The 57,230-nt window shown below is 73.4% G+C and carries 52 protein-coding genes and 4 pseudogenes (1 of these 56 running past the window's edge); 29 read left to right on the top strand and 27 right to left on the bottom strand.

The features are described from left to right. The 9 genes from IH44_RS0112410 to IH44_RS0112370 form a co-directional block, all read left to right on the top strand. Positions 1-242, top strand: partial view of a DUF5666 domain-containing protein gene (locus IH44_RS0112410; RefSeq protein WP_051816816.1) — the end only. The gene continues 382 nt to the left of window position 1, outside the view; only the last 242 of its 624 coding nucleotides appear in the window; the start codon falls outside the window, past its left edge; it ends in the stop codon at positions 240-242. 146 nt (positions 243-388) lie between these two features. Beyond that, a complete protein-coding gene (locus IH44_RS0112405; RefSeq protein WP_304414207.1) occupies positions 389-1,150 on the top strand; it encodes a response regulator transcription factor in 762 nt (253 codons plus the stop codon). 1 nt (position 1,151) lies between these two features. Continuing rightward, on the top strand, positions 1,152-2,615 hold the full coding sequence (locus tag IH44_RS0112400) for a cell wall metabolism sensor histidine kinase WalK (protein WP_030459546.1): 1,464 nt from the start codon (positions 1,152-1,154) through the stop codon (positions 2,613-2,615). Between the two features lie 282 nt (positions 2,616-2,897). Beyond that, positions 2,898-4,439, top strand: coding sequence for a cytochrome ubiquinol oxidase subunit I (locus tag IH44_RS0112395; protein WP_030459545.1), 1,542 nt, complete (start codon positions 2,898-2,900; stop codon positions 4,437-4,439). An 11-nt stretch (positions 4,440-4,450) separates the two neighbouring features. Then, positions 4,451-5,455: a cytochrome d ubiquinol oxidase subunit II gene (cydB, locus tag IH44_RS0112390; RefSeq protein WP_030459544.1), complete on the top strand. Its 1,005-nt coding sequence runs from the start codon at positions 4,451-4,453 to the stop codon at positions 5,453-5,455. A 34-nt stretch (positions 5,456-5,489) separates the two neighbouring features. Further along, entirely contained in the window at positions 5,490-9,005 is a 3,516-nt protein-coding gene (cydD, locus tag IH44_RS0112385) for a thiol reductant ABC exporter subunit CydD (RefSeq protein ID WP_030459543.1), read from the top strand. A 227-nt stretch (positions 9,006-9,232) separates the two neighbouring features. Further along, positions 9,233-11,023 (top strand): GAF domain-containing sensor histidine kinase, encoded by a 1,791-nt coding sequence (locus IH44_RS0112380; protein ID WP_081966857.1) that lies wholly within the window; start codon positions 9,233-9,235, stop codon positions 11,021-11,023. 50 nt (positions 11,024-11,073) lie between these two features. Next, positions 11,074-11,925, top strand: coding sequence for a DUF72 domain-containing protein (locus tag IH44_RS0112375; protein WP_030459541.1), 852 nt, complete (start codon positions 11,074-11,076; stop codon positions 11,923-11,925). Between the two features lie 67 nt (positions 11,926-11,992). After that, positions 11,993-12,412 (top strand): hypothetical protein, encoded by a 420-nt coding sequence (locus IH44_RS0112370; protein WP_030459540.1) that lies wholly within the window; start codon positions 11,993-11,995, stop codon positions 12,410-12,412. Positions 12,413-12,443: 31 nt separating this feature from the next. Here IH44_RS0112370 and IH44_RS0112365 read toward each other — a convergent pair whose 3' ends face one another. From IH44_RS0112365 to IH44_RS0112345, 5 genes are all read right to left on the bottom strand, one after another. Continuing rightward, positions 12,444-13,256, bottom strand: coding sequence for an HAD family hydrolase (locus tag IH44_RS0112365; protein ID WP_030459539.1), 813 nt, complete (start codon positions 13,254-13,256; stop codon positions 12,444-12,446). Between the two features lie 199 nt (positions 13,257-13,455). Beyond that, positions 13,456-14,415 carry a hypothetical protein gene (locus tag IH44_RS40965; protein WP_030459538.1) on the bottom strand — a complete coding sequence of 320 codons (960 nt, stop codon included), beginning with the start codon at positions 14,413-14,415 and terminating at the stop codon, positions 13,456-13,458. 97 nt (positions 14,416-14,512) lie between these two features. Continuing rightward, positions 14,513-14,980 (bottom strand): hypothetical protein, encoded by a 468-nt coding sequence (locus IH44_RS0112355; protein ID WP_063759594.1) that lies wholly within the window; start codon positions 14,978-14,980, stop codon positions 14,513-14,515. A gap of 130 nt (positions 14,981-15,110) precedes the next feature. Then, positions 15,111-16,178, bottom strand: coding sequence for a ParB/Srx family N-terminal domain-containing protein (locus IH44_RS0112350; RefSeq protein ID WP_030459536.1), 1,068 nt, complete (start codon positions 16,176-16,178; stop codon positions 15,111-15,113). Positions 16,179-16,301: 123 nt separating this feature from the next. After that, entirely contained in the window at positions 16,302-17,189 is an 888-nt protein-coding gene (locus IH44_RS0112345; protein ID WP_030459535.1) for an LLM class flavin-dependent oxidoreductase, read from the bottom strand. A gap of 61 nt (positions 17,190-17,250) precedes the next feature. Between IH44_RS0112345 and IH44_RS0112340 the strand changes: the two genes are divergently transcribed. Beyond that, the gene (locus IH44_RS0112340; protein WP_030459534.1) at positions 17,251-17,499 is read left to right on the top strand and encodes a type II toxin-antitoxin system CcdA family antitoxin; all 249 of its coding nucleotides are present in this window, start codon (positions 17,251-17,253) and stop codon (positions 17,497-17,499) included. Continuing rightward, entirely contained in the window at positions 17,496-17,897 is a 402-nt protein-coding gene (locus tag IH44_RS0112335) for a hypothetical protein (protein WP_030459533.1), read from the top strand. Before IH44_RS0112340 ends, IH44_RS0112335 begins: the two co-directional genes overlap by 4 nt. A gap of 48 nt (positions 17,898-17,945) precedes the next feature. On the opposite strand, the pseudogene IH44_RS0112330 reads toward IH44_RS0112335, so the two are convergent. Then, positions 17,946-18,206: pseudogene (locus IH44_RS0112330) on the bottom strand (LLM class flavin-dependent oxidoreductase); the annotation flags it as partial. Between the two features lie 120 nt (positions 18,207-18,326). Between IH44_RS0112330 and IH44_RS0112325 the strand changes: the two are divergent. Both IH44_RS0112325 and IH44_RS0112320 read left to right on the top strand, forming a co-directional pair. Then, positions 18,327-18,974, top strand: coding sequence for a DUF433 domain-containing protein (locus IH44_RS0112325; protein WP_030459531.1), 648 nt, complete (start codon positions 18,327-18,329; stop codon positions 18,972-18,974). Next, entirely contained in the window at positions 18,971-19,432 is a 462-nt protein-coding gene (locus IH44_RS0112320) for a DUF5615 family PIN-like protein (protein ID WP_030459530.1), read from the top strand. Before IH44_RS0112325 ends, IH44_RS0112320 begins: the two co-directional genes overlap by 4 nt. Positions 19,433-19,497: 65 nt before the next feature. Here IH44_RS0112320 and IH44_RS47935 read toward each other — a convergent pair. The 10 genes and pseudogenes from IH44_RS47935 to IH44_RS0112280 form a co-directional block, all read right to left on the bottom strand. Then, positions 19,498-19,673: pseudogene (locus IH44_RS47935) on the bottom strand (LLM class flavin-dependent oxidoreductase); the annotation flags it as partial. A 102-nt stretch (positions 19,674-19,775) separates the two neighbouring features. After that, on the bottom strand, positions 19,776-20,666 hold the full coding sequence (locus tag IH44_RS40960) for a hypothetical protein (RefSeq protein ID WP_051816814.1): 891 nt from the start codon (positions 20,664-20,666) through the stop codon (positions 19,776-19,778). Further along, on the bottom strand, positions 20,663-21,367 hold the full coding sequence (locus IH44_RS0112305) for a hypothetical protein (protein ID WP_030459528.1): 705 nt from the start codon (positions 21,365-21,367) through the stop codon (positions 20,663-20,665). The genes IH44_RS40960 and IH44_RS0112305 overlap by 4 nt, the downstream gene beginning before the upstream one ends. Beyond that, positions 21,364-21,897: a WXG100 family type VII secretion target gene (locus IH44_RS0112300; protein ID WP_030459527.1), complete on the bottom strand. Its 534-nt coding sequence runs from the start codon at positions 21,895-21,897 to the stop codon at positions 21,364-21,366. The genes IH44_RS0112305 and IH44_RS0112300 overlap by 4 nt, the downstream gene beginning before the upstream one ends. Before the next feature lie 369 nt (positions 21,898-22,266). Continuing rightward, the gene (locus IH44_RS0112295; protein WP_051816813.1) at positions 22,267-22,695 is read right to left on the bottom strand and encodes a hypothetical protein; all 429 of its coding nucleotides are present in this window, start codon (positions 22,693-22,695) and stop codon (positions 22,267-22,269) included. Between the two features lie 163 nt (positions 22,696-22,858). Next, positions 22,859-23,383, bottom strand: a complete 525-nt coding sequence (locus IH44_RS42715; protein ID WP_157852288.1) for a hypothetical protein — start codon at positions 23,381-23,383, stop codon at positions 22,859-22,861. A gap of 5 nt (positions 23,384-23,388) precedes the next feature. After that, positions 23,389-23,652, bottom strand: coding sequence for a hypothetical protein (locus IH44_RS47930; protein WP_030459524.1), 264 nt, complete (start codon positions 23,650-23,652; stop codon positions 23,389-23,391). A gap of 183 nt (positions 23,653-23,835) precedes the next feature. Continuing rightward, positions 23,836-24,066, bottom strand: a pseudogene (locus IH44_RS47925) (hypothetical protein); the annotation flags it as partial. Then, positions 24,041-24,136 (bottom strand): annotated as a pseudogene (locus IH44_RS49675) (hypothetical protein); the annotation flags it as partial. The pseudogenes IH44_RS47925 and IH44_RS49675, both read right to left, overlap by 26 nt. A 33-nt stretch (positions 24,137-24,169) precedes the next feature. Then, positions 24,170-24,871: a hypothetical protein gene (locus IH44_RS0112280; RefSeq protein WP_051816811.1), complete on the bottom strand. Its 702-nt coding sequence runs from the start codon at positions 24,869-24,871 to the stop codon at positions 24,170-24,172. 727 nt (positions 24,872-25,598) lie between these two features. Between IH44_RS0112280 and IH44_RS0112270 the strand changes: the two genes are divergently transcribed. The 11 genes from IH44_RS0112270 to IH44_RS0112220 all read left to right on the top strand — a co-directional run bounded on the left by IH44_RS0112270 (position 25,599) and on the right by IH44_RS0112220 (position 37,908). Beyond that, entirely contained in the window at positions 25,599-26,810 is a 1,212-nt protein-coding gene (locus tag IH44_RS0112270; RefSeq protein WP_030459522.1) for a hypothetical protein, read from the top strand. Positions 26,811-27,209: 399 nt separating this feature from the next. Beyond that, the gene (locus IH44_RS42710; protein WP_157852286.1) at positions 27,210-28,535 is read left to right on the top strand and encodes a hypothetical protein; all 1,326 of its coding nucleotides are present in this window, start codon (positions 27,210-27,212) and stop codon (positions 28,533-28,535) included. A gap of 365 nt (positions 28,536-28,900) precedes the next feature. Next, a complete protein-coding gene (locus IH44_RS0112260; protein WP_030459520.1) occupies positions 28,901-30,121 on the top strand; it encodes a glycerophosphoryl diester phosphodiesterase membrane domain-containing protein in 1,221 nt (406 codons plus the stop codon). Positions 30,122-30,521: 400 nt separating this feature from the next. Next, the gene (locus tag IH44_RS40945; RefSeq protein WP_157852284.1) at positions 30,522-31,241 is read left to right on the top strand and encodes a hypothetical protein; all 720 of its coding nucleotides are present in this window, start codon (positions 30,522-30,524) and stop codon (positions 31,239-31,241) included. A gap of 34 nt (positions 31,242-31,275) precedes the next feature. Next, positions 31,276-32,262 (top strand): hypothetical protein, encoded by a 987-nt coding sequence (locus tag IH44_RS0112250; protein WP_030459519.1) that lies wholly within the window; start codon positions 31,276-31,278, stop codon positions 32,260-32,262. Beyond that, a complete protein-coding gene (locus IH44_RS0112245; RefSeq protein ID WP_157852282.1) occupies positions 32,259-33,173 on the top strand; it encodes a hypothetical protein in 915 nt (304 codons plus the stop codon). The genes IH44_RS0112250 and IH44_RS0112245 overlap by 4 nt, the downstream gene beginning before the upstream one ends. Beyond that, a complete protein-coding gene (locus IH44_RS0112240; protein WP_030459517.1) occupies positions 33,170-34,153 on the top strand; it encodes a hypothetical protein in 984 nt (327 codons plus the stop codon). Before IH44_RS0112245 ends, IH44_RS0112240 begins: the two co-directional genes overlap by 4 nt. A 181-nt stretch (positions 34,154-34,334) precedes the next feature. Further along, the gene (locus IH44_RS0112235) at positions 34,335-35,360 is read left to right on the top strand and encodes an ABC transporter ATP-binding protein (protein WP_369794940.1); all 1,026 of its coding nucleotides are present in this window, start codon (positions 34,335-34,337) and stop codon (positions 35,358-35,360) included. Continuing rightward, the gene (locus IH44_RS0112230) at positions 35,357-36,253 is read left to right on the top strand and encodes an ABC transporter permease (RefSeq protein ID WP_030459515.1); all 897 of its coding nucleotides are present in this window, start codon (positions 35,357-35,359) and stop codon (positions 36,251-36,253) included. Before IH44_RS0112235 ends, IH44_RS0112230 begins: the two co-directional genes overlap by 4 nt. Before the next feature lie 9 nt (positions 36,254-36,262). Continuing rightward, on the top strand, positions 36,263-37,180 hold the full coding sequence (locus IH44_RS0112225; RefSeq protein ID WP_030459514.1) for an ABC transporter ATP-binding protein: 918 nt from the start codon (positions 36,263-36,265) through the stop codon (positions 37,178-37,180). An 11-nt stretch (positions 37,181-37,191) separates the two neighbouring features. Continuing rightward, entirely contained in the window at positions 37,192-37,908 is a 717-nt protein-coding gene (locus IH44_RS0112220; protein ID WP_030459513.1) for an ABC transporter permease, read from the top strand. A gap of 121 nt (positions 37,909-38,029) precedes the next feature. On the opposite strand, the gene IH44_RS0112215 is transcribed toward IH44_RS0112220, so the two are convergent. Both IH44_RS0112215 and IH44_RS0112210 read right to left on the bottom strand, forming a co-directional pair. Continuing rightward, a complete protein-coding gene (locus IH44_RS0112215; RefSeq protein ID WP_030459512.1) occupies positions 38,030-39,298 on the bottom strand; it encodes an MFS transporter in 1,269 nt (422 codons plus the stop codon). A 180-nt stretch (positions 39,299-39,478) separates the two neighbouring features. Continuing rightward, positions 39,479-40,198 carry a FadR/GntR family transcriptional regulator gene (locus IH44_RS0112210; RefSeq protein WP_030459511.1) on the bottom strand — a complete coding sequence of 240 codons (720 nt, stop codon included), beginning with the start codon at positions 40,196-40,198 and terminating at the stop codon, positions 39,479-39,481. A 358-nt stretch (positions 40,199-40,556) separates the two neighbouring features. On the opposite strand from IH44_RS0112210, the gene IH44_RS0112205 reads away from it, so the two are divergent. The 4 genes from IH44_RS0112205 (at position 40,557) to IH44_RS0112190 (ending at position 46,254) form a co-directional block, all read left to right on the top strand. After that, complete coding sequence (locus IH44_RS0112205) at positions 40,557-40,889, top strand: peptidase inhibitor family I36 protein (RefSeq protein WP_051816810.1); 333 nt, start codon at positions 40,557-40,559, stop codon at positions 40,887-40,889. 184 nt (positions 40,890-41,073) lie between these two features. Then, positions 41,074-41,691 carry an ABC transporter ATP-binding protein gene (locus tag IH44_RS0112200; protein ID WP_232794915.1) on the top strand — a complete coding sequence of 206 codons (618 nt, stop codon included), beginning with the start codon at positions 41,074-41,076 and terminating at the stop codon, positions 41,689-41,691. Continuing rightward, the gene (locus tag IH44_RS0112195) at positions 41,688-44,183 is read left to right on the top strand and encodes a hypothetical protein (protein ID WP_030459508.1); all 2,496 of its coding nucleotides are present in this window, start codon (positions 41,688-41,690) and stop codon (positions 44,181-44,183) included. Before IH44_RS0112200 ends, IH44_RS0112195 begins: the two co-directional genes overlap by 4 nt. 241 nt (positions 44,184-44,424) lie before the next feature. Then, positions 44,425-46,254 carry an LCP family protein gene (locus tag IH44_RS0112190; protein ID WP_030459507.1) on the top strand — a complete coding sequence of 610 codons (1,830 nt, stop codon included), beginning with the start codon at positions 44,425-44,427 and terminating at the stop codon, positions 46,252-46,254. Between the two features lie 164 nt (positions 46,255-46,418). On the opposite strand, the gene IH44_RS0112185 is transcribed toward IH44_RS0112190, so the two are convergent. The 9 genes from IH44_RS0112185 to IH44_RS0112145 form a co-directional block, all read right to left on the bottom strand. After that, the gene (locus tag IH44_RS0112185; RefSeq protein WP_030459506.1) at positions 46,419-47,234 is read right to left on the bottom strand and encodes an HAD family hydrolase; all 816 of its coding nucleotides are present in this window, start codon (positions 47,232-47,234) and stop codon (positions 46,419-46,421) included. A 29-nt stretch (positions 47,235-47,263) separates the two neighbouring features. Further along, positions 47,264-48,544, bottom strand: coding sequence for a serine--tRNA ligase (serS, locus tag IH44_RS0112180; protein ID WP_030459505.1), 1,281 nt, complete (start codon positions 48,542-48,544; stop codon positions 47,264-47,266). Between the two features lie 752 nt (positions 48,545-49,296). Next, positions 49,297-50,232, bottom strand: a complete 936-nt coding sequence (gene pheA / locus IH44_RS0112175; protein ID WP_030459504.1) for a prephenate dehydratase — start codon at positions 50,230-50,232, stop codon at positions 49,297-49,299. A 127-nt stretch (positions 50,233-50,359) separates the two neighbouring features. Beyond that, positions 50,360-51,613 (bottom strand): iron uptake transporter deferrochelatase/peroxidase subunit, encoded by a 1,254-nt coding sequence (efeB, locus tag IH44_RS0112170; RefSeq protein ID WP_030459503.1) that lies wholly within the window; start codon positions 51,611-51,613, stop codon positions 50,360-50,362. Further along, positions 51,610-53,646, bottom strand: coding sequence for a FixH family protein (locus IH44_RS0112165; protein WP_030459502.1), 2,037 nt, complete (start codon positions 53,644-53,646; stop codon positions 51,610-51,612). The genes efeB and IH44_RS0112165 overlap by 4 nt, the downstream gene beginning before the upstream one ends. Before the next feature lie 30 nt (positions 53,647-53,676). Beyond that, a complete protein-coding gene (locus IH44_RS0112160; RefSeq protein WP_030459501.1) occupies positions 53,677-54,153 on the bottom strand; it encodes a copper chaperone PCu(A)C in 477 nt (158 codons plus the stop codon). Continuing rightward, positions 54,150-54,830 (bottom strand): SCO family protein, encoded by a 681-nt coding sequence (locus tag IH44_RS0112155; RefSeq protein ID WP_051816807.1) that lies wholly within the window; start codon positions 54,828-54,830, stop codon positions 54,150-54,152. The genes IH44_RS0112160 and IH44_RS0112155 overlap by 4 nt, the downstream gene beginning before the upstream one ends. An 88-nt stretch (positions 54,831-54,918) precedes the next feature. Then, entirely contained in the window at positions 54,919-55,644 is a 726-nt protein-coding gene (locus IH44_RS0112150; RefSeq protein ID WP_030459499.1) for a YcnI family protein, read from the bottom strand. Between the two features lie 138 nt (positions 55,645-55,782). Next, positions 55,783-56,610: a hypothetical protein gene (locus IH44_RS0112145; RefSeq protein WP_051816806.1), complete on the bottom strand. Its 828-nt coding sequence runs from the start codon at positions 56,608-56,610 to the stop codon at positions 55,783-55,785. A gap of 230 nt (positions 56,611-56,840) precedes the next feature. On the opposite strand from IH44_RS0112145, the gene IH44_RS42705 reads away from it, so the two are divergent. Further along, positions 56,841-57,230, top strand: a 390-nt coding sequence (locus IH44_RS42705; protein ID WP_051816805.1) for an ATP-binding protein, incomplete at its 3' end; no start/stop codon positions are given.

Here is a 57,230-nt window from a genome sequence, read left to right as displayed (position 1 = left end):
ACGGCACCACCGTCAAGATCACCACCGGCGACTCCACCAAGGTCACCACCACCAAGGAGGGCAAGGTCGGCGACCTGCAGCCCGGCCAGAGCGTCACCGTGCTGGGCAGCAAGGCCGAGGACGGCTCCTACAACGCCACCCAGCTCACCGAGGGCAACGCCACGGGCGGCTTCGGCGGCCGCGGCGGCAACGGCGGCGGCACCGGGGGCGGCGCCGGTACCGGTTCGGGTACGAGCGGATGACTAATCCAATCTTCATTCACTTTGCGTAGTCTGGTCGGGCTAGGGTCTGTCTGACGGTGTCCGGTCGGGTCAGCCCGGCGGGCATCGCGGACAGGCCCCGTGGTGTCCGGGGTGGCCCATTCGTCCGGCCGGGAGGCGGAGCAATCGTGTCAGGCGCAGTGCAGTCGAACCCGGCCGCGACCACCCAGGTCGGCGGCGAGCCGTTCCTGCTGGTGGTGGACGACGAACCGAACATCCGCGAGCTGCTCTCGGCCAGCCTGCGGTTCTCCGGCTTCCGGGTGGCCTCCGCCGCCACCGGCCAGGAGGCGCTGGACGCGGTCGCCGCCGAGCGGCCCGACCTGGTCGTGCTGGACGTCATGCTGCCCGACCTGGACGGCTTCACCGTGGTGCAGCGGCTGCGCGACCAGACCCAGTGGCCGCAGAGCCCCGAGCACGTCCCGGTGCTGTTCCTGACCGCCAAGGACGGGACCGGCGACAAGGTGCAGGGCCTGGCGGTCGGCGCCGACGACTACGTCACCAAGCCGTTCAGCCTGGAGGAGCTGATCGCCCGGATCCGGGCGATCCTGCGCCGGGCCGGCGGCCCGGCCGACGACGGCCGCCTGGTGGTGGCCGACCTCACCCTGGACCCGACCGCGCACGAGGTCACCCGCGGCGGCCTCCCGGTCTCGCTCTCCCCCACCGAGTTCAAGCTGCTGCACTACCTGATGGCCAACGTCGGCCGGGTGGTCTCCAAGGCGCAGATCCTCGACCACGTGTGGGCGTACGACTTCGGCGGCGACCTCTCCATCGTCGAGTCGTACATCTCCTACCTGCGCCGCAAGCTCGACTCCGGCCCCGTGCACGGCCCCAAGCTGATCCACACGGTGCGCGGCATCGGCTACGCGCTGCGCCGCCCGCCGAACAGCTGAGATGGCCCGCTTCTCGCTGCGGGTGCGCCTGCTGGTGCTCGCGCTGCTGCTGGTCACCACCGGGCTGGTGGTGAGCGACACCCTGGTGCTGGGCACCGTCCGCGGCCAGCTGGTGGACCGGGCCGACGAGCAGCTCGACCGGTTCGCCGAACCGCTCTCCCGCCGCCCGCCGACCCGGCAGACCACCAGCTCGGTGTTCAGCGCGCAGAACGTCGGCCGCCGCTCCGGGCAGAGCCTGCCCAGCGAGTACGTGGTGCGCTACCTGGCCGAGGACGGCTCGGTGCTGTCGGTGATCCGGCAGCCGCTGAGCGACTCCGACCCGGCCCCGCAGCTGCCCGCGCTGGACCGCAAGGGCCTGACCGAGCGGCTGGACGACCCGTTCACCGCCTCGGGGCCGAAGGCCGGCGAGTGGCGCTCGATGGTGCTGCCGCTGCAGCGCGCCACCGCGGGCGGCGACCTCACGGTGCCCCGGTACGTGCAGGTCGCGGTGCCGCTGGCGGACGTCGAGTCCACCATCTCGCACCTGCGCACCACCTTCCTGACCATCGGCGGCGCGGTGCTGGTCGGCATCGCGGGCCTCGGCGCGCTCGCGGTGCGGGCCGGGCTGCGGCCGCTGCGCCAGCTGGAGGCGGGCGCCCAGCGGATCGCCGACGGCGACCTGTCGTACCGGATGCCGGAGCTGCCGGTGCGCACCGAGGCGGGCCGGCTGTCCGCCGCGCTGAACGGGATGCTCACCCACATCGAGACGGCGTTCGCCGCCCGGGCCGCCTCCGAGCAGCGGATGCGCCGCTTCGTCGCGGACGCCTCGCACGAGCTGCGCACCCCGCTGGCGGGCATCCGGGGCTTCGCCGAGCTGCACCGGATGGGCGCGCTGCAGGACGTGGACCGGGCGATGGACCGGATCGAGTCGGAGGCGGTGCGCCTGGGCGCGCTGGTCGAGGACCTGCTGATGCTGGCCCGGCTCGACGAGGAGCGCCCGCTCAACCTGGCCCCGATGGACCTGCGCACGCTGGCCGCCGACGCCCTGCACGACCTGACCGCGCTGGACCCGGGCCGCCCGGTCGCGCTGACCGGCCCGAACGGCCTGGGCTCCCCGCAGGCCGCGCCGGTGCTGGGCGACGAGGCCCGGCTGCGCCAGGTGGTGACCAACCTGGTGGGCAACGCGGTCAAGCACACCCCGTCCGGCACCGCGGTGCGGATCGGCGTGGGCCGGGCGTCCGGCGGCTGCCTGCTGGAGGTCGCCGACCAGGGGCCGGGGCTGACGGAGGAGCAGGCCGCCCTGGTCTTCGAGCGCTTCTACCGGGCGGACGCCGCGCGCACCCGGCTGCCCGGCCAGGCCGGGGGGTCGGGCCTGGGCCTGGCCATCGCCAGCGCCCTGGTCTCGGCGCACGACGGGGAGCTGTCGCTGCGCACCGCGCCGGGCGAGGGCGCGGTGTTCCGGCTCTCGCTGCCGCTGCAGCGCTGAGGCCCGCACCGGTCTGACGCCGGGTCAGGGCGGGCGGTGTCAAGCGCCGTTCGGTACAGCCGGGCTGCCCCGGTGCCGCTTGTGGGGGGTCGGCCGGACGTCGGATCATCGGCGTGTCCGAGAACACCCCACCCCCGTGCATCCGCACCGATAAGTATCATGGATACTTCCCTTGTGAACGTGTTCACGTTCACAAGCGGACAAGCTTGGGTGGGTATGGCGCACCTGAGTGCTACATATGCGTTCCGTCCGTTATGTGCGAAACCTGTGAGAGAGGGCGCAGTGGACCTAGCAGTCGCTCACGAGACCATCTCGCGATGGCAGTTCGGCATCACCACCGTCTACCACTTCCTCTTCGTGCCCCTCACCATCAGCCTGGCCTCGATCGTGGCCGGACTGCAGACCGCCTGGGTGCGCACGGGCAAGGAGAAGTACTTCCACGCCACCAAGTTCTGGGGGAAGCTCTTCCTGATCAACATCGCCATGGGCGTGGTCACCGGCATCGTCCAGGAGTTCCAGTTCGGCATGAACTGGTCCGACTACTCCCGCTTCGTCGGCGACGTGTTCGGCGCCCCGCTGGCGATGGAGGCGCTGATCGCCTTCTTCTTCGAGTCCACCTTCATCGGCCTGTGGATCTTCGGCTGGGACCGGCTCCCGAAGAAGATCCACCTGGCCTGCATCTGGCTGGTGGCGATCGGCACCGCCCTCTCCGCCTACTTCATCCTGGCCGCCAACTCCTGGATGCAGCACCCGGTCGGCTACAAGATCGACCCGGCCACCGGCAAGGCCCAGCTCACCGACATCGTCCGGGTGCTGACCCAGAACACCACCGTGGTGCAGGTCTTCCACACCCTCACCGCCGCCTTCCTCACCGGCGCCGCCTTCGTGGTCGGCATCGCCAGCTACCACCTGTGGCGGGCCAAGCGCGGCAAGCAGACCGACGGCCGGAAGACCGCCGCGATGCGCACCTCGCTGCGGGTCGGCCTGACCATCGCCGTGGTCGCCGGCCTCGGGGTGGCGATCAGCGGCGACACCCTCGGCAAGGTGATGTTCGAGCAGCAGCCGATGAAGATGGCCGCCGCCGAGGCCCTGTGGGACACCCAGGCGCCCGCCCCGTTCTCGGTCTTCGCGGTCGGCGACGTGTCCAAGGGCCACAACTCGGTCGAGCTGGAGATCCCCGGGATACTGTCCTTCCTCGCCCACAACGACTTCTCGTCCTCGGTGCCAGGCATCAACGACACCGCCGCCGCCGAGGCCGCCAAGTACGGCGGGCAGCCGGACGACTACATCCCCAACATCTTCGTCACCTACTGGGGATTCCGGCTGATGATCGGCTTCGGCATGACGTCCTTCGTCGCCGCGCTGATCGGCCTGTGGACCACCCGCCGCAGGTTCTGGCTCGCTCCCGAGCACCGCACCGCCGAGGACGAGCCGCCGAAGCTGATGCTCACCAGGAACCGCGAGATGAACGTCTTCTTCACCCGGTGGAGCTGGCGGATCGGCATCCTCACCATGGGCTTCCCGCTGCTCGCCAACAGCTTCGGCTGGATCTTCACCGAGATGGGCCGCCAGCCCTGGGTGGTGTTCGGCCTGATGCGCACCCGCGACGCGGTCTCCCCCAACGTCACCGTCGGCACCCAGGTGGTCGGCCTGACCACGCTGACCGTGCTCTACGCGATCCTCGCCGTCATCGAGGTCAGGCTGCTCGCCAAGTACGCCGCCGCCGGGCCCGACACCTCCGAGAAGCCGCCCGCCAAGGACCCGACCCTGCGCGGACCCTCCGACGACGAGGACGCCGACCAGCCCCTCGCCTTCGCGTACTGAGGACGGATCACATGCACCTGCACGACCTCTGGTTCGTCCTGATCGCCGTCCTGTGGATCGGCTACTTCTTCCTGGAGGGCTTCGACTTCGGCATCGGCGTCCTCACCCGGCTGCTGGCCCGGAACACCGCCGAACGCCGCGTCCTGATCAACACCATCGGCCCGGTCTGGGACGGCAACGAGGTCTGGCTGCTGACCGCGGGCGGCGCCACCTTCGCGGCCTTCCCCGACTGGTACGCCACCCTGTTCAGCGGCTTCTTCGTCCCGCTGCTGCTGATCCTGGTCTGCCTGATCGTCCGCGGCGTCTCCTTCGAGTACCGGCACCAGCGCAGCGGCGAACGCTGGCAGCGCAACTGGGAACTGGCGATCTTCTGGACCTCGCTGCTGCCCGCCTTCCTGTGGGGCGTCGCCTTCGCCAACATCGTGCACGGCGTCGACATCGACCGGGACAAGAACTACGTCGGCACCCTCTGGGACCTGCTCAACCCGTACGCGCTGCTCGGCGGACTCACCACCCTGGTGCTGTTCACCTTCCACGGCGCGGTGTTCGCCTCACTCAAGACCAGCGGCGAGATCCGGGTCCGGGCCCGTGCCCAGGCCACCGCGCTCGGCCTGGCCACCGCGGTGCTCGCCCTGGTCTTCCTGGTCTGGACGCAGGCCCACTCCGGCAACGGCTGGAGCCTGGCCGCGCTGGTCGTCGCCGTCCTCGCCCTGCTCGGCGCGCTCGGCGCCAACCGGCTGGCCCGCGAGGGCTGGGCGTTCGCGCTCAGCGGCCTGACCATCGTCGCCGCCGTCGGGATGCTCTTCCTGTCGCTGTTCCCCGACGTGATGCCCTCCACGCTGAACCCGGACTGGTCGCTGACCGTCACCAACGCCTCGTCCTCGCCCTACACGCTCAAGGTGATGACGGTCGTCGCCCTCGTCTTCACCCCGCTCGTGCTGCTCTACCAGGGCTGGACGTACTGGGTGTTCCGCCGCCGGATCGGCGTCCAGCACATCCCCGCCGCGCACCACTGACCCAGGAGCACACCTGATGGACCGCCAGCAGCGGATGCGCCCGATCGACCCCCGGCTGCTGGCGCACGCCCGCACCACCCGCGCCTTCCTCGCCGGATCCGTCCTCCTCGGCGGGGCGGGCGCGGCCCTGCTGGTGGCCCAGGCCGGACTGATCGCCTCGCTGGTGGTCGGCGCCTTCCAGGACGGCCGGTCCGGGCTGTGGGGGCAACTGCTCGGCCTGGCCGCCGTCACCCTCGGCCGGGCCCTGGTCGCCTGGCTCACCGAACTCACCGCCCACCGCTCGGTCGCCGCCGTCAAGTCCACCCTGCGCCGCCGCCTGCTCGACCACGCCACCGCCCTCGGCCCCGCCCACCTCACCGGCCGCCGCACCGGCGACCTCGCCACCCTCGCCACCCGCGGCGTCGACGCCCTCGACGACTACTTCGCCCGCTACCTCCCGCAACTGGCCCTCGCCGTGGTCGTCCCGCTGGTCGTGCTGGCCCGGATCCTCGGCGCCGACTGGGAGTCCGCCGCGATCGTCTGCGTCACCCTGCCGCTGATCCCGCTCTTCATGGTCCTGATCGGCTACGCCACCCAGGCCCGCACCGACCGCCAGTTCGCCGGACTCGCCCGGCTCTCCCACCACTTCCTCGACGTGGTCGCCGGACTGCCCACCCTCAAGGTCTTCGGCCGGGCCCGCGCCCAGGCCGCCGCGATCGGCCGGATCACCGAGGACTACCGGCGCGCCACCCTGCGCACCCTGCGCCTCGCCTTCGTCTCCTCCTTCGCCCTGGAACTGCTCTCCACCCTCTCGGTCGCCCTGGTCGCCGTCTCGATCGGCTTCCGGCTGGTGAACGGCACCCTCGACCTGGAGACCGGCCTCCTCGTCCTCGTCCTCGCCCCCGAGGTCTACCTGCCGATCCGCCAGGTCGGCGCCCTCTACCACTCCAGCGCCGAGGGCCTGGCCGCCGCCGGGAAGATCTTCGAAGTCCTGGAGACCCCGCTGCCCGCCGGCGGCACCCGGCCCGCCCCCACCGGCACCGACCTGCGGGTCGAGGACCTGACGGTGCGCCACCCCGGCCGGGCCGGCGACACGCTGTCCGGGTTCTCGATGACCGTCCCGGCCGGCCGCACCACCGTCCTCACCGGTCCCAGCGGCGCCGGCAAGACCACCCTGGTCAGCGTCCTGCTCGGCTTCACCCGCCCCGACGGCGGACGCGTCCTGCTCGGCGGGCAGGACCTCGCCGACACCGACCCGGCGAGCTGGCACGCCCAGGTCGCCTGGGTCCCGCAGCACCCCCAACTGTTCGCTGGCACCGTCGCCGAGAACGTCCGGCTCGCCCGCCCCGACGCGAGCGAGGACCGGCTCGCCGCCGCCCTCGCCGCCGCCCACGTCGACTTCACCACCCCCGACACCCTCCTCGCCGAGAACGGCCACGGTCTCTCCGCCGGCCAGCGCCAGCGCCTCGCCCTGGCCCGCGCCCTGCTCGCCGACCGCCCCGTCCTGATCCTCGACGAACCCACCGCCCACCTCGACCCCGTCACCGAGGCCGCCCTCCTCGACACCCTCCGCACCCTCGACCGCACCGTCCTGCTCATCACCCACCGCCCCGCCCTCACCGCCCTCGCCGACCACCACGTCCACCTGCCGGGTGCGGAGAACCAGGGGCGCGGGGAACTGCGCGAAGCGGGAGGCGAAGTCCTCCGGACCCGGCACGGGAGTGACCTGCCGCTCGAAGGGGCCGCCCGGCAGGGCGCGGACCGTGGGACGGAGGCTGCGTCGGAGCCCGACCCGGCGGCCGCCGCCTCCCGCCCCGCGCAGTTCCCCGCGCCCCTGACCGCCGCCACCCGGGTCCCCCGGTTCTGGCTCGCCGTCCTGCTCGGCGCCCTCGCGCTGGGCTGCGCCGTCGCGCTGATGGGGACGTCCGGGTGGCTGATCTCGCGGGCCTCGCAGATGCCGCCGGTGCTGTACCTGATGGTCGCGGTGACCTCGGTGCGGGCGTTCGGGATCGGGCGGAGCGTGTTCCGGTACGCGGAGCGGCTGGTGGCGCACGACGCGGTGCTGAGGGCGCTGGGCGGGGTGCGGACGGCCGTGTACCGGCGGCTGGAGCGGCTGGCCCCGGCCGGGCTGCCGCAGTTCCGGCGCGGCGACCTGCTGTCCCGGCTGGTCGCGGACGTGGACGCGGTGCAGGACTTCCACCTGCGCTGGCGGCTGCCCGCCGCCGTCGCCGTGCTGGTCTCGCTGGGGGCCTCGGCGGCGCTGGCCGCGTTCCTGCCACTGGCCGGCCTGGTGCTGGCGCTCGGGCTGCTGCTGGCGGGCGCCGCCGTCCCGGCGCTGGAGCGGTGGATCTCCGGCCGGACCGAGCGCCGGCACGCGCCCGCCCGCGGCGACCTGGCGAGCGCCGTGCTGGACACCCTGACCGGCACCGCCGAACTGACCGTCGCGGGCGCGCTGCCGCGCCGCCTGGGCGCCGCCCGGGACGCGGACCGGGCGCTGACCCGGCTGGCGGCCCGTTCGGCCGCAGCGAGCGGCCTCTCGGCGGGGCTGGTGGCGCTGGTCTCGGGGCTGACGGTGGTCGCCGCCGCGGCGGTCGGGGTGCGCGCGGTGGCGTCGGGGTCGCTGCCCGGGGTGTGCCTGGCGGTGGTGGTGCTGACGCCGCTGGCCGCGTTCGAGGCGGTGGCGGGGATGCCGACCGCGGTGCGCCACCGGGAGCGGGCCCGGGCCTCCCGGGAGCGGCTGGACCAGGTGCTGGCGGCGCCGCTCCCGGTCCGCGAACCGGACGCGCCGCGGCCGCTGCCGGAGGTCCGGCTGCCGGTGCTGGTGCGCGACCTGACGGTGCGCTGGCCGGGCGCGGAGCGCGACGCGCTGCACGGCGTCGGCCTGGAGCTGGCGGCCGGGCGGCGGATCGCGGTGGTCGGGGCGTCCGGTTCGGGCAAGACCACGCTGGCGCAGGCCCTGCTGCGCTTCGTCGAGCCCTCGGCCGGGGCGGTGCTGCTGGCGGGCCGCACCGACACCCGGGAGCTGGCGGGCGAGGACGTCCGCCGGGTGGTCGGGCTGTGCGCGCAGGACGCGCACGTCTTCGACAGCTCGGTGCGGGAGAACCTGCGGCTGGCCCGGCCGGACGCCGACGAGGCCGCACTGCGGGCGGCGCTGGACCGGGCCCGGCTGCTGGAGTGGGCGGACGGCCTGCCGGAGGGCCTGGACACCATGGTCGGCGAGCACGGCGCCCGGCTGTCGGGCGGCCAGCGCCAGCGCCTGGCGCTGGCCCGGGCGCTGCTCGCGGACTTCCCGGTGCTGATCCTGGACGAGCCCGCCGAACACCTGGACACGGCCACCGCGGACGCCCTGACCGCCGACCTGCTGGCCGCCACCGCGGACCGCGCCACCCTGCTGATCACCCACCGGCTGGCGGGCCTGGACGACGACAGCGTGGACGAGGTGCTGGTGCTGGACGCCGGCCGGGTGGTCGAACGCGGCCGCTGGTCCGAGCTGGCCGACCGGCCGGACGGACGGCTGGCCGCGCTGCTGGAACGGGAGCGCGCGGGGGAGCGGGCCCCGGCCCGCGCCTGAGCCCGAACCGGAGCGCGGTGCCCCGGGCCGGAGCGCGCTGCCCCGGGCCGGAACGCGGTGCTCCGAGCCGGGGCCGGGCCGGAACGCGGTGCCCCGGGCCGGAGCGCGCTGCCCCGGGCCGGAACGCGGTGCTCCGAGCCGGGGCCGGGCCGGAACGCGGTGCCCCGCGTCGAGTGTCGCCGTCCGGAGAAAGCGGGCAAACCGTGACAGACAGGCACACTGGTGGCATGCAGACGCCGGAGGAGCCGACCGCCACGGGCGGCCGGCCGCGCATCCCCGAGATCTCCTCGCTCGGGCTGGACACCCTGGTCACCGAGGTCTCCGAGCGACTCCAGTCGGCCGCCGCGGTGACCGACCGGATGCAGCGACTGCTGGAGGCGGTGGTGTCGGTCGGCGCAGGCCTGGACCCGCACGCCACGCTGCAGCGGATCGCGGCCGGCGCCGCCGAACTGGTGGACGCCGACTACGCGGCGATGGGCGTGGTGAACCCGAACGGCAGCGGCCTGTCGGACTTCATCCACATCGGCATCGACGACGCGACCGCCGCCGAGATCGGCCACCTGCCGACCGGCCGGGGCATCCTCGGCGCGCTGATCGACGACCCGCGGCCGCTGCGGCTGACCGACCTGTCCACCGACCCGCGCTCGGTCGGCTTCCCGCCGCACCACCCGCCGATGGTGTCCTTCCTGGGGGTGCCGATCCGGGTCCGCGGCGAGGTGTTCGGCAACCTGTACCTGACCGGGAAGAAGGGCGGCGGCTCGTTCACGCCCGAGGACGAGCAGGTGGTGCTGGCGCTGGGCGCGGCGGCCGGCGTGGCGATCGAGAACTCCCGGCTGTACGAGCAGGGCCGCCGCCGCGAGCGCTGGATCACCGGCGCCGCCGCGGTCACCACCTCGCTGCTGTCCACCGACGAGGCGCAGATCGCGCTGACGGTGGCCGCCGAGCAGGTCCGCGAACTCGCCGGGGGCGCGCTGGGGATGATCCTGCTGCCGGCCGGCGAGGACCGGATGCGGGTGGCGCACGCCTCCGGCGAACGGGCCGACCACCTGACCGGCGAACTGCTGCCCGAGCACGGCTTCGCACCCCGCCTGTTGGTCGGCGAGGCGGTCTACCTGGACGACCTGGCGACCGCGCCCGAGACCGCCTCCGACGCCCAGTTCGACCGGCTGGCACGGGAGTTCGGGCCGTCGATGGCGGTGCCGATGGTCTCCGCGGGCCGGGTGCTGGGCGCGCTGTGCGTGTGGCGCGAGGCCGGGACGGTGCCGTTCACCGACACCGAACGCCAGCTCTCCCAGACCTTCGCCTCGCAGGCCGCGCTCGCCCTGCGGCTGGCCGAGTACCAGCGCAACCAGCAGCGGCTGGCGGTCTTCCAGGACCGCGACCGGATCGCCCGCGACCTGCACGACCTGGTCATCCAGCGGCTGTTCGCCACCGGCATGATGCTGGAGTCCGCCGCCCGCCGGGCCGTCGTCCCCGAGGTGCAGGAGCGGATCGGCCAGGCCGTCGACGAACTGGACGCCACCATCCAGGAGGTCCGCACCACCATCTACGCCCTCCAGCACGGCGACACCGACGACCGGCCGGACACCCTGCGCACCCGGGTGCTGCGCGAGGGCAGCCAGGCCGCGGCGGCGCTCGGCTTCAAGCCCGCCGTCACCTTCACCGGCCCGGTGGAGAGCCTGGTCGGCGAGAAGACCTCCCGCCAACTGCTGGCCGCGCTGCGCGAGATGCTCTCCAATACGGCCCGGCACGCCCGCGCCTCCCGGGTCGCCGTCGAAATCGACGCCACCGTCCACCTCGGCGAGGACGGCCGCCCGCTCTCCCCGTCCCCCACCCGCACCGGCCCGCCCGGCGTCCTGCTCACCGTCACCGACGACGGCGTCGGCATCCCCGACGGCGGCCGCCGCTCCGGCCTGCGCAACCTCACCCGGCGCGCCGAGGCCCTCGGCGGCGACGCCTGGCACGAGGCCGGCCCGCACGGCAAGGGCACCCGGGTCCGCTGGACCGCCCGGCTCTGACGACGGCGCCCGGCCGTTACGCCGGGCCCGGGCGGGGAAGGCGCGCTCGCATGGGAGAGATCAGGGTCGGCGCGTGCTCGTGGACGGACAAGGAACTGCTGGCCGGCGGCTGGTACCCGGCCGGCCACCGGGACGCCGAGGGCCGGCTGCGCCACTACGCGTCGAGGTTCCCGGTCGTCGAGGTCGACGCCACGTACTACGCGCTGCCCAGCACCCGCAACAGCACCCGGTGGGCCGAGCGCACGCCCGCCGGGTTCCGCTTCGACGTGAAGGCGTTCTCGCTGCTCACCGGCCACCCCACCCGGACCGCCGCGCTCCCCGCCGACCTGCGGACGGCCCGCCGGGACGACCCCGGGCTGCTGGACGAGGCGTGGGCCCGGTTCAGCGGCGCCCTCGAACCCCTGCGCGCGGCCGGCCGCCTCGGCACCCTGCTCTTCCAGTTCCCGCCGCGACTGGCCCCGGGCGCCCCCGCCCGGGCGGTGCTGCGGGCCTGCCGGGAGCGCACCGCGGGCTGGCCGCTGGCGGTGGAGTTCCGCCACCCCGACTGGTGGCGGGACGACCTCGCCGCCGACACCCGCGCCCTGTTGGCCGAGCTGGACGCGGCCGCGGTGGCCGTGGACACCGCGCAGGGCCTGCCCACCTCGATGCCGCCGGTCGCCCCGGTCACCTCCCCGCGCCTCGCGGTGGTCCGCCTCCACGGCCGCAACCCCGCCTGGGGCACCGGCTCGAAGGAGGACCGCTTCCGCCACGACTACACCCCCGCGGAACTCGCCCCCTGGGTGGAGCGGATCCAGGCGATGGCCGACCGGGCCCGGGAGGTCCACGTCCTGTTCAACAACTGCTGCGGCGACGCCGCGGTCCGGGCCGCCGAGACGATGACCGGACTGCTGGCCTGTTCCTGAACCCCGCAGCGGGCCGCCGCTTCCGGGACACTGGCCGTACTCCCGGAAGCGGCGGACGGACGGCACGATGGGCATCACACCACTCACGGCGGAGAACAGCGCCGCGTTCCTGGCCCGGTTCGGGCACTTCGAGGACGGGGTTATCACCGGCATCCGGCTGCACCTGCCCCGCGGCCCGATCGCCGGGCGGGAGGCCGCGTTCGACATCCAGGCCGTGGACACGGACCGGGGCGACGGGTGGCGGCTCGTCCGGCTCACGCTCGGCGGCGTCCACGAGTACCTCTTCCCGTGCAGCGACGGGTTCAGCTACTTCGTCCTCTCCGACGGCCTGAACCTGGACGTCACCGGCGGACGCTGCGTCCTCGACCTGGACCCGGGGCCGGACGCGTGGTCGCCGGAGCAGGTGGGCCGCCCGGGCGAGTACGCGAAGCAGTACGCCGTCGGGGAGCGGATCGGCTACGAGGTGCTGGACGGACCGTTCATCTGACGCCCGGCGACGTTCCGGCGTCCGGCGGACGTCAGAGCAGGGTCTCGATGACCGCGGCGACGCCGTCCTGCTCGTTGCTGACGGTGTGGTGGGCGACTGCGGCCAGCACCAGCGGGTGGGCGTTGGCGACGGCGTAGGAGCGGCCGGCCCAGGCGAGCATCTCCAGGTCGTTGGGCATGTCGCCGAAGGCGACCACCTCGTCGGCGCCGATGCCCTGCTGGGCGCACCAGCGGGCCAGGCTGCTGGCCTTGGTGACGCCGGGGGCGCTGATCTCGATCAGCGGTATCGGGCTGGAGCGGGTGACCTCGGCGAGCGGGCCGACCGCCGCCCGGGCCCGGTCCAGGAACGCGTCCGGGCCGAGGTCGGGGTGCTTGCCGAGCAGCTTGAACAGGCCGTCGACCCGCCCGTCGGCGAACAGCTCGGCGGCGGTGCCGACCGGGTGCTCCTTGTCGGACTCCCACATCGCCACGTTGTACTCCGGCTCCCGGGCGAAGCCGCCGGGGAACTCGAACGCGAAGGCGGTGCCGGGCAGTTCGGCCCGCAGCAGGTCCACCACGGTGAGCGTCCCGGCCGGGTCGAGCGGGTGGGTCTCCAGCAGCTCGCCGCGCCGGACGTCGACCACCGCGCCGCCGTTGGAGCAGATCGCCACGCCGTGGCCGCCGATGTGCGGGCCGAGGTGCTGCATCCAGCGCGGCGGCCGCCCGGTGACGAACACCACCTGCACCCCGGCGGCCTCGGCGGCGGCCAGCGCGGCGGCCGTCCGGGCGGTCACCGTGCCGCCGGAGCACAGCAGGGTGCCGTCGAGGTCGGTGGCGATCAGGCGGGGGCGCGGGGAGGCGGTCATCCGTCCATCTTCGCGCACTCGTCCGGCAACCGGACCCGCCCGTCGGCGGGGAAGCACCGGAGCGCGGGGCGAGTGCCGGGCGAGCGCGCGGGGAGGCCGGGGGGAGGCCGGGGGGGGGAGGCCGAGGGGAGGCCGGGGGGTGCAGCCGGACCCGCCCGGTGTGGGCGGGTCCGGACGCGGGTGCGGTTCGGCGGGCGGGTCAGGCCGCGACGTTCAGGGTGAGCGCCGCGGTGTGCAGCGTGCCGCCGGTCTGGAACTGCAGGAACAGCCGCCAGTCGCCGGCCTTCGGCAGCTCGGCGTGGAACGCCAGGGTCGGCCCGCCGCCCGTGCCCTCGGCGGCCTTCGCCTCCGGGTGCAGGTGCGCGAACGCCTGGTCGCCGGCGTGGAAGGCGGTCAGGTGCGCGTACGTCTCCAGGTACGGCTGCAGGTCGGTGACCGGCTGCCCGTCCTTGCTGACGGTCACGGTCAGCTCCCCGGCCGCCCCGGCCTTCGGGGCGCCCGCCACGGTCACCGTGTAGCCGTCCGCGGTGGTGCTCGCGGCGGCGGCCGGCAGCGGCACCGGCGCGGCCTGCCCGGGCACCGCCGCGGTGCGGCTGAGCACCAGGCCGGTGCCGGCGCCGCTGCCCGCGCCCGGCACGAACGAGGCGTACATCCGCCAGTCGCCGGGCTGCAGGTCGGCCAGCGGGGCGGTCCAGGTGCCGTCCGGGGACATCACCGGGTGCAGGTGCCGGAAGCCGGACAGGTCGGAGCGGATCGCGTAGAAGTGCATCTCCTTGGTCTGCTCCGGCCGGTACGAGGTCAGCGCCTTGCCGTCCGGGCCGGTCACGGTGAACCGGTACTCGCCGCCGGACAGCGCGCCATCCAGCCGGTAGCCGCCCTGCTCGGCGGCCAGGCCGTCGGCGGCCGCTCCGCCGGTGCCGGGCATGCCGCTCATGCCGTCCATGCCGCTCGTGCCGCCGTCCGGGCCGTGGTTCATCCCGGCCATGTCGTGCCCGGCCGCGGAGCCGGTGGCGGGGGCGGTGGCGGACGGGGAGGCGGCGTGGTCCATGCCTCCCATGCCGCCCGTGCCGTCGCTGCCGCAGGCGGTCAGGCCCAGCGCGAGGACGGTGGCCGCGGCGGCGGCGAGCAGGATGCGGCGGGTGGGGGTGGTACGGGTCATCGGGGGTTCGCTCCATGGGGGCGCGCGCGGATGCGCGGTCGCGGACAGGACGCGGCGCCCGGCCGTCCGCCTGCGCGGAACCGGCCGGGTGGCGCCCTCACCTGCGGGCGACGCAGACCCGGATCAGCAACTCCCGCCCGCCGTCCGGCGGCGCCCGCCCGCCCCGCTCCACCCCGGCCGGACCGGGTCCGGTGAGCGGCAGCAGCGGCGGGTGCGGCGGCAGGGCCGCGCCCGGCGCGGGCACCGGCACCCGGTCACGGGCCTGGGTGGAGACGCATGCGGCCACCGAACTCCCGTGCCCCATCGCCGGGTTGGCGCTCGGCCGGTCCTCCCCGGGCCGGGTGTGCCCGGTCGCCGCGTGTGACGCAGGCGCGGACGGCGACGGCAACGGGGACACGGGAGCGGGCGGCGACGAGGACGCGGACGCCGGGTGGCAGCCGGTGGCGCTCGCCGGGCTGCCGTGCATCAGGAACAGCCCGAGCAGCAGTGCGCACAGCACCGCCCACCGGGCGGCCGTCCGCCCGGCCGCTGCCGGGCCCGTAGCCCGTCCCGTCCGTTCCGTCATCCCGCTCAGCATACCCCCGCCCGGTATCGAACAGGCGTGGCCACGGGCGGCGGTCGGCACCCCGGCCGAAAGCCGACGGCCCGGTGGCCCCCGCTCGGGACGGGGGTCCGCCGGGCCGTCAACTGCCGTCTCAGCCGAGGCCGTTGACCTTCTTGTACTCCAGCGCGTAGGCCAGCTTGCCCGGCTTGGCGTCCGTGTACGGCTTGCTCAGCTTGTCGAACTCGCCCTTGGTAGCGGCCTTCCCGGCGTTCCACTGGTCCAGCGCGCCCAGGTCCGCGGCGGTGAAGCCGTTGTTCACGGGGGCGGTCTTCGGCAGCGCGACCATCGCCTCGGTGGTGCCCTTGACCGCGGCCAGGTAACCGGCCAGGTCGTTCCGGTTCCAGGCGGTCAGGTCGACCGGGGCGGCGTCGCGGATCCAGCTGCCCCAGTAGAACTCCTGGAACGGCACCGAGTTCTGGGTGTAGCCGATGTCGCGGCCGAAGTAGAGCAGGCTGCGGTACTTGTCGTCCTGGAAGTTCGCCAGTCCGACCGAGGTCGGCAGCTTGTTGGTCTTGACCGGGCGGCCCTCGGGGTCGCTCAGGTACACCCACTTGTTGGCCTGCATCCGCGCCCAGAAGTCCTTCTGGGTCAGGGTGCTCAGGTTGGCCAGCACCCGCAGCCGCACGTGCAGGTCAGCGCCGCCGTCCGGAGTCTCGTAGAACGAGGTCAGGGTGTGGTGGCCGTCCGTCAGGAACGGCTCGCCGCCGGGGCCGATCACCACGGTCTTCATCGCGGCGGTGCTGTCCGCGGTCTCGCCGCCCACCGGCAGCGTGCAGGTGAACGAGGACGGGTCGTCCAGGCGGGCGTTCGGCTGCACCGCGACCGCCTCGATCCGGCCGTCGGCCTCGCACCAGTCGCTGAACTTCTTGTTGACCGCGTCCTTGCCCAGCGTGTACCGGCCGAGCTTGTAGTACACCTCGTCGTAGCCGAGCGACGGCTGGGTCGGGTGCACGTCGCCGATCCGGACGTCCAGCAGCTGGCCCGGCTGGGCGCACAGGTACGGGGCGAACGGCGTCCTGCGGTTGTCGTGGCCGCAGAACGACGGCCGCTCACCCGGCGCACCGGGCGCGGCGAACGCGGTCGGGGCGGTGGCGGCAACGGTGGCCAGGGCCGCGCCGACCGCCAGCAGCGGCGCGGCGGACGGGACTCGGAATCGCATGACACTCCCTGCGAACGGCTTGTTGTGGTCCGCGAGCGTGCCAGCGGCCGGCCAACACCCGGGATCGGCGGCGTGGACTCCCGGAGAACGCGCCCGGACGATCCGCCCGCCCCGCGCCCGTCCTCAACCCAGCTGGGCCAGGCCCTCGGTGGCGATCCGCTCGAAGACGCCGAGGTCGTTGGCGAAGATCGAGTCGGGCACCGGCCAGTGCACCACCAGCTCGGTAATCCCCAGCTCCCGGTACGTTCCGGCCCAGTCGACGAACGCGCCCACCGACTCCAACGGCCGCTCCGCCGTCGACCCCTGCAGCAGCACCTTCTCCAACTCGCCGACGTCCCGCCCGGCCGCCTCGCACGCGGCCGCCAGCTGCTCGACCTGCCGGGCGATCACCTCCGGCGCCTGCTGCACCGGCACGTCCGCCGGCCCGCGCGGGTCCCCGTACGTCACCCAGCCCTGCCCCTGCTCCGCCGCCAGCCGCAGCCCCTTCGGCCCGGTCGCCGCCACGTAGAACGGCACCCGCGGCACCTGCACGCACCCCGGCACGTTCCGCGCCTCCACCGCCGAGTAGTACACCCCCTCCCGGGTCACCGCACCGTTGCGCAGCAACTCGTCCAACAGCCCCACGAACTCCCCGAACCGCGCCGCCCGCTCCCGCCCCGACCACGCCTCCTGCCCCAGCGCCGTCGCATCGAACCCGGCCCCGCCGGCCCCGATCCCCAACGTCAACCGCCCGCCCGACACGTCGTCCAGCGTGATCAGCTCCTTCGCCAACGTCACCGGATGCCGGAAGTTCGGCGACGTCACCAGCGTCCCCAGCCTGATCCGCTCGGTCGCCGTCGCCGCCGCGGTGAGGGTCGGCACCGACCCGAACCAGGGCTCCTCCCGGAAGCTCCGCCAGCTCAAGTGGTCGTACGTGTACGCCGCGTGGAAGCCGAGTTCCTCGGCCCGCCGCCACACCTTCTGCCCCTCGCTCCACCGGTGGATGGGGAGGATCACCGTGCTCAGTCGCATGGCCTGACACTATGCCGCCGAAGACCGGCCGGAGTATGCATACCGGCAGTATGCTTGCTTCATGGCGGCTACCACACGCATCACGGTCACCCTGCCCACGGAGCAGGTGGCCGAGCTGAAGAAGCTCACCGACAACGTCTCCGGCTACGTCGCTGAAGCGGTGGCCCGGCAGATCAGGCACCAACTGCTCGCGGAAGAACTCCGCCAGTACGAGGAACAACACGGCGCGTTCACGGAAGAGGAGCTTGCCGCCGCGCACGCGAGGATTCTGGGGTCGTCCGAGCCTGGCAGTGGAGCGGCTGCCGCGTGAGTGTGCGGATCGAGACCGTCGTGCTGGACTCCCAGGGAATGTCCGCCTGGATCTCGCAGGACCGGGGCGTGCTCGCGATGATCAAGGCTTTCCACTCGATGGGGGCCGGCCTGGTCATCGGCGCCAACACCATCGTGGAGATCTCGCACGCCAGGGCGAACACCGCCCGACTGAACTGGGTGCTCTCGCAGGTCAGGATCGAGCCCGTGACCGAGCACGCGGCCAGAGCCTCGGCAGCACTCCTCAAGCAGGCCGGTCTGCACGGCCACAAGTACGCCATCGACGCCACCGTCGCCGAGATGGCACTCCGTCAGCCAGGTCCGGTGGCCATGCTGACCTCGGACATCGACGACATGGCCAAGCTCTGCGGCGACCGGGTCCGGCTCATCGCGATCTGAGCCGACGGCAGGTCAGGGCGTTCATGGCCGCGTTCCCGCAGGTCAGTGCGTGATGGGTGAACGAGGCTTGACCGAGGTCACCAGCGTCCCCAACCGGATCCGCTCCGTCGCTGCCGTCGTCAACGTCGGCACCGACCCGAACCACGGCTCGTCCCGGGAGCTCCGCCAGCTCAGGTGGCCGTACGTGTACGCCGCGTGGAAGCCGAGTTCCTCGGCCCGCTGCCACACCTTCTGCCCCTCGGCCCACCGGTGGATGGGGAGGATCACCGTGCTCAGCCGCGTACCGCCGACCCTGCGCGTCCGCCGCATCGGCGATCCGATCTGCAGCGGGTCGCTGAGTCGGGTGAAATCGTGGCAGTCAGGCCGACCCTACGAGAGCATGAAGTACGGTTCGGTCGACTGCCGAACGGAGCCAGGGAGGTGCCGCAGTTGTCGTACGAGCCGAAGCTTGCTGCCGCGCTGTCCGGCGCCACCCTGCGCCAGTTGTCGCACTGGCGCAGGACCACAGCCGCACGCGGAGCCGTGCTGGTTCCGGAACTTTCAGCCTCTCGGCCGATCCTCTACTCCTTCCGGGACGTCGTGGCCCTCCGCGCGTGCGTCCATCTGCGCCAGGACACTTCGCTCCAGAAGATCCGGCGTGCGCTGGACACCTTGCGCGACGATCTCAACGAGCACGAACACCTGTCGCGCTACCGGCTGGTGGCCAGCACCGACACCATCTACCTGGCTGCGCCGGATCACGCCGTGGACCTGGTGCAGAAGCGCGGCAACCTGGTCATCCACGAGATGGTCGACGTACTCGCCCCGTTCTACCGCAATGGCCGCCAGATCCCGAGCCTTCTGCAGCCCAGAGAGCATCTGTCTGTGGATCCGCTGGTCCGTGGCGGCGAACCCGTGATCGAGGGAACGCGTGTCCCGGCTTCGGAAGTCGCTGCCCTGCTGAAGGACGGTGTCCCACCGGAGTCGGTCAGGGACTTCTATCCCGGTGTCACCGCGGCAGCTGCCCGCGACGCCGCAGACTTCACCGCCTACGTGGACAGTTACTCGGATGAAGGATTCCGGCAGGCTGCCTCTTGAAAATCCTGCTCGACGAGAACGTCCCCCTGCCTTTGGCACGCATGGCCCAGCTGCTGCTGAAGCAACACGAACTTCAGCACGTGGCAGAGATCGTCGGCTGGGCGGGCACCAAGGACATCGAGCTCTACGCGCGGGCAGCCTCAGCAGGCTTCCAGGTCGTGATCACCAACGACACCAAGCAGATGGCTCGCCCGCTGGAGGTCGTGGCGATCGCCGAATCGGGGCTGCACAGGACCGAGTACCGCCACAATCACAAGCACGGGGGCCTCGTCGGCTTGGGCGCGGCTGTCGCCACCGTCTGCGCCGGCCTGCCACACGCGCTGGCCGAACTCGAGCGCTCAACAGGCCAACTTCTGCTGTCTCTTACTTCGATCGACCCGTCGCATCAGAGCCGCCTGCGAATCGTGAATCCCGCCGCAACCCCTCCGAAGCACTGGCCTGCTTCCGGGGGCGCGTGAGGAGCGGGCCGTTCGAACGAGCTCCGCGCCGAACGGGCGCAACCGCGGGTCTCCCCAGCTCAGGCCGTGATGGGTGAACGAGGTTTGACCGAGGTCACCAGCGTCCCGAGCCGGATCCGCTCCGTCAGCTCAGGTGGTCGTACGTGTACGCTGCTTGGAACCCCAGCTCCTCGGCCCGTCGCCACATCTGCTGCCCCTCGCTCCACCGGTGGATGGGGCGGATCACCGTGCCCAGCCGCATGCCGCCGACCCTACGCGGTTCAGGAATTGGGCCGGGCGGCGCTCGCGGCCGTTCCTGGTGACCGTGTCAGCGTCAAGTCCGGACCCGGGCGCCGTACCGATCTCACTCTCCCGAGAGCGGCCATGGCACCGGGTCCGGCCGGCGCTGCCACCACCAGCTCCGCAGCGCGATGTCGAGTCGTGAAAGGCCCAGGACCTCGCTGAGTGCCGCACCCTTGTCGTCGACGGTGTGTTCCCGGAAGAGCTCGTCGACCCGGGCCAGCGCTGCCGTGAACCGGGCCGCGGTCTCACCGGTGAGTTCGGCGGCCGTCTGCACCAGCTGATCCCGGAGCCCGAGGTCCTCCTGGTAGAAGTCGACCGGGTACCAGCCGTCCGGCGGCCAGGCCGTGGAAATGCGGACAGCAAGTCCCTCCCAGGCGCCCAGCCGGGTTCGGGCGTACCACTCCGCCTCGCTCTGCCTCTCGCTCTCGGGCGTTCCTCGTGCGGCGAGCCAGGCACTGAACGCCTCGGTGACGGGCGTGGGGACCCGGTGCTCCCGGATGACCTCGGCCTGGCGGTCCACCGGGACGTCCGGGAGTTCGGGCACCGGCCGTCCCACCGCGTCGATGGTGAAGGTCGCATCCTCGTCATCCGACTCGTACAAGCGCGCCCGGGTGAGCAGGCCGCCGGGGGCGGCCAGCCAGTAGGCGCTCGGCAGCGGCTCCGCTGCGGCGAACAGCACTGGTTGCCCCAGCCTCCCGGCCAGCGCAGCTGCCAACCGCTCCTCGGCCGGGCGGGCGGGGTGATCGTCGGGGACATGGATGTCGAGCGACCAGGTGACATCGCCGTGGACCTGCTCGTAGGTGCAGCTGACGGTTGCGTCCCAGTTCCGGTTGTCGTAGTCGTCCGCGTCTACGACATCGACATCGTCGGCTGGCCGACCGAACTGCTCCGCGAGCACGCCGACGACGCTGTCCCGCTGCAGCGAGCCGGTGAGAAACAGGTTGTACGTCATTTGTGGGTCCCGTGGTAGACGGCATGAGCCTTGGTGATCACGTGCGGGTTGTCGCGGAACCGGGGGTCCCTGGAGAATGCCGGAACCTTGGACGGGTCACCGTCGGCCTTGGCGAGCTCCTTCAACGCTGCGTATTCGTTGCGGTCCATGTTCACGATCCCGACGCCGGAGTCCGGAAAGACGGTTCCGTGCGGCTCGACACCATAGCTCCGACCGTTGATCTCGTAGCGCTGGGTCTGCGCGTTCCAGTGGGCTCGTCCGGCTGCGATCTGAGCGACATCGTCATGGACCGCGCTCTCGTATCCCCTGAGAATGACACTGTTCTCCCCCTTGACCTGACCACCCTTCACACCGGCGAGCGTGTGTCGCCGGTGCGGCGGATTGAGGCTCTTGCCCCGCGCCGCACCCGCGATACCGTCCACTACGGGCCATGGCGGTCCCTCCGGCTTCGCACCGTGCGCCGCAGACGAAGCCTTGGCGGACAGGGCTACCGGTCGGACATCCTCCTGCCCCCGATCCAAGATCTTCTTGAGCTCGGCTGCGTGCTTCGCCTCGGCCTCGTGGACGTTCTTGGCGACCTGCTTCATGTTGTCGCCGGCCTTGCGGTAGAAGCCCTTCAGCGCCTTGCCGGCGTCCTCGGCCAGCGTCTTGCCGAGCTTCTGTGCGGCGTGCTCCAGTGCCTTGACGATCTGGTTGCTCATTCGAAGCCCACCCCCGCGATCTTCGACCGGAACACCTGGGCGTGCCCGGCGACGGTCTCGGCGTGGTCGTGCGTCATCCGCGCGTGCTTCTCCAGCCCGTCCGGGCCGATCCGGAATCCGGGGCCCCCGCCCCCGCGGCCGGACACACCGAGGACGGACCCGGCTGCCTGGAACGCCATCCCGGACACCGCGCTCGCGACCGTCGCGGCTGCCAGGGCGATCAGTTCACCGATCGTCTCGACCTTCATCCCGACGATCACATCCGCCGCGATGTCCAGGGCGTCCGCGACCACGTGGCAGGCCTGGATCAGCTCGTTGAAGTGCTCGTCCGAGGCGGACGCCCACTTCGCCAGCAGCGCCTCGTACGGCGCCCCCTCGTACGCCTGACCCAGCCGCTGGATCGTCTGCGTCGACTCCTGGTGCGAGCCCTCCACGTTCTGGGCGAACTCCCGGACGTGCGCGGCGAACTCGCGCACCTTGTCCTCGTTCACCGTCGGCCAGTCGATGCCGAAGAACGACAGCAACTCCACATCTTCGCACGCTAGTTCGTCGCCATGCCAAGCCCTCCCCCGAAGACGAACGCACGTTTGCCCGACCGTAGTCAGGGGCGCCGGTCAACAGGCGGGCTTTTCCCAGTCTTGACCATGGACGGGCAGCGTCCGCTTCCGGACGGGGCACGGATCGGCGGTCGGTTCCGGCTCGGTGCCCGGGCAAGCGCGGGGCGAGGGCGACCGGAATCGAGCGCATCCAGGCCGACCGCGCCGCCCGCCCTGCCGACTCGGCTCCGGGCCACCGCGGCGTTGCTCAAGCAGGGGCGGGCTGTACAGCCGCAAGTACGCCACCGTCGCCGCCGTCAACGTCGGCACCGACCCGAACCACGGCTCCTCCTGGAAGCTCCGTCAGCTCAGTCGGCCCTCGATTCCCTCCAGCACCGTCAACCGGACCAAGGTCCATCGCAACCACCAGGACAGCTGCCGGAACGGGATGAACGTCAGCGCAGCCCTGATCGCCGTGTCCGCTACGCCTCCCAACTCTTCCTTTCGCAGTGCCGCGTAGATTCCGGGAGTCAACCGGCCCGAAGTTCGGGCGAGGTCGCCGGCGGCCACGCCCGCCAGCTGCCGGCCCTTGAATCGGGTGGCTCCCAGGGCGCGCTCGACCCTCGCCGCGACGGCCTCGAAGTCGTCGCTCGCGAAGACCAGTTCGATGGCCTCGGTACCGATGTCGGAGTCGTCCCGGTCGAGGGTGGCACCGACTGCGGCCGGTCGGGGATCGATCCCCTCCGGCGTGCGGTCCGGCATGGCCGACGTGCTGTCCTCTGCTTCGTTCACCCTGCGTCGCTCCGGTACGTGTATGACCGCTGCTGAAGGACTGACTGCGAGGTGCGGAGAGTCTGGCCGGTGAGGCGATGGGGGAGGGAGGCCAGGGGCCGTCGGCAGATCGAGAGCTGTCGACGGCCCCTGGTGAGGTCGACATATGGCCGAGCCCCCGCCGTCAGTCGGACCGTGTGAAGTCGGCGAGCGTCAGAGCGGCGATCGGGCCGCCCTGGTACCCCGTCACATCTCTTATGTAGGGACGGCCTTCCGGATGACAGGCGCAGAAGGTGACGTTGGCAGTGGCCGGTACGTCGTCGTCCTCGTCCTCGTCGTCCGGCAGTGAGAGGGACACGTAGGCCACCGCACCGGGATGGCCGGGAGTCGCTGCTGCCGACACCAGGCCGGCTCGAGCCCAGGCGAACGAGCGGTGCAGCAGGCCGATGACCCTCTCGGTCCCGGCATCGGGCAAGCCGTCGGCATTCACCCCTCGTCCGTTGACCCGTCCTTCGAGACCAGTGGGGTCGGAATCGTCGAGCGAACCGTGGTAACCGTCGAGAAGCTCCGGAAGGAGCCAGGCGCCACCGCCTGTCCGGTGCCACGTGGCGGACAGGGCTTTTGGCACTGCACCGGGCGCGGACCGGTCCGACAGAGTCGCCGGGGCGGCGTTCCCGAGCAGCGCCGCCATCTCCTGATTGCTTTCCATGCCCCTCATTCTCCCAGCAGTCTCAGGCCCTTTTTGATTCCGTTAAGGAATCCCCGGTTGGTCGAAAAGCGCTTCTCGAGAGCCCTGGGCAACCCGTCGAACCGGCCGGTCTCGAAGTCGTACTGGTATTTCGCCTTCTTGTCGCCCTCGTCCTGTACGTACAGTTGACCGGGGCGGCCTCCCGAGTCGGGATTCTCGACGTCGATCCGGTACTGGCTCTCCAACCACATGGTCTTGCTGATCGTCTGGGTGCCGTTGGCACCGATCATGCCCTTCTGCGGAACGCCGTAGTGCTGGTGCCAGTCCTGGCTCCGTTGTGCGACGGCATCCGGATGGTACGGGTCACCACGGAAAGCCGGTTGCGAGGTGTGGCCGCGCCGCGGGTGCGGCGAGAGACCGAGCGGGTCACTCCACTGGTGCGGGTTGTGGATGTATGCGTCGGGGTTCGGCGTCGCATCCAGGCCGAGTGGATCGGGCGTGATGAACCCTGCGGTCTCGGGGTCGTAGTACCTGAGGACGTTGTAGTGGAGTCGGCTTCCCCGGGGCGAAGTACTGCCTGGGGAAGCGCAGCGGCGTGTACGTGGTGCTGTCGGATGGCCAGGTGGTGTGGGCCCCAGAGGACGGGGGTCGGGTCTTCTGGCGGAGCGTGGTGCGTCCGGCGGCGTCGTACTCGTAGCGGACACGACCGGCGGTGGTGAGCTGGGTGACCCGGCCGGCTGCGTCGAGTTCGAACGTCCGGTGACCTGCCGACAGGTCGTCGGTGCCGCTGACCCGACGTCCGCGGCGTCAGTGCAGGGACTCGAACTCGGGCACCCCGCTGGGGAAGTCCTCGGGGAGGATGCTCGACCGGATCGAGCCGCTGAGCAGGCCCAGGAGGATTTCGGTCGAGTCGCCGATCAGAATTTCCTGGGCGAACTGGCGCGCGGCGACCAGGAGGGTCGGCCACTGGTCGGGGGCGCCGGTGGGAATCCAGAAGAACGAGTCCCCGTTGTGGGTGCTCGCCCAGTGGATGAGTTCCTCCGGCCCGCATTGGTATTCGGCGATTCGAGCCCGGACGTCGGGGATTTCCTTGCCTGCCAGGATCGCGGCCGATTCCTCGGTCCGGAAGTCGATATCAAGGTACTTGTCGGGCCAGTTCGGAGCGTAGACGACGATGAAATCGTCGAAGACCCCGGGGCCGTAGTGGTGGGTCAAGGTCACGTGACCGGGAGGAATGCGGATGTCGGACGCAACTGTCTGCGTCTCGGGTACGGGAACGACGGAAGGGGGCGGGCAGAGTGAAATGAGCTGTTCGAGTGGGGTCATGATGCCGGCACCTCGGAAATTCTCGATCATCTGGTCGAAGCTCCAGCCGAAGTCGTCCACCGCTTCGAGTTTGATGTGACTCGATACGTCACCGCCGTTATGGTACAGGGGCGTTGAGTTCACGATGACGGTTCTATCGGAATGTCGGACGTGATCGACGATCTTTCCCCCGGCGTCGCTCATCTCGCCGTTGGTATTCCCGAGATCCTGGGCGACGATGTTCCGTGCGGATCGCATCGGGAATTCGGGTTTTCGACATAGGGAATAGTGATTGGGGGCAGCCACCAGGCCCCGCGGGTCCGGGGAGGTGCAACGGGCGCTCCCCGGGGCGAAGTACTGGCCGGGGAATTGGAGCGGGGGCATAGGTGGTGCTGTCGCTGGGCCGCGCCGTGTGGCCCCACAGGGTGCGGGTGGCTCGTCACGCGATGACGTCGGTGGCGGGGCCGACCAGCTCGGTCGGAGTGCCGATCAGATCGGTGACGATGGCGGTGAAGTCGGTCTGCTCGACCACGGTGGTGCCGCTGTCGGCGAGCCGCTGCTTGCCTGTTCATCGGCCGAAGGGGTCGTAGAGGTCGCGCCACCGGGTGCCGTCAGGAGTGCTGACCTGACGTCCTGCTCAGGCTCTGCCATCCGCGCATCGCGGTCGAGTCGATCTGAACACCCGCACCGACCGACCGTCTTGCCGCGTCCCGGCAGTTCAGGCCGCGGTGGGTGAACGAGGCTTGACCGACGTCACCGGTGTCCCCCACCGGATCCGCTCCGCCGTCACACCTTCTGCCCTTCGGCCCACCGGTGGACGGGGAGGATCACCGTGCCCAGCCGCATGATGCCGACCCTGCGTGTGCGCACGGTTGAGTGAGGGTCCGCCAACTCGTGGTGATTGCATTCGCGCCACCGCTAGCGTGGCGGCATGGACACCGCCGTGCTCCCGCTCCGTGATCTCATCCGACGCAGCGCCGAGTTGAAGGGGGAGTTGGTCGCCTTCGCGCAGGGCGCGCGCTTCGACCGGTGGCTGACCCCGTTGCTGCTGGAAGCCGCCGGCCCCGAGCGGAGACTGGACGAGACCGAGGCGATCCGGATCATCGACCACTTCATCCTGCGGTACCGCCTGGCGGACGGTTCGACCGTGGTGGACAGGTTCGTCGCCGGGCGGCGGGACCTGACGGAGGTCGAGCGAGAGCTGCTGCTCGGCTGGCGCGACCCGGTCGAAGGGGTCTTCGAGGTCCGGCGCAAGGACGGGGGTGCCGTCGTACTGCTGAACCTGATCGACGACCTGGAGTACCGCACGTACTCGAACGTCGGGCCAGCGGCCTTCCACGGCGTGTCCGGGGGCGGGTTCCTCCTCACCTGTCTGGTGCCCCTCTGCTCGGCCGAGGGGACGTGGCTGGTCTCCGGGGCGATGGAGCACTACCCGAAGTCCAGTGCCACCGAGATCGCCCGGGCCGCGGTGCAACTGGCGGCCGGCCGGCCCGAGTTGGTCTTCCGCAACCCGGAGAAGATCGAACAGGGCTGGCAGCAGATGCGGGAGGACCGGGCCGCCTTCGTGGAGTTCTGCGGCAGCGACGAACTGGTCCTCTCCGCCGCCGCAGCCGAGGACCTTCTCAACGCCTACTACCGGCACCGGCAGGAGGCCACCACTGCCGCGCACCCCGGCCGTGCACGGGGCAGGCGGCTGCCGGGGCTGGACTTCCCGGCGTTCGAGCTGCCGCCCGACCTCGCGGACGCGGACACCGTCGGCGTCATCTACGACGCGATCGACGGACTGAACTTCTACGCGGACTACGGGATGCTGCGAGACCTGTTCGCCGACCCGGACCTGACCGGCCGCAGGAGGCACCAGGACCTGTTGCGTACGTACCTGCGCGAGGAGTCGATCGCACCACTGCCGATCCGCCGCCTTGCCGCTGCCCACCCGGAGACGGCCGACACGGTCTTCCGGAGGTTGCTGCGCAAGCCCGGATTCACCTGGGCCGAGCACGGTGAGGAAATGCTGCGCGGACGCAAGCCCCGGTACTACGCGCAGGAGCCCAGGCCCGGCGTCTCCGTGATCGGCGAGCGCCTCGGCGAACTCGCCGCGGGCGGGCGGCGGATCCCGAGGGTGCGACACGGATCGCGGCGGTGATCACCAGAGCTCAAGTGCAGGGCCCCGAACCGGCGGTGGTCCGCGCCCCGTGGCTGAGACCCGGGTGGCACTTCACGCAGCCGATCAGCCGCGGGCCGTCGGTGAGGTGCGCTGCCGAGCGTGCGGCGTCGTTCCAGCGGACCAGGGCCCATCCGAAGCGCCGGTGGCAGAACCGCGCCACCGTGCCGCGCGCCTTCCGCCTGCCCGGAGGCGCTGCCGGAACCGGGCCTGGCGGCCGGTGGGGGCGGGTGGGGGCGGGCAGGTCAGTGGCCTTGGGGCGGAAGGGAATTCCGTTCACGATTGGTTCGGGCTTTGGACTACGCTACAGCCGCGCGTAGGGGGGACCTCGCGCCGTCGTCGCGGTCGAGCCGCGGCCATTCGACTTCGAGGAAGACACAGATGCGCACTGCCACGGGTGCTCCACGTCGCGTTCTGAGTGCCGGGGTCGCGGTCGCGGCCGTCGGGGCCGGGGCGTTCGCCTTCGCCGCGGGGGCCCGGGCGGAGGTGCAGCCGGTGACGTTCCAGTTGAGGGACCTGGTGATCCAGCCGGGGGAGTCGGATCGGCCGCTGGCTCCCGGCGGGGGCGTGTACGGGATCGCGGACGGCACGTGGGTGTTCGCGGTGAGTGCGAAGCCGCTGATTGATGCCGGTGCCGCGCTGGAGCTCCCGGCGGGGTTGAGCGTCAAGGTGGGTGCCGGGTCCGGGAGTTCGGCCTGCACGGCGGTGGCGGGTGCGGCCGGCGTGTACAGCTGCGACTCCACTCCGCCGAACGTCTACTCCTCGCCGCTGATCGGCGCGTCCGACGCGGCGAAGGACGGGACGGTCGCCTACTACGGCGCGGTCTTCGTGCCGCGGGGCGGGAGCGTCGCGGACGCGGTGGCCGGGGTGAAGACGTCGGGCAGCAGGCCGGCCGACGGGCCCGCGAGCGTGCAGGCCGCGAGGATCACCGTGGAGACGCCCGACCACGTGGCCCGGAACACGCTCCGGCTGACCACCCCGGACCTGCCGGCCGGCGGGACCGTCACCCAGCAGGTGCAGGTCCACGCGGTGGACCCGGGCAAGCTCCAGCTCTTCTTCGAAAGCGCCGCGGGGCAGCCGAGTTGGCCCTCCTTCCCGACGTCGGTCGGAGTGAAGGTGGCCGATGCGGCGGCGGCCCCCGCGGGCTCCTGCCGGCACGTGACGAGCGAGCTCAACTCGCCGACCACGATCATCTGGTGCGACCTCCCCGCCGGGGACAGCACCGTCTCCTACACCCTGGCCGCCCAGCCGGAGCTGGTGAGCTGGAAGGTGGACGTCCGGGCCGAGTACCAGGTCCTCACCTGGGGCGCCGGCAACCCGGAGGCGCACGGGACGTTCGCCTTCCTGGGCACGACCCCCGCGCCGACCGCCTCCCCGACGGTGACGCCCACCGACCCGGGGACCACCCCGGACCCGACGGCCACCCCGACGCCCACCGTCCCGGAGCCCCCGGCCCCGACCACCGCCGCCGCGACCGTGACCGTCACGGCCACCCCGGCCCCGGCCGGCTCCCCGTCCGCGACGACGGCCGCCCCGGCCGCACTCCGCCCCGGTGGCGGCGACGACGGCACGCTGGCCAGCACCGGCGCGGACGACCTGACCCCGACGCTGGGCGGCGGCCTCGCCCTGGTGTCCGGCGGCCTGCTGACCCTGGTGGCCCTCCACCGCCGCCGGGGCACGCACCGCCGGCGGCGCGCGCACCACTGACGGGGACGCGCATCACCGACGGGGGCGCCCGCCGCTGACGGAGGGCGGGGGATGCCCGCCGCTGACGGAGGGCAGGGGATGCCCGCCACCGACCCCGTCGCGCGGAACGGCCGTCGACGGCCCGATCAGTGGGGTGCCTCGGTGGTGGTCCGAACCGGGCCCTAGGCTCGACGGCGGAGCCCGAACGACGGGACCGGAGGCCTCTTGGAGGGGTGCGGATGAGCGGGGACGGCGGCGGTCCGGGTCAGCAGCAGGGCGGTGGGCAGCCGTACGGGCAGGGTGCTCCCGGGCAGGGGGGCTGGCCGGGGTACGGGCGGCCCGGGTGGAACGGCGGCGGCGGGTGGGGGCAGGGCCCCTGGGGGGCCGTGCCGGTCGCGCCGAAGCCCGGGGTGCTGCCGCTGCGGCCGCTCGCGTTCGGCGAGATGTTCAGCGCCGTCTTCGACACCGTGCGGCGCTACTCCGGCGCGCTCTACCTGCCGCTCGCGGCGGTGACCGGCGTCCTGGCGGTGCCGATGGTGGTGGTGTCGGTGCTGCTGGCGGGCCGGCTCCGGGACGCGTTCGAGGCCCTTCCGCAGGCCCCGGACGAGCCCACCGGGGATCAGCTGTGGGCCCTGTTCTGGCCGTTGATGGTGATCTTCGGACTGTTCCTGCTGCTCGGGATCGTTCAGTACGTGGTGGCCGGGCCGCTGGCCACGGTGGTGCTGCGGGCCGCGACCCTCGGCCGCCGGATGACGGCCGGTCAGGCCTGGAAGGAGGCCCGGCAGCGGATCGGGGCGTCCGTCGCCTCGATGGCGCTGCTGTACGGGCCGCTGCTGGTGCTGAACGTGCTGCTGGTGGGCCTGGTGGTGCTGCTCGGCGTCGCCACCGGCAGCCCGGCGGTGTTCCTGCTGATGTTCCTGCTGAGCGCGCTCGTCGGGCTCGGCGGCTTCTACGTCGTGGTGCGGCTGGCCCCGCAGATCCCGGTGCTGGTGCTGGAGGACAGCACCGCGAGGGCGGCGATCGGCCGGGCCTGGCAGCTCAACCGGGGCAACTGGTGGCGCAGTTTCGGCCTCACCGCGCTGGTCACCCTCATCGGCCGGATCGCGGTCGGGGTGATCAGCTACCCGCTCACGATGATCCTGTCCGTGGCGGTGCCGCTCACCTCGATGGACCTGCAGAGCGACTCCTCCCGGGTCGAGTTCGGCGACGGCACGATGACCTTCCTGCTGGTCGGCTACTCGCTCGTCATGCTGCTGGGCGTGCTGGCCACCGGCCCGCTGGTCCCGCTGGTCAACGGCGTCCTCTACATCGACCGCCGGATCCGCAACGAGCGCCTGGACATCGCGCTGGCCGAGGCGGCCGGCATCCACTTCGCCGAGGCCTACGGCTACGCGCAGCAGCCCGCGCAGCCCGCGCCGTCCGCCCAGCCCGCCCCGTCCGCGCCGTACGGGCAGCAGCCCGCCGCGCCGTCCGCGCCCGTCCCGGCCCAGCCCACGGGCCCGGCCGAGCCCGCCGCGCCGACCGCACCGACTGCCGCTCCGGCCACCGGTTCCGCCGCCGGACCGACCGCCGCACCGAACTCCGAGGAGGGCCCGGCCGGGCAGTGAACCCGACCTGATTGCGGTTCAGTCACGGGCTGTCCGATTGGCCGTGGATTACGGCGATTGGTCGGCGGAACCGTGTTGTTGACGGCCACACGGGTCTCACATAATTCGTGCACCGCGCGATGACGAACGCGTTCGGGCCGACCGGGGGGACGGCCCGTTCCGCTGCGCGGGCAGCCATGTGAACCCTGGGGGGAGACCCTTGTCCGTGCCCGAACCGCCCGCCGACCCGGAGCCAACCCCGGCCCCGGAGCCAACCCCGGCCCCGGAGCCAACCCCGGCCCCGGTCCCGGCTCCGACCGCCCCGCCCGAGCCGCAGCCGCAGCCGCAGCCGCAGCCCGGGCCGACGCGCCGACTGCCCAGGGCGGTCGGCGTCGGGCTGTCGGTGGCCGGGCTGCTCGCGGTGACCGCGGCCAGCGCGGCCGTCACCGTCGCGGTGGGCCGCCCCGACCGCCCCGCGCACCCCGCGGCCGCCGCCGCGCCCCCGTCGACCGGTCCCGGTTCCGGTGCTGGCGCCGGCGCCGGCCAGAGTCCCAGCGCCAGCCCGACGCCGACCCCGCCGCCCGCGCCGAGCCCGACCCCGACGCCGACGGTGGCCCCGCGCCCGTCCAGCACCCTGCAGGGCAGCGTCTCGGGCGGCAAGCACAGCGGTGACCTGCGGTACTTCCTGCTGCCGGTGCCCGACGACGCCGACCCGTACGGCTCCCCGGACGGCGCGATGATGAGCATGGACGACCTCCAGGCGCGGTACAGCAAGAGCGTCGACCTGAAGGGGATCCTCGACTCCTGGGGCTTCAAGGACGCGGCCACCCGCACCTACCGCACCCGGGACGGGAAGACCGAGGTGCGGACCGACCTGCGCCGCTTCGGTCGGACCGACCGGGCGCAGGGCTTCGCCGACAACACCAGCTTCGACCGGTCCTCGTTCGGCATCGACGGCGTCCCGAATGCCAAGGGCTACGTCTTCAAGCCCGAGCAGCAGGCGTACACCGGTGAGCTGGTCGGCATCGGCGTGGTCGGCGACGTGGTCTACGAGGTCACCGTCGAGGTGCAGGGCGACCCGGACAAGGCGCTGCTCTTCGACGCGATGAAGCGTGCCCGCGACCACCTCGCCGACGGCTGACGGACGTCCCGAACCCTCTTCCCAGGAGCACCAGTTGAGCACCGAATCCGCGGACGCGGCGGAGCCCGGGACGGCCGCCGCCGCCGAGCAGGCCCCCGCGCCGCCGACCTCCGCCCCGAACCCGTCCGCCCCGCCCGCCCAGGGCCCGCCGCCCGCCCAGGGCCCGTCGGCCGCCCCGAACCCGCCCGCCCCGAACCCGTTCGCCCCGCCGGCCCCGTTCGTGCCCGCGTCCGGGTCCCCGTCGGCGGCCGGGAACCCGTTCGTCCCGCCGGTCTTCGGCGCCGCCGGACCCGACCTGGTCGAGTCGGGTGCCGAACCCGCCCGCCGCAGGCGGAGGCTCGGCGCGGGCGCGCTGTTCCTGACCGCGGTGCTGGCCGGCCCGGTGATCGGTGCCGCGGTCGGCTACGCGATCCAGTCCTCCCGGCCGCCGACGCCGCTGCCGGCCCTCACCGCGCCCAAACTGACCTACCCGGCCGAGCGGGTGGACGCCGCGGCGCTGGCCGCCGCCGGCCCGCCGCCGCTGAACATCGACGGCGACCTGCGCCGGCTGCTGATCGACCGTCCGGCGGGCAGCACCGACCGCACCGACGGGGACGGCGACGGCTGGCTGTCCGCGGCCGACCGGGCGGAGACCTTCGGCGACAGCGAGGACATGTTCGTCGAGATGCTCGGCAACGGCTTCCGCCGCGCCGCCACCGTGCGCTGGAAGAGCGGCGACGACACCTACCGGGTGATGCTGGTGCAGTACGTGCCGGAGTCCGTGGTGAAGGCGATCACCGGCATGGTCCCGGGCGGCACTTCGGACATGGACGTCTCGAAGTTCCCCGGCAACGACGAGAGCGTCCTGCTGGTCGCCAAGCAGCCCTACACCTACGCGCGCAGCACCGAGACGTACTACTACGGCGAGGCGATCGCCCGGAAGGGCACCGTGCTGATGACCGTCCAGGTCTACGCCAAGAACCCGGTGGACCGGGCGCAACTCGAAGACATCGCCAAGCGCCAGTGGGAGCGACTCGCGTGACCGACATCGAATCCCCGCTCCCCGGCCAACCACCAGCAGCCCCTGACCAGCCGTCAGCAACCCCGGACCCGCAGCCGGACCCGCAGCCTGGCCCGCAGCCGGACCCGCAGCCTGGCCCGCAGTCGGACCTGCAGTCGGACCCGCAGCCTGGCCCGCAGCCGGCCGCCCCGGCGCGGGCCCGTCGGCGGGCGCCGAAGGCGGTCGCGGCGGTGGTCGCGGCGGCGCTGCTCGGCGTCGGCATCGGCGAGGTGGTCATCCGGGTGCACTACGGCGACGAGCCGGCCGCCCCCGCGGCGGCCGCCGCCGCCCCCGCGGTCCCCGCGCCGTCGGCGAGCACGTCCGCCCCGTGGGGCGCCAAGTCCGACGGCACCCACGTCGGCAGCCTGCGCGACCTGCTGCTGCCGGTGCCCGACGGGTACCGGCTGGGGCCGGACTACAAGAGCCTCGGCAACGACGGCGAGTTCGTCGGCGCGGACCTGGACCGGGCGCAGGAGGAGATGCTGGCCGAGGTCCCGGAGAAGTACCGGGCCCGGCTGAAGGACGCGCTCTCCACCCTGCACTTCACCGGTGTCGGGGTGCGCAGCCTGACCCGGTTCGACAACCGGCTGACGGCGGCGCTGAAGCTGACCAGGTTCGACCAGCAGGCGGTGTCGGAGCAGAACGCGCTGTTCGGCGCGCTGGTCGACGACAGCGACCTGTTCCGGCGCGGGCCGGACGTGCCGGGCCACCCGGACGCGCGCTGCGTCCTGCCGGCGCTGCGGGCGGGCGACCAACTCGACTACGTGACCTGCTACTCGGCGGTGGGCGACCTGCTGGTGCAGCTGCGGGTCGAGGGCGTGGCGCCCATCGACCAGAACAAGGTCGTCGACCTGTTCCGCCGGCAACTGGACCGACTGGGAGTCTCCGCATGAGCAGCGACACCACCCCGCCCCGGCCGGGCACCCCGACCCCGACCACCGCCGAGGCCCCCGCGCAGCCCGTCCCCGCGCAGCCCGTCCCGGCTCCGGGCGCTCCGGCTCCGGGCGCTTCGGCCCCGGACGCTCCGGCCCCGGACGCCTGGGCGGTGCAGGCGAAGGCCGACCGCCGCCGCCGGTGGCAGGTCGGTGCGGCGGTGCTGCTGACGGTGGTGACCGGGGCGGCGACCGCCGTCCTGGTGACCCTGCCGGAGCGCACCGACGTCCCGGGCCTGGCCACGCCGAACGACGGCCGGTACGCGTTCCCGGAGCTGACGCTCCCTCCGCTGCCGGTCGGCGCCTCGGCCCCGTCCGACTACAAGGTCAGGACCCACGCGGCGGACCTGCGGGGCCTGCTGCTGCCGCCCCCGAAGGGCGCGGTGGCCGCCACCCCGCCGGCGTCCACGTCTCCGTCCCCGACGGCGTCCCCGTCACCGTCGGCGTCCCCGTCCGGCAGCGGCACCGCGTCCCCCGCCGCCGTCCCGAGCCTGCCGCCGGTGGCGGGCCGCTGGGTGCCGTGCGACCGCGACGCGATGCTGGCGGCGGACGACGCGTACACCCTGCGGCTGACCACGGACGCCTGCCGGGGCGCGGCGGCGCAGGGGTGGACGGCCGCCGACGGCACCCGCACCGAGTTGCGGCTGCTGCACTTCGGGACGGGCGACGAGGCCGCCGACTTCTTCGCCGGCGCGCTCCGGATGACGTCGTCGAAGGACATCGCGTCCTGGCACCTGGACGTCGACGGGAAGTACCCGGTCGCCTTCGGGCAGGTGGACGTCCGGCTCTCCGACGCGCAGGCCGGCGGGATGCCCACCGGCCGGATCGGCTGGGTGCAGAGCGGCGACGTGGTGGCGGTGGTCCAGCTGACCAATCCGCGGGGCGTCCCGCTGCAGGCCTTCCGCCAGGTGGTCGCGCTGCAGAGCGGCCTGCTGGCCTGATCCCGACCGGCCGCAACGGCGGTCCACCGCCGCGGCGGTGACGCGCCGTCGGCACCCGGGCTCCCGGCCCGTCCCCCGCTACCCCTAGGGGGCGGGGCCGGGGGGTCATCCCGTGGGGGGAGGAAAGCCCGGCTCCCCAGCGCATTCCGCGAGGTGGTGGTGCACGGCTACGTTGATGACCGTGTCCACAGTCATCAAGACGGACGGCCTCACCAAGAGGTTCCCCCGGGTCACCGCGCTCGACCGGCTCACCGTGGAGGTGGAGCCGGGCGTGGTCGGCCTGGTCGGGGCGAACGGTGCGGGCAAGTCCACTCTCATCAAGATCCTCCTCGGGCTGTCCCCGGCCACCGAGGGCACCGGACAGGTGCTCGGCCTGGACATCGCCACCCAGGGTCCGGCGATCCGCGAACGCGTCGGCTACATGCCGGAGCACGACTGCCTGCCGCCGGACGTGTCCGCCACCGAGTTCGTGGTGCACATGGCCCGGATGTCCGGCCTGCCGGCCGCCGCGGCCCGAGAGCGCACCGCCGACACCCTGCGCCACGTCGGCCTGTACGAGGAGCGCTACCGCCCGATGGGCGGCTACTCGACCGGCATGAAGCAGCGCGTGAAACTGGCCCAGGCGCTGGTCCACGACCCGCAGTTGGTGCTGCTGGACGAGCCGACCAACGGCCTCGACCCGGTCGGCCGGGACGAGATGCTCGGGCTGATCCGCCGGATCCACTCCGACTTCGGCATCTCGGTGCTGGTCACCACCCACCTGCTGGGCGAGCTGGAGCGGACCTGCGACCACCTGGTGGTGATCGACGGCGGCAAGCTGCTGCGCTCCTCCTCCACCGCCTCGTTCACCGGCAGCACCCAGCTGCTCGCCGTCGAGGTCACCGACCACCCGTCGGACCGCACCTTCGACGCCGACGCGGTGCTGACCGAGCGGCTGACCGCGGCCGGCCTGACCGTCCGCGCCGACGGCAGCCGGATCCTGCTGGTGGAGATCACCGGCGACGAGACGTACGACACCGTCCGCGACACCGTGGACGACCTCGGCCTGGGCCTGATCCGGCTGGAGCAGCGCCGCCACCGGGTCGCCGAGATCTTCAGCACCCGGTCCGACGAGGACGAGCACGGCGAGCACGGCGGACCCGGGCACGGGCAGGAGCACGGGGCCGCCGCGTACCAGGCCGCGGCCGCAGGAGGCGAGCAGGCATGACCACCCCCGCCGACGCCCACAGCGGCGTCATCCACGACATCGGCTACCGCCCGTACACCGGGCCGCGGTTGGGCCGCCGGTACGCCACCCGCTCGCTGTACGTGCAGAGCCTGCGGGCCGCGTTCGGCCTGGGCCGCTCCGGCAAGTCCAAGGTGCTGCCGTTCCTGCTGCTGGGCGGGATGGCCGCGCCGGCCCTGGCGATGCTGGCGATCGCGCTGTTCGCGCACCTGGACAAGATGCCGATGGACTACGCCGGCTACCTGGCCTCGTTCTCCGTCCTGCCGCAGATCTTCCTGGCCGCGCAGGCCCCCGTGCTGATGTCCCGGGACCTGCGGCACCACGTCGTCCCGCTGTACTTCTCCCGTCCGGCCACCCGCGGCGACTACGTGGCGGCCAAGTTCGCCGCGATGTTCAGCGCGCTGATGATCGTGCTGGCCGCCCCGCTGCTGCTGCTGTTCATCGGCGCGCTGCTGGCGAAGTTCCCGTTCGGCGACAACCTGGTGCACCTGCTGTACGGCCTGTTCGCCGCCGTCCTGTACGCGCTGCTGTACGCCTCGCTCGGCCTGCTGATCGCCGCCGCCACCCCGCGCCGCGGGTTCGGCGTCGCCGCGATCATGGGCACCCTGATGATCACCCAGGTGCTGGCCTCGATCGTCTACGCGCTGAACGGCGGCTTCGACCCGGTCCGGCAGGACTCCGCCTCCTGGGCGTTCGTGATCTCCCCGTCCTCGCTGGTGGAGACCCTGGTCAACCAGCTGTTCGGCCTGGGCGACAACGGCGCCGTCAACCTGCACGCCCCCGGCGGGGCCGGCGCGGCGGTGTTCGCGGCCGTGCTCGTCGCACTCACGGCCGGCGGCTACGCGCTGATGCTGCGCCGCTACCGGAACGTCTGAGAGGCAGCCATGGCCGTCATCACCATCGACAAGGTCTCCCGCTGGTTCGGCAACGTGGTCGCCGTCAACGACGTCACCATGACCATCGGCCCCGGCATCACCGGCCTGCTCGGCCCCAACGGCGCCGGGAAGTCCACCCTCATCCACATGATGAGCGGCTTCCTCGCGCCCTCCTCCGGCACCGTCGCCCTCGACGGCGCCCCGATCTGGCGCAACCAGGAGGTCTACCGGGAGATCGGCCTGGTCCCGGAGAAGGAGTCGATGTACGACTACCTGACCGGCTGGGAGTTCGTCCTCGCCAACGCCGAACTGCACGGCCTGGCCGACGCCGGCGCCGCCGCCGAACGGGCGCTCGCCCTGGTCGAGATGGAGTACGCCCAGGAGCGGCAGACCGGCACCTACTCCAAGGGCATGAAGCAGCGCGTCAAGATGGCCTCCGCGCTGGTCCACGACCCCTCGGTGCTGCTGCTCGACGAACCGTTCAACGGCATGGACCCGCGCCAGCGCCTGCACCTGATGGAACTGCTGCGCCGGTTCGGCGCCGACGGGCGCACCGTGCTGTTCTCCTCGCACATCCTCGAGGAGGTCGAGCAGCTCGCCCGGCACATCGAGGTGGTGGTGGCCGGCCGGCACGCCGCGTCCGGCGACTTCCGGGAGATCCGGCGCCTGATGACCGACCGCCCGCACCGCTACCTGGTGCGCTCCAGCGACGACCGGCAGCTCGCCTCCGCGCTGATCGCGGACGGCTCCACCGCGGGCATCGAACTCGACGCCGCCGAGAAGGCCCTGCGCATCCAGGCGATCGACTTCCAGGGCTTCACCACCCTGCTGCCCAAGGTCGCCCGGCAGGCCGGCATCCGCCTGTACACCGTCTCCCCGGCCGACGAGTCGCTGGAAAGCGTTTTCTCGTACCTGGTCTCGTCCTGAAGGGCCCACCGATGAACACCACCGTCGCCCGGCTCACCGCGCGCGGCCTGTTCGGCCGCCGCCGGGTCCTGATCCTGCTGGCCGTCCCGGTCCTGCTGCTGGTCCTGGCCGTGATCGCCGCCAACAGCACCCTGGACAAGCTGGACCTCGCGCACAACGTGCTGGGCAGCCTCGCCCTGGGCACCCTGGTGCCGATCACCGGACTGATCGTCGGCACCGGCGTGATCGCCACCGAGATCGAGGACGGCTCGATCGTCTACCTGCTCGCCAAGCCGCTGCCCCGCTGGAAGATCGTCACCACCAAGCTGGCCGTCGCCGTCGCCAGCACCTGGCTGCTCGCCGCCGTCCCCACCTACGTGGCCGGCCTGATCCTGTACGGCAGCGGGGACGGCATGGCGCTCGGCTACGGCGTCGGCGCGCTTGCCGCGGGCGCCGCGTACAGCGCGCTGTTCCTGCTGCTGGGCGTGCTCACCCGGCACGCGGTGATCGCCGGCCTCGCCTACGCGCTGATCTGGGAGAGCCTGATCGGCAACTACGTCGAGGGCGCCCGCACCCTCTCCGTCCAGCAGTGGGGCCTGGCCCTGACCAAGGCGGTCGCCGCCGACGGCACCGTCATCGCCCCCGTCGGCCTGGCCACCGCGGTCTGGCTGCTGATCATCGTCGCGGCGGGCGCCACCGCCTTCGCCTCGGTCAAGCTGGCCGGGCTCACCCTCGGCAGCGAGGAGTAACCGCGGGCTGCGGGCTCTGGGCTTCGAGCTCTGGGTCACGGGTTCCGGGTCACGGGCCCCGGGCACGCGAAGGGGCGGGAGAGGTCACCGAACCTCTCCCGCCCCTTCGCGTGCCCGCCCGCTACACCGTCCGGTTGCGGCCCGCGCCCCAGCCGGCCACCGCCGCGACCGCGGCCAGCACCAGCAGCACCAGCAGCGTCGCGTCCCAGCCGCCGGTCAGCTGGTGCAGCGCACCCGCGCCGACCGGGCCGGCCGCCGCCACCAGGTAGCCCACCGCCTGGCTCATCCCGCCCAGCCGGGCCGCGCCCAGCACGCTGTCGGTGCGCAGCACGATGAACGCCAGGCCCAGGCCCAGCGAGCCGCCCTGCGCCAGGCCCAGCACCGTCGCCGAGAACCACGCCCCCGACACCGGCGCCAGCAGCAGCCACAGCACGCCCGCACCGTTCAGCGCGGCCATCACCAGCGCCAGACCGCGCTGCCGGGTCATCCGGCCCGCGAGCAGCGGCACCAGGAACGCGCCGGCCACCTGCACCAGGTTGCTGAACGCGAACACCAGGCCCGCCTCGCCGCGCGGCATCCCGTGGTCGGCCAGGATGGTCGGCATCCACGCCACCAGGGTGTACACCAGCAGCGAGGAGATGCCCATGAACACGCTGATCTGCCAGGCCAGTCCGGACTTCCACGGGCTGGTGCCGGCCTCCTTCGACAGCGCCGCCGGGGCCGCCTGCGTCGGCACCTTCACCGCCACCGCCACCGTCCGCTCCTGACGGGCCTTCAGCACCTGCGGCAGCCAGGCCACCGCGGCGACCAGCGCCAGCACCGACCAGGCGCCCAGCGAGGCCTGCCAGCCGCCGCCCAGCGCGTGCTCCAGCGGCACCGACAGGGCGGCCGCCATGGTCGCGCCGACCAGCATGGTGGTCGAGTAGACGCCGGTCATCGCCGCCGCCTTCTGCGGGAACTCGCGCTTCACCAGGCCCGGCATCGACACGTTCAGCACCGCGATCGCCACCCCGATCACCACGCAGCCCGCGTACAGCGCCGTCACCGACGGCAGCACCCGCAGCAGCACCCCCGCCCCCAGCGCCAGCACCGCACCCAGCACCACCCGCTCGGTCCCGAACCGCCGGGTCAGCCGCGGCGTGAGCGGCGCGCCCACCCCCTGGAACAGCACCGGCACGGTGGTGATCAGCCCGCTCGCGGTGGCCGACAGGCCGAAGGTCCGCTGGATCTCCACGACCATCGGCGACACCGCCGCCAGGCAGGCCCGCATGTTCAGGGCCACCAGCACGATCCCGACCAGCAGCAGGACGGGGTGGGCGTACTTGGTGGCGGCGGTTCGGCGGCCGACCTTCGGTTCGAGGGCGGGCTGCACGGCACGGGTGACCGACATGGCGGGGCTGACTCTCTGTACGGGGGTGAAAGAAAAGTGAAAGGGTGTAACGGAACTGACGGCCCATCACAAAAGCGTCAACGCATCACGTTCGCGACGGCGCATCACGTCCGCGATAGCACATCACGTACGCGGCAATGCATCGCGCCGGTGACACCGCATCGCCGGACCGACCGGGCGTTACTTCCGCGCGGCGATCTCGGCGAGCAACTGCTCCACCGCCGCCGTCGGCTCCGCCAGCAGCGCCCGACAGGCCGCCTCGGCCCGCTCCGGGTCCCGGCTCTCGATCGCGTCGACCAGCGCCGCGTGGGTGGCGATCACCACCTCCGGCATCTCGTGGTCGCCGAACGCGGTGCGCATCGACTCCCGCACCGAGGCCCCGAAGTACCGGTACACCTCGGTCAGCGCCGGATTGTGCGCCGCCTCCACCACGGCCGTGTGGAACTCCAGGTCGTGCTCGACGGTGGCCTCCCGGCCGGTCCGCTCCGGGTGCGCCGCCATCACTGCGGCCTCCCGCTCCAGCGCCGCCCGCATCCGGGCCAGGTCCTCCGCGGTGTGCCGCTCGGCGGCCAGCCGGGCCGCCTCGGTCTCCAGCGCGGCCCGCACCTCCAGCACGTCCCGCACCCCCGACCGCTGCACCCCGCGCAGCACCGCCGCCGGATCGCTCGTCGACCGGACGAACGTCCCCTCCCCCTGCCGCGACACCAGCATCCCCGCGTGCACCAGCACCCGGATCGCCTCCCGCACCGTGTTGCGCCCCACCTGCAACCGCTCCGCCAACTCGTGCTCGGTCGGAATCCGCGCCCCCACCGGCCAGACCCCGGACGCCAGTTGCTCCCGCAGCTGCTCGATCGCGGCATCCACCAACGACCGCCGCCCCGCCGCCTGCAACCCCTCCACGCCCGGACTCCTCTCCGCACTCACCGATCGGCCGACCGACCGACACCAGTCATCCTACAACCTCTTGCCCGGTCATCCTACAACTGACCGGCCCGCCGGGGCTTGGGGTGCTTCTTCACGATTTATCGGGCCATGGGGAGGTAATGCCAGCGATTTCCGAGAATCGAGAATCGAATATTCTTCGATCTCTCCCGGAATTCGGATTCCGCTGTGCCCTGGCGCTCGGTGGGCTAGTCTCCTTGTCGGCGCCGGCACGGTGCCGGTGCGAAACGGTTCAATGGGGGTAGAGATGAAATCGGTTCGACACCGCACGGTTGCCCTGCTGCTGACCGCGGCTTTCGGAGCGGGAATTCCGCTGGTGAACGCCCCGGACGCGCTCGCCGCCTCCGGGGACTGCGCGAGCACGGACGTCTGCCTCTTCGACAACGAGAACTACACCGGTTTCATGTTCGCGCGCGACGCGTACTGGGACCAGCAGGTCGCCACCTGGAACCTGTCGGTGGCCGGCTTCAACGACCGGATGTCCTCCTGGATCAACAACGGCCCGCACGACGCCAGGTGGTTCTGGGGGGCGAACGCCACCGGTGGCAGCGAGTGCATGAACAGCTCCTCGCGCAACTCGTACGTCGGCTGGTACGACAATGACGAGGCGAGCAGCATCCAGGTCTACACCGACGCGGGGGCCTGCTGACCTCGGTCGGCCTTTCGGCGGGCCGCCCCGGCGGGGCGGCCCGCTCCATACGTGGGGGACAGAGGGTCACATGGCAGGGATCAGAATTTCGGGCGCTCGCCGGACATACGGTTCGAACGGCGGGGAAGTCCACGCAGTCAACGGAATCGATCTGAAGATCGCCGACGGCGAATTCGTCGTCCTGATGGGCGCGAGCGGTTCGGGGAAAACCACGCTGCTCAATCTGATCGGCGGGCTGGACCGGTTGTCGGCGGGCCGACTGGAGGTATTGGGGACGGATCTCGCCGGACTGTCCGAGGCCAGGCTGGCCGGGCTGCGGATGACCTCCATCGGCTTCGTGTTCCAGGAACTGAACCTGTTGCCCGAGCTCACCCTGCAGGAGAACGTCGCCCTGCCGCTGGAGGGCGCGGGCGTGCCCCGGGCCGAGGCCCGCCGCCGGGCCGACGAGGCACTCGCCCGGGTCGGCCTGGCGGAGCTCGGCCCGCGCTTCCCCGACGAGGTGTCCGGCGGCCAGCAGCAGCGTGCCGCGATCGCCCGCGCGGTGGTCGGCGAGCGCCGCCTGCTGCTCGCCGACGAGCCGACCGGCGCGCTCGACTCGGCCACCGGCGCCCAGGTGATGCGGACCCTGCGCGAGCTGTGCGACTCCGGGGTGACGGTCGTCGTCTCCACCCACAACCCGGCCAACGCCCAGTACGCGGACCGGGTCGTCCGGATGCGGGACGGCCGGATCGACGGGATCACCGCCACCACAGGGAGCTCCGCAACCACCGGGAACTCCGCCACCACCGGGAGCTCCGCGTGAGGGCACCGCGCGAGACGACCCTCTGGCTGGCCTGGCGCCTGGTCATCGGCCGCGGCTGGCGGCGCTTCACCCTGGTGGCGCTGTTCGCCGTCCCGGTGCTGCTGTCGGCGGCGTCCCTGCAGGTCATCGGCATGCTGAACCTGACCGGCGAGCAGAAGGTCCGGTCGCAGCTCGGCGGCGCCGACCTGTCGGTGACGGCGCCGGGCGGCGGGCAGTCCGGCCCGGCGGTCCTGCCAGCCGCCCCGGCCGGGGCCGGCCAGGTGCTCCAGGGCCGGTCCTCGCCCGCGTTCCCGCTGGTGCTCTCCGGGACGACCCAGCAGGTCGGCTACCGCGAGACCGACTGGTCGAGCCCGCTGGCGTCCGGCCTGCTGCGCACCCTGACCGGGCGGTTGCCGGCCGCCGCCGACGAGATCGTCCTCTCCCGGACGCTCGCCGAGGAGAACCACCTGGGGCCCGGCGACACCGTCGTCTTCCCGTGGGCCCCGGCGTCGGCGAAGGACGCCCGGATCGTCGGCACCGTGGAGGACCCGACCGCCTACCGGGCGCGGTTCGCGGCGGGCGGCCCGGGCCTGTTCGCCCGGTGGGACGACCACGGCCACGGAGCGCTGCTCGGCCTGGCCACGACCTGGCTGGTGAAGACCGACCCGGCGACCGGGACGGAGCTGGCGAACGCGGCCCGCGGCCGCCGCTGGCAGGTGGTCACCCGCGCCTCGCTGTCCTCCGCCCGCACCCTGCTGGACGCCCAGCCGGGGCTGCTGGCGGTGCCGGGGGCGGCGATCGTGCTGTTCAGCGCGGCGGCGGCGTTCAGCCTCCGGATGCGCCGCCTGAACCGCCAACTGGGCATGCTGTCCGCCGTCGGCTTCAGCGGGGACCGGCTGGTGCGGCTGGCCCGGACGGGCGGGGCCGCGGCCGTGACGGCCGGCACCGCCGCGGGCCTGGTCGGCGGCGTCCTGCTGGGGCAGGCGGCCCGCCCGCTGGTCCGGCAGGCGGTCCAGCGCGACCTGGGCACCTTCTCGCTGCCGTTCACCGCGCTGGGGCTCCTTGCGCTCGGCGCGGTCGCCAGCGGCGTCGCCGGGATCTGGCTGCCCACCCGGGCGGCCCGGACGTCCTCGGTGCGCGAGCGCCTCACCCGGGCGCCCCGCCCGGCAGGCCGGTCGGCGGGCCGGTCGCGCCGCCGCACGGTGGTGGCCGTCACCGGCGCCCTCGGAGGGCTCGCCCTGCTGTTCGCCGCGACCCAGGACGCCGGCGTGGTCGGAGCGGTCGGGTCGGTGCTGCTGGTGGCGGCCGCCCTCGCGGCACTGCCCGACGCCCTGCACCTGCTGGCCCGGTGCGCGGCCCGGCTCCCGCTGGCCGGCCGCTTCGCCCTGCGCGACCTGGACCGCGAGCGCCGCCGACCGGTCGCCGCGATCGCCTCCAGCGCGCTGGCCGTGGTCCTAGCGGTCGGCGCGGCCACCTTCGTCGCCTCGCAGACCGAGAGGGACCGTACGAGCTACGTCGGCTCGCGCCACCTCGACCAGGTCGAGGTCCCGTTGCGCTACACCGAGCCCTCGGCGGCCGTCCTGGCGGCCTTCCGCGGCGTGGTCGGCGACACGGTGCCGGTGGAGGCCGTGCAGAGCGTCGTGCCGAAGGGCGCCGGCCCCAGGGCGGAGGGCAACCGCCTCTCGGTGCCCAAGGCCGTGCTCCGGGCGGGCCCGCTCCGACCCGGCACCGTCGCGGTCGTGGACACCGAGGCCCAGTTCCGCGACCTCACCGGCCGGGCACCGACCCCGCGCGAATGGGCGGCCCTCACCGGGCAGCGGGTCCTGGTCCTGGACCCCGACTTCCCGGACGGGTTCACCGGCGCGACGCTCCACGGCCGGTCCCGGCCCGATAACCCCGGGCCGGGGACGCCCGTCGACACCGTGCGGTCCGACCCCGTCGACCTGACCACGCAGAGCCAGGCGGTGGCCGTGACGACCGGTGCCGCCGCCCGGGCGAAGGGCTTCGAGGTCTTCACCGACGGCTACCGCGCCACCCTGCCCGCCACGCCGCCCGCGGACCTGGAGCAACGGATCGGCCGCGCCCTCGAACCGCTCGGCGTCCCCACCTCCGACCTGCACGTCGAACGGGGCTACCGACCGCCGCTGCCCGCCCGCTGGTCGGTGATGCTCACGATCGGCGCGGCCGTCGCCCTGCTGTCCGCGATGACCGCCGTGGGCGGCGCCGCCCAGGAGCTCCGCCCGCGCCTGCTACTGCTGCGCGTCATCGGGTTCTCCGGCGGCGTCCAGCGCAGGGTGCTGGCGGTGCAGGCGGCCGTCATCGTCGGCCTGGCGATGCTGATCGGCACCCTCGGCGGCTGGCTGGTTGCGGGCAGCCAACTCTGGCCGCAGCACGTCCCGGTCGTCCTGCCCTGGCCCCTGGTCCTCGCCACCGCGCTCGGCGTCACCGCCCTCGCCGCGGCCGCCGCCGCCGCACTCCGCCCCCGCACCGGCACCCGCCTGCGCGAACGCTGAACCCCGCCCCCGGGCCCCGCTCCGCCGCTCCCGGCGGCGTTGTGCGGCTCACACCCGGCCGCGGGAACCGACGGTCCGCGTACGGGCGTTCCACTGCTCGGAGTGGTGCCCCGGGCGGTGACCCGGAAATGGTCCCTTTGTATGCTCCGCTCTCCGGCTTCATCCGTCCGCCGCGCCGATCCGGGGCGGACGGAGCGGTGGCAGAGGCGCCCGACGGCAGCCTCCGGTGAAGGGTGCAGGTATGGCAGGCCAGAGGGCGGGGTCGTCGGGCGAGGACCCCGGGTGGTGGGAGAGCCTCCCGCCGCAGGGCGACGGGTACCGGCAGGACGCCCCCCAGCGCGACGACGTACCCGCGCCGCACATCCCGCGCCACCGCTCCGCCGACCACGACACCCCCGCCCGAACGCCGGCCAGAACGCCCGCCCGGACCCCGGCCCGGGGCCGCACCGACGCCCAGGCGCGCGGCAGTGCCGCGGGCGCCCCCGCAGCGGGCGGCGGCCGGGCCGAGGCCCGCCGGGCCGCGCAGGGCGGCGGACGGGCGGCCGCCGCGGCGGGCCGCCGCAAACCCCGCCGGACCAGGCGGATAGTCGTCTGGAGCCTGGTCGGCACCAGCCTCGCCGTGGTCGGCACCGGCGGTTTCCTCTACTGGCGGCTGAACGCCAACCTCTCCTCCTGGGACAGCGCGGGCGTCAGCGAGAGCCGCCCGCCGGAGGCGCAGGCCGACGCCAACGGCAACAAGCCGATGAACATCCTGCTGATCGGCTCGGACTCGCGCGACGGCGCGAACAAGGACCTCGGCGGCGGCGACGAGGGCGGCGCCCGCTCCGACACCACGATCCTGTTGCACGTCTACGCGGACCACAAGCACGCCGTGGGCGTCTCGTTCCCCCGCGACGCGCTGGTCAACGTCCCCAAGTGCATGCTGCCGAACAAGAGTTGGACCAAGGACCAGCCCAACGTCATGTTCAACAGCGCCTTCTCGGTGGGCAACTTCAAGGACGGCAACCCGGCCTGCACCCAGAACACCGTGGAGAAGCTCACCGACCTGCGGGTCGACCACACCATCGTGGTGAACTTCGAGGGCTTCGCCGCGATGACCAAGGCGGTCGGCGGCGTCGAGGTCTGCCTCCCCAACGACATCTACGAGCGCGACATCAACCCCAACCTGCCGCGCAAGGGCAAGCTGCTGTACCCGAAGGGCGTCCAGAAGGTCGAGGGCCAGGCCGCGCTGGACTACGTCCGGCTGCGCCACGGCATCGGCGACGGCTCCGACGTCGGCCGGATGCAGCGCCAGCAGGCGTTCCTGTCGTCGCTGATCAAGCAGGTCAAGTCGAACGGGATGAGCCCGACCAGCCTGTTCCCGCTGGCCGACGCCGCCACCAAGTCGCTGACGGTGGACGAGGACCTGGACAGCGTGCAGAAGCTGACCGACCTGGCGATGACGCTCAAGAACATCGACCTGCACGACATCAAGTTCCTCACCACCCCCTGGCACTACCAGGGCGAGCGGATCGGCCTGAACCACCCCGAGGTCGACCAGCTGTGGGCCTCGCTGAAGGCCGACCGCACCCTGGACGGGCAGGACGCCAGCGCGGGCACCGCCGCCCCGAGCCCCGACCCGGCCGCGCCCACCGCGACCCCGGCGCCGCCCGCGGACGGCACCGGCGTGAAGGTCGCCGTCTACAACGGCACCACCACCGGCGGGCTCGGCACCAAGGCCGCCGCGACCCTGAAGGCCGCCAACTACACCGTCACCTCGACCGGCAACGCGTCCAGCCAGAACCACGCCACCACGGTGGTGCAGTACGGCTCGGCCGGGCAGAAGGCGCACGCCGAGGCGGTGGCCGCGCTGTTCCCCGGCTCGACCGTCGAGGCGGGCGGCGGCGCGGGCGTCACGCTGATCCTCGGCAAGGACTACGCGGCCACCGCCCCGGCGGCCGGCACCGCCGCCACCACCGCCCCGGCGGCCGGCACCGCCGCCACCACCGACCCGGGCCCGGTCGCCTCCAAGGTCGCCGAGGACGCCCGCTCCGCGGACGACGACGCCTGCTCCAACCTCACCTACGGCTGACCGCAGGGCTCCTGACGGGCCGTCAACGGCCCGTCAGCGCCCCGCCGGGAAGCCCGGAGGGGGCCGGGCACCCGCCCGGCCCCCGCACCGCGCCACGGCCCGCCCCGCGCCGCGTCACGACCCGCCCGGCACCGTTCCAGCGCCCGGCACGGGATGATCGGGCTTCAGCCCAGCCCGAACACCCGGTCCAGCACCACGGCCACGCCGTCCTCGTCGTTGCCGACCGTCACCTCGTCGGCCACCGCCCGCAGCTGCTCGTGCGCGTTGCCCATCGCCACGCCGTACCCGGCCCAGCGGAACATCGGGACGTCGTTGGGCATGTCGCCGAAGGCGATCGTCTCGGCGGCGGTGACACCCAGCCGGCGGGCGGCCAGCGAGAGGCCGGTGGCCTTGGTCAGGCCGAGCGGGAGGAGTTCGACGATGCCCGCGCCGGCCATCGTGATGCCGACCAGCTGACCGGCCACCGACCAGGCGGCGTCCGCGAGTTGGTCGTCCGTCAGCTCGGGGTGCTGGATGTACAGCTTGCTGACGGGGGTGGCGAGCAGCTGGTCGGGGGCGACCTGGCGGAGCGGCAGTTCGGTGCCGATCCGCAGCTTGTAGCCGGGCCCGGCGAGCACCTCGCCGTCCAGGCCGTCCTGGTTGGCGGCGACGGCGAGCGGGCCGACCTCGGCCTCGATCTTGGCGAGGGCGACCGCGGCCAGCTGCCGGTCCAGGGTGACGGAGGTGAGCAGCTTGTGCGCGCCCGCGTCGTAGACCTGGGCGCCCTGCCCGCAGACCGCTATCCCGGTGTACCCGATCTCGTCGAGCACCGGCCTGGTCCAGCCGGCCGAGCGGCCGGTGACGATGATGTGCTTGGCCCCGAGCGCGGTGACCGCGCCCAGGGCTTCGCGGGTCCGGGCGGAGACGATCTCGGCGCTGGTGAGCAGCGTCCCGTCGAGGTCGGTGGCGACCAGCCGGTAGGGCAGGGGGGCGGTGCTCATGGCGCGGAGTGCTCCTGGACGAAGGGGTGTTACCGGGCGGCGACGGGCTCCAGCACGGCCTTCCCGCCGAGGAACGGCCGCAGGGCCGGGGGCAGGACCACCGAGCCGTCGGCCTGCTGGTGGTTCTCCAGCAGCGCGACGATCACCCGGGGGACGGCGACCAGGGTGCCGTTGAGGGTGGCGAGCGGGCGGACGCCGTCGGCGTCGCGCATCCGGATGGAGAGCCGGCGGGCCTGGTACTCGGTGGTGTTGGAGGTGGAGGTGACCTCGCGGTACTTGCCCTGGGTCGGGACCCACGCCTCGATGTCGAACTTGCGGGCGGCGGAGGCGCCGAGGTCGCCGGAGGCGACGTCGATCACCCGGTAGGGCAGCTCCAGCGCGTTCAGGAAGTCCTTCTCCCACTGGAGCAGGCGGCGGTGCTCGGCCTCGGCGTCCTCGGGGGTGGTGAAGACGAACATCTCCACCTTCTCGAACTGGTGGACCCGGATGATGCCGCGGGTGTCCTTGCCGTAGGTGCCGGCCTCGCGGCGGAAGCAGGAGGAGAAGCCGGCGTACCGCAGCGGGAGCCGCTCGGCGTCCAGGATCTCGTCCATGTGGTAGGCGGCGAGCGGGACTTCGCTGGTGCCGACCAGGTAGCGGTCGTCGTCGGCGAGGTAGTAGACGTTCTCGGCGGCCTGGCCGAGGAAGCCGGTGCCGTCCATCGCGGCGGGGCGGACCAGCGCCGGGGTGATCATCGGGGTGAAGCCGGCCGCGGAGGCCTGCGCCATCGCCATGTTGACCAGGGCGAGCTCCAGCAGCGCGCCGGGGCCGGTCAGGTAGTAGGAGCGGGCACCGGCCACCTTGGCGCCGCGCTCGGTGTCGATCGCGCCGAGCAGCTGGCCGAGTTCGACGTGGTCGCGGGGCTCGAAGCCCTCGGCGGCGAAGTCGCGCGGGGTGCCGATCTCCTCCAGCGTGACGAAGTCCTCCTCGCCGCCGACGGGGGCCGCCGGGTCGAGCAGGTTGGCCAGCGCGCGCTGCAGCCGCTCGGCCTCCTCCTTCGCCTCGCCCTGCGCGGCGTCGGCGGCCTTCACCTCGGCGGCCAGCTCCTTGGTGCGGGCCAGCAGGGCGGCCTTCTCCTCGCCCTTGGCGGCGGCCACCTGCTTGCCCAGCTGCTTCTGCTCGGCGCGCAGCTCGTCGAAGCGGGTGCCGGACGCGCGGCGGCGTTCGTCGGCGGAGAGCAGGGCGTCGACCAGGTCGACGTCCTCACCACGGGAGCGCTGCGAGGTGCGCACTCGCTCGGGGTCTTCACGGAGCAGGCGGAGGTCGATCACGGGCTCCAGCCTACCGGTGGCCGGGCGGCGCCCCGGGACGCCGCCCGGTCCGGTCGGGGGGCGGGTTCCGGCCGCCGGGCGGTTCGTGGCGTTGTGCTGCCTTCTGGGGCGGAATGTGGAATTCTGTCCCGAGCCGGTGGGGAAGGGGGCTGGGGAAGCTCCGCCCGGGCCTGGGGATAACCCGGCTCCGCCTGTGGATAACCCCGGTGGACAACTCCGCCCGGGGCGGGTTATCCACAGGTTCGCGGCCAAGCCTGTGGACAGGGGAGAACCGAAGGTCCGCAGGCGTCCGAACCGGGAATTCCAGGTTTCAAACCTCGATTCGGCTTCTCGAGTGAGGGAATTCGCTCGCTCGCCCAGGTGATTTGTCGGCGCAAGGGCGACTCTGGTCCGATAAGTCCACTCCGCGCCCCTAGTAGATGATCTGACCGGTACTGGGGGTTTCTTTACCGTTTTGTCGACTCGCACCGGGCCCTGTGGATAACTGCCCGTCAGCTGGGGACAACCGCCCCTGTGGATGCCGCCCGCCGCCCTGTGGATGAACCGCCCCGCCCGCCGCGGCACCCGGGCCGGCCGACCGCACCGCAGGTGAACGGGGTTCGGCCGGGCAGGTGACGGGCGGGAGGGACGGAAATGAACGGAACGGGACCGCGTACGGTCCCGTTCCGGCCGGAATCACCCCCGCGCGCCCGGAGCCCCCCGCGCGCCCGGGGGCGCGCCCAGAGTTCCCCGCGCCCGTCCGGGCGGCGCGCTCAGAGTTCCCCGCGCCCGTCCAGGCAGCGCGAGAGCCAGTCCGCGGCGTTGGCGAAATCCAGGTCCGAGGTACCGGCCCGCAGCGGCGCCGAGGTGCCCTGGTCGGCCCGCGGGTAGGAGCCGAGGAAGCGCACCTGCGGGCAGATCCGCTTCAGGCCCATCAGCGCCTCGCTGACCCGCCGCTCGCTCAGGTGCCCCTCGCAGTCGATCAGGAAGCAGTAGTTGCCCATGCCCTCGCCGGTCGGCCGGGACTCGATCCGCATCAGGTTGATCCCGCGCACCGCGAACTCCTGCAGCAGCTCCAGCAGCGCGCCCGGGTGGTCCTCCGGCAGCCACACCACCATCGAGGTCTTGTCCCAGCCGGTCGCCGAGGACACCCGCCCGGGACGGCCCGCCAGCACGAACCGGGTGGTCGGCGACGCCACGTCGTGGATCTCGTCCGACAGCACCTCCAGCCCGTACAGTTCGGCCGCGAACGCCCCTGCCACCGCCGCGTCGTAGCGGCCCTCCTGGACAAGCCGGGCCGCCTCCGCGTTGGACGCCGCGGACTCCCACTGCGCGTCCGGCAGGTTCGCGGCCAGCCAGTGCCGCACCTGCGGCTGGGCCACCGGGTGGCCGCTGACCGTCTTCACGTCCGGCAGCGAGGTGCCGGGCCGCACCAGCACCGCGAACGAGATCGGCAGCAGCACCTCGCGGTAGATCATCAGCGGGCTGCCGTTGATCAGCTCGTCGCTGGTGGTGGTCACCGCGCCGTCCACCGAGTTCTCGATCGCCACCATCGCGCCCGCGGCCTCGCCCGCCCGCACCGCGTCCAGCGCCGCCGACACCGACGCCACCGGCGTCAGCTCCCGGGTCCCGGCCTCCGGCAGGGTGCGCAGCGCCGCCTCCGTGAAGGTGCCCGCGGGCCCGAGGTAGGTGTAACGGGTCGCCGACATGACCGCCTCCGAACGAACAGCGAGTGTGCATGGCCCGAAGGCCGATCCGCCTTCACCCTAGCCACTTCCGCGGCCCGGCCCGGCCCCGTTCCGCACTCCGGGCAGCGGCCCGGACCCCTGTCCGGGCTCAGCCCTCCAGCAGCGGCTGCCCCACGTACCCGCCCTCGGGCGCGCCCGGCGGCACCGCGAACAGCGCGGACGCCTCGTGCCGCAGGTAGCGGGACAGGCCGTCGCCGCGCGCCAGCCGCTGCTGGACCGGGACGAAGCCGTGCGCCGGGTCGGCCTGGTACGCGGCGAACAGCAGCCCGGCGTCGGGGGAGCCGTCGGGCAGCAGGCCGTCGTGGAAGGAGAAGCCGCGGCGCAGCATCGCCGCCCCGCCGTTGGAGGCCGCCGCGGCGACCCGGACGTGCGCGTCGGGGGCGATCCGCAGGACGCCGTCCGGGTCGGTGGCGGCCAGGTCGACGGGGGTGCGCTCGACCGCGTCGGGCCCGCCGGACAGCGGGGCGCCGTCGCTCTTGCGGCGGCCGATGATCCGTTCCTGCTTGTCCAGCGGCAGGGTGTCCCAGCCCTCCAGCAGCATCCGGATCCGGCGCAGCACCGCGTAGCTGCCGCCGGCCATCCAGTCGGGGCCGGCGGCGAACACGGCGGCGTCGAAGCCGGGGTCCTGCGGGCGCGGGTTGTTGGTGCCGTCGACCTGGCCCATCAGGTTGCGGCCGGTCATCGGGTGCGGCGTCGCGCCGGGCGTCCGGGCGAAGCCGGACATCAGCCAGCGCGGCGCCGCCAGCCCGGTGGCCAGCCGGACCAGCACCCGCAGCGCGTGCACCGCGACCAGGGCGTCGTCCGCGCCGATCTGCACCCACAGGTCGCCGCCGGAGCGGGCCGGGTCCAGCGCGTCGCCGGGGAAGGCGGGCAGCGCGGCCAGCGCCTCGGGGCGGCGGTCGGCCAGGCCGGCCTTGTCGAACAGGGTCGCGCCGAAGCCGAAGGTGACGGTCAGCGAGCTGGGTCCGGCGTCCAGCGCGATCTGGTTCTCGCCCTCCGCGGCCGGCTCGCCGGCCGCCATCCGGGCGGCCGCCGCGGACCAGGTGCGCAGCAGCGCGGCCAGTCCGTCCCGGCGGGTGCTGGACAGCAGGTCGAACGCCGCCCACTCGACCCGGGCCTGGGCCGGTTCGACGATCCCGGCCTGCCGGGGGCCGTGGAACGGCACCCGGGCCCCGCCGAGCGTCACCCCCTCGGCCGGGGCGTGCGCCGAGGCGCGTCCGCCCCAGGCCCCGCCGGCCGCGCCCGCCACCAGCCCGGCCCCGGCCCCGCCGAGCACCGCCCGCCGGGACGGCCGCGGCGGCGGCGACGACGCTTCGACCGGCGTCCGCTCGACGGTGCTCACGGGCCGACCTTCAGCTGCCGGGTGGCCGTCACCTGGTCGATGTCGGAGGAGCGGACGGTCACCGACACCACCCACATGCCGTTCAGCGGGAGCTGCGCGGTGCCGGTCCAGCTGCCGGTGCCCTGCGGCTGCAGGGTGACGGGGAGCGGGCCGAGGTCGCGGTCGGGGAGGGTGAACGCGAGTTCCAGCTCCGGGACTTCGGCGGGCTGTCCGGTGGAGTCGGCGAGCTTCAGGGTGACCTGGTTCGGGCCGGTGGCGACCGGTTCGACGGTGACGGTCGCGGTGCCCTTGGCGTTGGGGGTGCGGCCGCCGGTGTCGTAGGGGAGCTTCAGCTCCTCGGTCCGGCCGGGCGCCGCCGAGGCCCCGGCAGTGGGGGCGGCGGGCGCGGCGGCGACGGCCTGGGCGACGCGTCCGGGCGGGGAGTTGGTCAGCATGGTGGTGACCACCAGGACCAGGACGGCCACCGAGGTCTCCACCACCACGCTGCGGCGCAGCCCGGCCCGGGCGGGGGAGCCCGCCGCGCCGCGCTCGCCCCGGGCCCGGTCCCGCAGCGCCCGCTGCCGGGCCAACTGCGCGGCCCGCGCCGGGTCGCCGCCCCCGGCCGCACCGCTCTCGGCCGCACCGCCCCCGGCTGCACCGCTCTCGGCGGCGGCGCTCTCGCCCGCGCCCACCGCGGCGCTCTCGTCGGCCCGGGCCTCCTGCGGCGCCCCGGCGCTCTCGTCGGCGGTGCGCAGCCGGGCCGTCCAGGCGCGGGAGATCCAGGCGACGCCGAGCATCGCCGCCACGCAGCCGACCTTGATCAGCAGCAGCCGCCCGTACGAGGTGTCGACCAGCGCGCTCCACGAGCCGAGGCCGCGCCAGGACTGGTAGACGCCGGTCGCCACGAGGGCCGAGACCAGCCACAGGGCGAGCTTGGAGAAGCGGTCGACGGCGGCCGCGGGCAGGCCGTGGCGCAGGCCGACGACCAGCACGGCCAGGCCGCCGAGCCAGCCGGCCATCGCCAGCAGGTGCACGGCGGCCAGCGGCAGCGCGAGGGCGACCTGGATGCCGACCGCGGAGTGGTCGGCGCCGACCCAGGTCGCGGTCAGCGCCAGGGCGAGGGCCAGCCCGGCCAGGCCGAGGCCGAGCCGGGCGTCGCGCTGCGGGGCCTCGGCGGCGGCCCGCTCCAGCCGGCGCAGCTCCGCCTCCTCCTCGTCCTCCGGGTCGTCCGCGGGCTCCGGGGCGGCGGGCTTCGGCTGCGGCGTGCCCAACTGGCCGACCAGCAGCGACAGGAAGACGCCGGCGGCGGCGAGCAGCAGCAGCCGGGCGGCCAGCGCGGTGCCGATCCGCTCGTCCAGGGTGGCGCGCACCAGCGACAGGTCGAAGGACTGCCCGAGGCCGGTGCCGCGCTCGTACGGGCCGCGCAGCAGCAGCACGGCGACGGTGGACAGCAGCAGCGCGACCCAGCCGGTCATCAGCAGCCGCTGCACGCCGCGCACGGCCGTCCCTCCGGGCCACACCACGAGCACGAACGCGGCGGCGCCGGCCAGCAGCGCGAACGCCACGTAGGCGACGGTGCGGGCGGTGCCGTAGGCGAAGGCGACCGCGCCCTGCGCCTCGGCGCCCTGCACGGCGGCGGCGTTCACCGAGGTGTCGGAGGGCGCGCCGATGGAGAAGGTGAACGCGCCGCCGACGGGGTGGGAGTCCTCCGAGACGGCCCGCCAGGCCACCGTGTAGGTGCCGTTGCCCAGGCCGGAGCGCAGCGCCACCCGGGCGGTGGCGGACCTGCCGTCGACGTGCTCGGGCTTGCCGTCGTCGACCGCCTTGCCCTGCGGGTCGAGCACCCGCACCGAGTCGGCGGCCAGCGAGACGCCCTCGCTGAAGGTCAGGGTCACCGTGCCGGGCGCGGTGGCCACCACCGAGCCCCGGGCGGGATCGGTGCCCTCCAGGGTGGCGTGCGCGGACGCCGCCGTCGCCCCGCCGAGCACCAGCCCGAGCGCCGCCACCAGCACCGCCAGCAGCGCGCCCAGCCGCCGCCTCGCCCCTGTCACCACGTGCGTGCCTCTCCTCGTCGCCATCGCCGATCAGCTACCCGGACGGTACGTCAGCGGTTTCACCGGGACCTTGACCACGACTCGGCCCGCCCTGGCGAACTCCAGGTCCAGCTCCAGCTCGTCGCCCAGCGCGGGCCGCTTCGCCCAGTCCATGATCATCAGGTGCGCGCCGCCGCGGGCCAGGTCCAGGGTGCCGCCGGCCGGCACCGGCATCTGCTCGACCTGCTCCATCGACGTCTCGGTCGAGCGGTGCATGGTCACCGACCCGGCGGCCGGGCTGCTCACGCTCACCAGGGTGTCCGCCCCGCCGCTGTTGCGGACCGTCAGGTAGCCCGCGCCCATCCCGTCGGGCGTGGCGGGCAGCGGTATGTACGGGTCCGCGACGGTCAGCCGCGGCGCGCCGCCCGGCCCGCCGGAGGACTGGTGCGCCACCGCGACCGCGCCCACCGCCAGGGCGGCGGCCAGCCCCGCCCCGACCAGCGCGCCGCGCCGGAACGCCCGGCTCACACCGCCACCCCGTTCGCCATCAGCTCCAGGTCGTGCCGGTAGACGTCGACCGAGGTGCCCGCCATGTACAGCAGGTGCGCCTTGTCGTCGCCGGGCAGGAACGCCAGCACCTGCGCGCCGTGGGTGGAGGTGACCGCGCCCTTGGCGTCCACCACCGGGTCCTCGACCAGGATGCCCAGCGGCTTGGCCGCGGCCTTCACCTTCGCCAGGTCGCCGGTCATCCCGACGAAGTCCTTGCCCATCGAGTCCAGCCAGGTCCGCAGCACCTGCGGGGTGTCCCGCTCCGGGTCGGTGGAGACGAACACGACCGCCAGCTTCTCCCGCTGCTCGGGGGTCAGCTTCGACATCGCCACGCCGATGTCGCCCATCGTGGTCGGGCAGACGTCCGGGCAGCTGGTGTAGCCGAAGAACAGCAGCACGGTCTTGCCCGCGGTCCGCGCCCGCAGGTCGTACGGCTGCCCGGAGGTGTCGTCCAGCACCAGGTCCGGCTTCTCGAAGTTCTTGCTCAGCACCGTGCCCCGGTACTGGCTGGTGGACGCCTTCTTGCTGACCTTCGCCGCCCCGGAGTCCTGGGTGCCGCCCCCGGACGAGGAGCAGGCGGACAGCGCGAGCGAGGCGCCGAGGACGAGGGCGGCGGCGGTCAGGAGCCGGGGGCGGGGGCGGCGGAGGGAGGCCAAGGGACTTTCCTGTTCGTGCGGGGAGCGGGTGCGGAGGAACGGAAGGGGTGCCGGGGCGGGGCCTGCGCGGCCCCGCCCCGGCCGGGGGTCAGGACTGCGCGGAGCGGCGGCGCAGCCCGGCCACGCCGAGCGCCGCGCCGACCACGCCGACCACGATGCCGACCACGCCCAGCGTGCGGGCGGTCGAGTCGGAGGACTTCGCACCGGCCGCGGCCTGCTGCGCGCCGGCCGAGTCCGCCGAGTGCTGGTCGGCGGCGGTGGTGGCGCCCGCGGCCTTGGTCAGCTTCAGCGCCGGGGCGGGCTTGGACGGCTCGGGCTGCCCGTCCTTGGCCTCCTCGATCCAGCGGACCACGTCGCCGTTGTCGTACGTCTGCAGCGCCTTGAAGACCAGCGTGTCGGTGTCGGTCGGCAGCGCGCCGAGCGAGACCGCGAAGTCCTGGTACTGCCCGGGCGCGATCTTGGTGCCGTCGTTCGCGGTCCAGGTGATCTTCGAGACGGCCTCGGTGATCTGCTGGCCGTGCGAGTCCAGCGGCTTGTCGAGCTTCGACTTCTCCAGCACGGCGGTCCAGCCCGGGACGGGCTGGGTGCGCACCGAGGCCATCGGGTGGTCCAGCGGCAGGTTGACCTCGACCTTCACGGTCGAGGCGGTGTCGCTCTCGTTCGGCACCCGGAACGCCACGGCGCTGTAGCCGCCCTGCTGGACACTGCCCGGCTGGACGGTGACGTGGGCGAAGGCGGGCACGGCGGACGCCAGCAGGGCGCCGGCCGCCACCGCGAGCGCGCCGAGAGAACGACGGGCGGTAAGCGAACGCATCAGGGGACTCCTGAGGAAAGGGGCCGCGCGGCAGTGCGCGTCGGCACGCGGGGAGGTGCGGGAGACTCGGCCGGCCCGCTCACGGCGCGGGCACGGCGGCAGCGGCGCGCGCCCGAGCCCCGGTCCTCCCGGGCCCGATCAGCGCGCGAACGCCACCGCGGGCGGTCCCCGGCGCGGCAGGCTGTGCCGCAGCGCCGCCGCCACCGGCAGCGGCCAGTCCTCCGGGCGCGCGGCCCGGCGCGGCGCGGCCGGGCGCCCGGTGCCCAGCAGCAGCGCCGTCAGCAGCGCCACCGCGGTCCGCACCGGCGCCGCCCACTCCCGGGCGGTCAGCGCGGCCGTCCGCACCAGCCGCCACAGCGCGGCCTCGCCGCGCCGCAGCCACCAGCCCGCGACCAGCGCCGCCGCCAGGTGGCCCAGCAGCATGCCGGGGCTCATCCCCAGCCAGCCGGACGCGTGCGGCGCGGCCGCCGCGACCACCGCCTGCGGGTCCAGGCCCGCGGCGCTCACCACCTGCTCCGGTGTGGTGTCCAGCGGGACGACGGTCAGCCCGTTGCCGGGAGCGTCGTCGCACAGCAGCCGGCCCGCGGCCACCACCAGCGGATCCATGGAGCTGTTTCCGGCCATCTGCGCGTGCGCCGCCGCCGGGCCGCTGCCCAGCCCGCTTCCGAAGAAGTGGAACAGCAGGTGCAGGCTCAGCTGCCCGGCGCCCAGCGCGGCCGCGATCGCGCCCAGCGAGCGCTCCCGCCGGCCGGCCAGCGCCGCCGCCGCGCACACCGCGGCGAACCCCAGCACCAGCGTGTCCGGCGCCACCGCACCGCCCGCCCGGACGTGCCCGAAGGCCGCCACCAGCGTGCACACCAGCGCGAACGGCACCGCCCGCAGCAGCCGCAGGTCCCAGGCGGCCGCCGGCACCCGTCCGGCGGGCACGGCGGCGCCCCGGCGGGCGGCGGCGGTGGGGTCAGTCATGGCCGGGCCATCATCTCACCGCCTACACCCCGCTCCGGGGCAGGGGCCGGGACCCGCCCGGAATGGCGGGAAACCGACCGGCGCGCGGATCCGCCCGAGCGCTGATCGGCACACCCGACGGGTCGGGTCCATCCGCCGAACGGGCGGCCTTCGCCCGTGCGGACGGTTCACCGCGCACGGCCGAGGAGATAGCTAGTTGTATGTGGAGCCGCAGCCAGGAGGGAACTCCCGTGGACATCTGGTGGACTCTGCACCTCAAGCGCGACCCGGCCAGCGTGCCGCTCGCCCGCCGCATCCTGCTCGGCGCCATGGACTCCGCCGGAGTCGATCCGCAGGTCGCCTTCGACCTCGGCCTCGCCCTCACCGAGGCCTGCGCCAACGCGGTCGAGCACGCCGCTCCCGCCCGCCCCGGGGACACCTTCCAGGTCACCGCCTCGCTCAGCGGCGACCTGCTGCGGATCGAGGTCGCCAACACCGGCCCGGCCGCCGCCCCGACCCTGGCCCCGGCCCCGGCCGAGCGCCCCGCCGCAGCTACCGCCGCAGCCGCCGCCACCGCCGAGCGCCCCGCCCCGCGCCCGGCCGCGCCGCGCCGTCCCGCCGCCGACCGGCCCGCCCCCCGC

The organism is Kitasatospora sp. NRRL B-11411 (assembly GCF_000721345.1).
Lineage (GTDB): Bacteria > Actinomycetota > Actinomycetes > Streptomycetales > Streptomycetaceae > Kitasatospora > Kitasatospora cineracea.
This window is presented reverse-complemented; position numbering and strand designations above follow the sequence as displayed.

Coding starts and splice junctions, on each gene's coding strand:
- cydB (WP_030459544.1), top strand. CDS start 4,451: ATGCACCTGCACGACCTCTGGTTCGTCCTGATCGCCGTCCTGTGGATC.
- IH44_RS0112350 (WP_030459536.1), bottom strand. CDS start 16,178: ATGCGATTCCGAGTCCCGTCCGCCGCGCCGCTGCTGGCGGTCGGCGCG.
- cydD (WP_030459543.1), top strand. CDS start 5,490: ATGCGCCCGATCGACCCCCGGCTGCTGGCGCACGCCCGCACCACCCGC.
- IH44_RS0112365 (WP_030459539.1), bottom strand. CDS start 13,256: ATGACCGCCTCCCCGCGCCCCCGCCTGATCGCCACCGACCTCGACGGC.
- IH44_RS0112225 (WP_030459514.1), top strand. CDS start 36,263: ATGGCCGTCATCACCATCGACAAGGTCTCCCGCTGGTTCGGCAACGTG.
- IH44_RS0112190 (WP_030459507.1), top strand. CDS start 44,425: ATGGCAGGCCAGAGGGCGGGGTCGTCGGGCGAGGACCCCGGGTGGTGG.
- IH44_RS0112150 (WP_030459499.1), bottom strand. CDS start 55,644: ATGCGTTCGCTTACCGCCCGTCGTTCTCTCGGCGCGCTCGCGGTGGCG.
- IH44_RS0112305 (WP_030459528.1), bottom strand. CDS start 21,367: ATGAGCAACCAGATCGTCAAGGCACTGGAGCACGCCGCACAGAAGCTC.
- IH44_RS0112375 (WP_030459541.1), top strand. CDS start 11,074: ATGGGAGAGATCAGGGTCGGCGCGTGCTCGTGGACGGACAAGGAACTG.
- IH44_RS42715 (WP_157852288.1), bottom strand. CDS start 23,383: ATGGAAAGCAATCAGGAGATGGCGGCGCTGCTCGGGAACGCCGCCCCG.
- IH44_RS42710 (WP_157852286.1), top strand. CDS start 27,210: ATGCGCACTGCCACGGGTGCTCCACGTCGCGTTCTGAGTGCCGGGGTC.
- IH44_RS0112230 (WP_030459515.1), top strand. CDS start 35,357: ATGACCACCCCCGCCGACGCCCACAGCGGCGTCATCCACGACATCGGC.
- IH44_RS0112345 (WP_030459535.1), bottom strand. CDS start 17,189: ATGCGACTGAGCACGGTGATCCTCCCCATCCACCGGTGGAGCGAGGGG.
- IH44_RS0112220 (WP_030459513.1), top strand. CDS start 37,192: ATGAACACCACCGTCGCCCGGCTCACCGCGCGCGGCCTGTTCGGCCGC.
- IH44_RS0112145 (WP_051816806.1), bottom strand. CDS start 56,610: ATGACTGACCCCACCGCCGCCGCCCGCCGGGGCGCCGCCGTGCCCGCC.
- IH44_RS0112355 (WP_063759594.1), bottom strand. CDS start 14,980: ATGACGGAACGGACGGGACGGGCTACGGGCCCGGCAGCGGCCGGGCGG.
- IH44_RS0112280 (WP_051816811.1), bottom strand. CDS start 24,871: ATGAGCGACGCCGGGGGAAAGATCGTCGATCACGTCCGACATTCCGAT.
- IH44_RS0112370 (WP_030459540.1), top strand. CDS start 11,993: ATGGGCATCACACCACTCACGGCGGAGAACAGCGCCGCGTTCCTGGCC.
- IH44_RS0112270 (WP_030459522.1), top strand. CDS start 25,599: ATGGACACCGCCGTGCTCCCGCTCCGTGATCTCATCCGACGCAGCGCC.
- IH44_RS0112215 (WP_030459512.1), bottom strand. CDS start 39,298: ATGTCGGTCACCCGTGCCGTGCAGCCCGCCCTCGAACCGAAGGTCGGC.
- IH44_RS0112400 (WP_030459546.1), top strand. CDS start 1,152: ATGGCCCGCTTCTCGCTGCGGGTGCGCCTGCTGGTGCTCGCGCTGCTG.
- IH44_RS0112340 (WP_030459534.1), top strand. CDS start 17,251: ATGGCGGCTACCACACGCATCACGGTCACCCTGCCCACGGAGCAGGTG.
- IH44_RS0112380 (WP_081966857.1), top strand. CDS start 9,233: ATGCAGACGCCGGAGGAGCCGACCGCCACGGGCGGCCGGCCGCGCATC.
- IH44_RS0112185 (WP_030459506.1), bottom strand. CDS start 47,234: ATGAGCACCGCCCCCCTGCCCTACCGGCTGGTCGCCACCGACCTCGAC.
- IH44_RS47930 (WP_030459524.1), bottom strand. CDS start 23,652: ATGATCGGTGCCAACGGCACCCAGACGATCAGCAAGACCATGTGGTTG.
- IH44_RS40960 (WP_051816814.1), bottom strand. CDS start 20,666: ATGACGTACAACCTGTTTCTCACCGGCTCGCTGCAGCGGGACAGCGTC.
- IH44_RS40965 (WP_030459538.1), bottom strand. CDS start 14,415: ATGACCCGTACCACCCCCACCCGCCGCATCCTGCTCGCCGCCGCCGCG.
- IH44_RS0112200 (WP_232794915.1), top strand. CDS start 41,074: ATGGGCGCGAGCGGTTCGGGGAAAACCACGCTGCTCAATCTGATCGGC.
- IH44_RS0112240 (WP_030459517.1), top strand. CDS start 33,170: ATGAGCAGCGACACCACCCCGCCCCGGCCGGGCACCCCGACCCCGACC.
- pheA (WP_030459504.1), bottom strand. CDS start 50,232: ATGTCGGCGACCCGTTACACCTACCTCGGGCCCGCGGGCACCTTCACG.